Annotated in this window: 54 protein-coding genes and 1 pseudogene (1 of these 55 cut by a window edge); 23 read left to right on the forward strand and 32 right to left on the reverse strand. The window is 62.9% G+C overall.

Translation table 11 applies throughout. The features are described 5' to 3' along the window. Positions 1–357, forward strand: partial view of a hypothetical protein gene (locus AB3X95_RS11330; RefSeq protein ID WP_368621357.1) — the final stretch only. It extends 390 nt beyond the left edge of the window; only the last 357 of its 747 coding nucleotides appear in the window; the start codon falls outside the window, past its left edge; the stop codon is at positions 355–357. An 87-nt stretch (positions 358–444) separates the two neighbouring features. Here AB3X95_RS11330 and AB3X95_RS11335 read toward each other — a convergent pair whose 3' ends face one another. From AB3X95_RS11335 to AB3X95_RS11345, 3 genes are all read right to left on the reverse strand, one after another. Further along, complete coding sequence (locus AB3X95_RS11335) at positions 445–786, reverse strand: hypothetical protein (RefSeq protein ID WP_368621358.1); 342 nt, start codon at positions 784–786, stop codon at positions 445–447. Positions 787–1,731: 945 nt separating this feature from the next. Continuing rightward, positions 1,732–3,231: a trypsin-like peptidase domain-containing protein gene (locus tag AB3X95_RS11340; RefSeq protein WP_368621359.1), complete on the reverse strand. Its 1,500-nt coding sequence runs from the start codon at positions 3,229–3,231 to the stop codon at positions 1,732–1,734. Positions 3,232–3,513: 282 nt separating this feature from the next. Then, positions 3,514–4,425 (reverse strand): sterol desaturase family protein, encoded by a 912-nt coding sequence (locus tag AB3X95_RS11345; RefSeq protein WP_368621360.1) that lies wholly within the window; start codon positions 4,423–4,425, stop codon positions 3,514–3,516. A gap of 385 nt (positions 4,426–4,810) precedes the next feature. Between AB3X95_RS11345 and AB3X95_RS11350 the strand changes: the two genes are divergently transcribed. Both AB3X95_RS11350 and AB3X95_RS11355 read left to right on the forward strand, forming a co-directional pair. Next, positions 4,811–5,641: a 3-keto-5-aminohexanoate cleavage protein gene (locus AB3X95_RS11350; protein ID WP_176365537.1), complete on the forward strand. Its 831-nt coding sequence runs from the start codon at positions 4,811–4,813 to the stop codon at positions 5,639–5,641. Between the two features lie 204 nt (positions 5,642–5,845). Then, entirely contained in the window at positions 5,846–6,754 is a 909-nt protein-coding gene (locus tag AB3X95_RS11355) for a LysR family transcriptional regulator (protein ID WP_176365460.1), read from the forward strand. Between the two features lie 39 nt (positions 6,755–6,793). Here AB3X95_RS11355 and AB3X95_RS11360 read toward each other — a convergent pair whose 3' ends face one another. From AB3X95_RS11360 to AB3X95_RS11375, 4 genes are all read right to left on the reverse strand, one after another. Continuing rightward, positions 6,794–7,108, reverse strand: coding sequence for a four-helix bundle copper-binding protein (locus AB3X95_RS11360; RefSeq protein WP_176122768.1), 315 nt, complete (start codon positions 7,106–7,108; stop codon positions 6,794–6,796). Between the two features lie 146 nt (positions 7,109–7,254). Continuing rightward, positions 7,255–7,401: a hypothetical protein gene (locus tag AB3X95_RS11365; RefSeq protein WP_176122769.1), complete on the reverse strand. Its 147-nt coding sequence runs from the start codon at positions 7,399–7,401 to the stop codon at positions 7,255–7,257. A 102-nt stretch (positions 7,402–7,503) separates the two neighbouring features. Next, complete coding sequence (locus AB3X95_RS11370) at positions 7,504–7,764, reverse strand: hypothetical protein (protein ID WP_184228661.1); 261 nt, start codon at positions 7,762–7,764, stop codon at positions 7,504–7,506. 398 nt (positions 7,765–8,162) lie between these two features. Beyond that, positions 8,163–10,454 carry an FdhF/YdeP family oxidoreductase gene (locus AB3X95_RS11375; RefSeq protein ID WP_368621361.1) on the reverse strand — a complete coding sequence of 764 codons (2,292 nt, stop codon included), beginning with the start codon at positions 10,452–10,454 and terminating at the stop codon, positions 8,163–8,165. A 168-nt stretch (positions 10,455–10,622) separates the two neighbouring features. On the opposite strand from AB3X95_RS11375, the gene AB3X95_RS11380 reads away from it, so the two are divergent. Next, complete coding sequence (locus tag AB3X95_RS11380) at positions 10,623–11,048, forward strand: CBS domain-containing protein (protein WP_176122771.1); 426 nt, start codon at positions 10,623–10,625, stop codon at positions 11,046–11,048. Positions 11,049–11,110: 62 nt separating this feature from the next. Here AB3X95_RS11380 and AB3X95_RS11385 read toward each other — a convergent pair whose 3' ends face one another. From AB3X95_RS11385 to AB3X95_RS11435, 11 genes are all read right to left on the reverse strand, one after another. Further along, positions 11,111–11,353, reverse strand: a complete 243-nt coding sequence (locus tag AB3X95_RS11385) for a hypothetical protein (RefSeq protein ID WP_176365457.1) — start codon at positions 11,351–11,353, stop codon at positions 11,111–11,113. A gap of 55 nt (positions 11,354–11,408) precedes the next feature. After that, on the reverse strand, positions 11,409–11,900 hold the full coding sequence (locus AB3X95_RS11390) for an Hsp20/alpha crystallin family protein (RefSeq protein WP_176365456.1): 492 nt from the start codon (positions 11,898–11,900) through the stop codon (positions 11,409–11,411). A 216-nt stretch (positions 11,901–12,116) separates the two neighbouring features. After that, on the reverse strand, positions 12,117–12,449 hold the full coding sequence (locus AB3X95_RS11395) for a non-heme iron oxygenase ferredoxin subunit (RefSeq protein WP_176122774.1): 333 nt from the start codon (positions 12,447–12,449) through the stop codon (positions 12,117–12,119). Position 12,450: 1 nt separating this feature from the next. Further along, on the reverse strand, positions 12,451–12,807 hold the full coding sequence (locus tag AB3X95_RS11400) for an SUF system Fe-S cluster assembly protein (RefSeq protein WP_176122775.1): 357 nt from the start codon (positions 12,805–12,807) through the stop codon (positions 12,451–12,453). A 26-nt stretch (positions 12,808–12,833) separates the two neighbouring features. Next, complete coding sequence (sufU, locus tag AB3X95_RS11405; protein ID WP_176111685.1) at positions 12,834–13,283, reverse strand: Fe-S cluster assembly sulfur transfer protein SufU; 450 nt, start codon at positions 13,281–13,283, stop codon at positions 12,834–12,836. Then, positions 13,280–14,533: a SufS family cysteine desulfurase gene (locus AB3X95_RS11410; protein WP_368621362.1), complete on the reverse strand. Its 1,254-nt coding sequence runs from the start codon at positions 14,531–14,533 to the stop codon at positions 13,280–13,282. The genes sufU and AB3X95_RS11410 overlap by 4 nt, the downstream gene beginning before the upstream one ends. Then, the gene (gene sufD / locus AB3X95_RS11415) at positions 14,530–15,855 is read right to left on the reverse strand and encodes a Fe-S cluster assembly protein SufD (RefSeq protein ID WP_368621363.1); all 1,326 of its coding nucleotides are present in this window, start codon (positions 15,853–15,855) and stop codon (positions 14,530–14,532) included. Before sufD ends, AB3X95_RS11410 begins: the two co-directional genes overlap by 4 nt. Before the next feature lie 42 nt (positions 15,856–15,897). Next, on the reverse strand, positions 15,898–16,680 hold the full coding sequence (gene sufC / locus AB3X95_RS11420; RefSeq protein ID WP_184228656.1) for a Fe-S cluster assembly ATPase SufC: 783 nt from the start codon (positions 16,678–16,680) through the stop codon (positions 15,898–15,900). A 14-nt stretch (positions 16,681–16,694) separates the two neighbouring features. Continuing rightward, entirely contained in the window at positions 16,695–18,143 is a 1,449-nt protein-coding gene (sufB, locus tag AB3X95_RS11425) for a Fe-S cluster assembly protein SufB (RefSeq protein ID WP_176365451.1), read from the reverse strand. Positions 18,144–18,250: 107 nt separating this feature from the next. Then, positions 18,251–18,403 carry a hypothetical protein gene (locus AB3X95_RS11430; RefSeq protein WP_176380499.1) on the reverse strand — a complete coding sequence of 51 codons (153 nt, stop codon included), beginning with the start codon at positions 18,401–18,403 and terminating at the stop codon, positions 18,251–18,253. Positions 18,404–18,657: 254 nt separating this feature from the next. Beyond that, positions 18,658–18,975 (reverse strand): hypothetical protein, encoded by a 318-nt coding sequence (locus AB3X95_RS11435; protein ID WP_176122781.1) that lies wholly within the window; start codon positions 18,973–18,975, stop codon positions 18,658–18,660. A gap of 501 nt (positions 18,976–19,476) precedes the next feature. Here AB3X95_RS11435 and AB3X95_RS11440 point away from each other — a divergent pair. The 3 genes from AB3X95_RS11440 to AB3X95_RS11450 all read left to right on the forward strand — a co-directional run bounded on the left by AB3X95_RS11440 (position 19,477) and on the right by AB3X95_RS11450 (position 23,027). Continuing rightward, positions 19,477–20,619, forward strand: coding sequence for a porin (locus tag AB3X95_RS11440; RefSeq protein WP_184228655.1), 1,143 nt, complete (start codon positions 19,477–19,479; stop codon positions 20,617–20,619). Between the two features lie 12 nt (positions 20,620–20,631). Then, the gene (locus AB3X95_RS11445; RefSeq protein ID WP_368621364.1) at positions 20,632–22,359 is read left to right on the forward strand and encodes a tannase/feruloyl esterase family alpha/beta hydrolase; all 1,728 of its coding nucleotides are present in this window, start codon (positions 20,632–20,634) and stop codon (positions 22,357–22,359) included. A 152-nt stretch (positions 22,360–22,511) separates the two neighbouring features. Next, entirely contained in the window at positions 22,512–23,027 is a 516-nt protein-coding gene (locus tag AB3X95_RS11450; protein ID WP_176122784.1) for a hypothetical protein, read from the forward strand. 270 nt (positions 23,028–23,297) lie between these two features. Here the strand turns inward: AB3X95_RS11450 and hmpA are convergent, their stop codons facing one another. Continuing rightward, positions 23,298–24,512, reverse strand: a complete 1,215-nt coding sequence (gene hmpA, locus AB3X95_RS11455; protein ID WP_368621365.1) for an NO-inducible flavohemoprotein — start codon at positions 24,510–24,512, stop codon at positions 23,298–23,300. Between the two features lie 387 nt (positions 24,513–24,899). Here hmpA and AB3X95_RS11460 point away from each other — a divergent pair, with 387 nt between their 5' ends. Beyond that, positions 24,900–25,784 (forward strand): manganese catalase family protein, encoded by an 885-nt coding sequence (locus AB3X95_RS11460; protein ID WP_176122786.1) that lies wholly within the window; start codon positions 24,900–24,902, stop codon positions 25,782–25,784. 27 nt (positions 25,785–25,811) lie between these two features. Here the strand turns inward: AB3X95_RS11460 and AB3X95_RS11465 are convergent, their stop codons facing one another. Then, positions 25,812–26,075 (reverse strand): hypothetical protein, encoded by a 264-nt coding sequence (locus tag AB3X95_RS11465; protein WP_176122787.1) that lies wholly within the window; start codon positions 26,073–26,075, stop codon positions 25,812–25,814. 274 nt (positions 26,076–26,349) lie between these two features. Here AB3X95_RS11465 and AB3X95_RS11470 point away from each other — a divergent pair, with 274 nt between their 5' ends. The 4 genes from AB3X95_RS11470 (at position 26,350) to AB3X95_RS11485 (ending at position 27,948) form a co-directional block, all read left to right on the forward strand. Then, on the forward strand, positions 26,350–26,547 hold the full coding sequence (locus AB3X95_RS11470; protein WP_176122832.1) for a hypothetical protein: 198 nt from the start codon (positions 26,350–26,352) through the stop codon (positions 26,545–26,547). Between the two features lie 86 nt (positions 26,548–26,633). Then, complete coding sequence (locus tag AB3X95_RS11475) at positions 26,634–26,891, forward strand: hypothetical protein (protein ID WP_368621366.1); 258 nt, start codon at positions 26,634–26,636, stop codon at positions 26,889–26,891. Further along, entirely contained in the window at positions 26,875–27,261 is a 387-nt protein-coding gene (locus tag AB3X95_RS11480) for a hypothetical protein (RefSeq protein WP_368621367.1), read from the forward strand. Before AB3X95_RS11475 ends, AB3X95_RS11480 begins: the two co-directional genes overlap by 17 nt. 87 nt (positions 27,262–27,348) lie before the next feature. Next, complete coding sequence (locus AB3X95_RS11485; RefSeq protein ID WP_368621368.1) at positions 27,349–27,948, forward strand: hemerythrin domain-containing protein; 600 nt, start codon at positions 27,349–27,351, stop codon at positions 27,946–27,948. Positions 27,949–27,979: 31 nt separating this feature from the next. Here AB3X95_RS11485 and AB3X95_RS11490 read toward each other — a convergent pair whose 3' ends face one another. Both AB3X95_RS11490 and AB3X95_RS11495 read right to left on the reverse strand, forming a co-directional pair. Beyond that, the gene (locus AB3X95_RS11490) at positions 27,980–28,267 is read right to left on the reverse strand and encodes a hypothetical protein (RefSeq protein ID WP_176122790.1); all 288 of its coding nucleotides are present in this window, start codon (positions 28,265–28,267) and stop codon (positions 27,980–27,982) included. Between the two features lie 101 nt (positions 28,268–28,368). Next, entirely contained in the window at positions 28,369–30,186 is a 1,818-nt protein-coding gene (locus tag AB3X95_RS11495; protein ID WP_368621369.1) for an HAD hydrolase family protein, read from the reverse strand. 138 nt (positions 30,187–30,324) lie between these two features. Here AB3X95_RS11495 and AB3X95_RS11500 point away from each other — a divergent pair, with 138 nt between their 5' ends. The 3 genes from AB3X95_RS11500 to AB3X95_RS11510 are packed head-to-tail and all read left to right on the forward strand — an operon-like array spanning position 30,325 to position 32,867. Beyond that, positions 30,325–31,761 carry a cytochrome ubiquinol oxidase subunit I gene (locus AB3X95_RS11500; RefSeq protein ID WP_368621370.1) on the forward strand — a complete coding sequence of 479 codons (1,437 nt, stop codon included), beginning with the start codon at positions 30,325–30,327 and terminating at the stop codon, positions 31,759–31,761. Continuing rightward, complete coding sequence (cydB, locus tag AB3X95_RS11505; RefSeq protein WP_368621371.1) at positions 31,742–32,758, forward strand: cytochrome d ubiquinol oxidase subunit II; 1,017 nt, start codon at positions 31,742–31,744, stop codon at positions 32,756–32,758. The genes AB3X95_RS11500 and cydB overlap by 20 nt, the downstream gene beginning before the upstream one ends. 1 nt (position 32,759) lies before the next feature. Beyond that, positions 32,760–32,867, forward strand: coding sequence for a DUF2474 family protein (locus tag AB3X95_RS11510; protein ID WP_176365444.1), 108 nt, complete (start codon positions 32,760–32,762; stop codon positions 32,865–32,867). A 51-nt stretch (positions 32,868–32,918) separates the two neighbouring features. Here AB3X95_RS11510 and AB3X95_RS11515 read toward each other — a convergent pair whose 3' ends face one another. The 4 genes from AB3X95_RS11515 to AB3X95_RS11530 all read right to left on the reverse strand — a co-directional run bounded on the left by AB3X95_RS11515 (position 32,919) and on the right by AB3X95_RS11530 (position 37,134). After that, positions 32,919–35,489, reverse strand: coding sequence for a glucose/quinate/shikimate family membrane-bound PQQ-dependent dehydrogenase (locus AB3X95_RS11515; protein ID WP_368621372.1), 2,571 nt, complete (start codon positions 35,487–35,489; stop codon positions 32,919–32,921). Further along, a complete protein-coding gene (locus tag AB3X95_RS11520) occupies positions 35,482–35,703 on the reverse strand; it encodes a DUF2795 domain-containing protein (RefSeq protein WP_368621373.1) in 222 nt (73 codons plus the stop codon). The genes AB3X95_RS11515 and AB3X95_RS11520 overlap by 8 nt, the downstream gene beginning before the upstream one ends. A gap of 30 nt (positions 35,704–35,733) precedes the next feature. Next, entirely contained in the window at positions 35,734–35,877 is a 144-nt protein-coding gene (locus AB3X95_RS11525) for a hypothetical protein (protein ID WP_176122796.1), read from the reverse strand. A 225-nt stretch (positions 35,878–36,102) separates the two neighbouring features. Beyond that, a complete protein-coding gene (locus AB3X95_RS11530) occupies positions 36,103–37,134 on the reverse strand; it encodes a glycosyltransferase family 4 protein (protein WP_368621374.1) in 1,032 nt (343 codons plus the stop codon). 161 nt (positions 37,135–37,295) lie between these two features. Here AB3X95_RS11530 and AB3X95_RS11535 point away from each other — a divergent pair, with 161 nt between their 5' ends. Next, positions 37,296–37,838 (forward strand): DUF4142 domain-containing protein, encoded by a 543-nt coding sequence (locus AB3X95_RS11535; RefSeq protein ID WP_176122798.1) that lies wholly within the window; start codon positions 37,296–37,298, stop codon positions 37,836–37,838. A 51-nt stretch (positions 37,839–37,889) separates the two neighbouring features. Here AB3X95_RS11535 and AB3X95_RS11540 read toward each other — a convergent pair whose 3' ends face one another. Then, positions 37,890–38,876, reverse strand: a complete 987-nt coding sequence (locus tag AB3X95_RS11540; RefSeq protein WP_176122799.1) for a hypothetical protein — start codon at positions 38,874–38,876, stop codon at positions 37,890–37,892. A gap of 339 nt (positions 38,877–39,215) precedes the next feature. Between AB3X95_RS11540 and AB3X95_RS11545 the strand changes: the two genes are divergently transcribed. The 3 genes from AB3X95_RS11545 (at position 39,216) to AB3X95_RS11555 (ending at position 42,163) form a co-directional block, all read left to right on the forward strand. After that, positions 39,216–39,620 carry a DUF427 domain-containing protein gene (locus AB3X95_RS11545; RefSeq protein WP_176122800.1) on the forward strand — a complete coding sequence of 135 codons (405 nt, stop codon included), beginning with the start codon at positions 39,216–39,218 and terminating at the stop codon, positions 39,618–39,620. A gap of 283 nt (positions 39,621–39,903) precedes the next feature. Further along, on the forward strand, positions 39,904–41,586 hold the full coding sequence (locus tag AB3X95_RS11550; protein WP_368621375.1) for an alkaline phosphatase family protein: 1,683 nt from the start codon (positions 39,904–39,906) through the stop codon (positions 41,584–41,586). Between the two features lie 190 nt (positions 41,587–41,776). Then, complete coding sequence (locus AB3X95_RS11555; protein WP_368621376.1) at positions 41,777–42,163, forward strand: MAPEG family protein; 387 nt, start codon at positions 41,777–41,779, stop codon at positions 42,161–42,163. Between the two features lie 26 nt (positions 42,164–42,189). Here AB3X95_RS11555 and AB3X95_RS11560 read toward each other — a convergent pair whose 3' ends face one another. Next, positions 42,190–44,358: a glycogen debranching N-terminal domain-containing protein gene (locus AB3X95_RS11560; RefSeq protein ID WP_368621377.1), complete on the reverse strand. Its 2,169-nt coding sequence runs from the start codon at positions 44,356–44,358 to the stop codon at positions 42,190–42,192. Positions 44,359–44,906: 548 nt separating this feature from the next. On the opposite strand from AB3X95_RS11560, the gene AB3X95_RS11565 reads away from it, so the two are divergent. After that, entirely contained in the window at positions 44,907–45,467 is a 561-nt protein-coding gene (locus tag AB3X95_RS11565) for a hypothetical protein (RefSeq protein ID WP_368621378.1), read from the forward strand. Between the two features lie 469 nt (positions 45,468–45,936). Here the strand turns inward: AB3X95_RS11565 and AB3X95_RS11570 are convergent, their stop codons facing one another. Continuing rightward, positions 45,937–48,225, reverse strand: a complete 2,289-nt coding sequence (locus AB3X95_RS11570; RefSeq protein WP_368621379.1) for a filamentous hemagglutinin N-terminal domain-containing protein — start codon at positions 48,223–48,225, stop codon at positions 45,937–45,939. A 138-nt stretch (positions 48,226–48,363) separates the two neighbouring features. Here AB3X95_RS11570 and AB3X95_RS11575 point away from each other — a divergent pair. Next, positions 48,364–48,896: pseudogene (locus tag AB3X95_RS11575) on the forward strand (transposase); the annotation flags it as partial. A gap of 212 nt (positions 48,897–49,108) precedes the next feature. Here the strand turns inward: AB3X95_RS11575 and AB3X95_RS11580 are convergent. Beyond that, positions 49,109–51,424 (reverse strand): dockerin, encoded by a 2,316-nt coding sequence (locus AB3X95_RS11580; protein WP_368621380.1) that lies wholly within the window; start codon positions 51,422–51,424, stop codon positions 49,109–49,111. Positions 51,425–52,174: 750 nt separating this feature from the next. Here AB3X95_RS11580 and AB3X95_RS11585 point away from each other — a divergent pair. Then, positions 52,175–52,477: a VF_A0006 family four-cysteine protein gene (locus tag AB3X95_RS11585; RefSeq protein WP_303246658.1), complete on the forward strand. Its 303-nt coding sequence runs from the start codon at positions 52,175–52,177 to the stop codon at positions 52,475–52,477. Positions 52,478–53,186: 709 nt separating this feature from the next. Here the strand turns inward: AB3X95_RS11585 and AB3X95_RS11590 are convergent. After that, positions 53,187–54,020: an NAD-dependent epimerase/dehydratase family protein gene (locus tag AB3X95_RS11590; protein ID WP_368621381.1), complete on the reverse strand. Its 834-nt coding sequence runs from the start codon at positions 54,018–54,020 to the stop codon at positions 53,187–53,189. Positions 54,021–54,179: 159 nt separating this feature from the next. Between AB3X95_RS11590 and AB3X95_RS11595 the strand changes: the two genes are divergently transcribed. Next, entirely contained in the window at positions 54,180–55,193 is a 1,014-nt protein-coding gene (locus tag AB3X95_RS11595; RefSeq protein ID WP_368621382.1) for a LacI family DNA-binding transcriptional regulator, read from the forward strand. 14 nt (positions 55,194–55,207) lie between these two features. Here the strand turns inward: AB3X95_RS11595 and AB3X95_RS11600 are convergent, their stop codons facing one another. Next, on the reverse strand, positions 55,208–56,485 hold the full coding sequence (locus AB3X95_RS11600) for an MFS transporter (protein WP_368621383.1): 1,278 nt from the start codon (positions 56,483–56,485) through the stop codon (positions 55,208–55,210). Between the last annotated feature and the right edge of the window lie 152 nt (positions 56,486–56,637).

The following is a 56,637-nucleotide window of genomic DNA, read 5'->3' on the forward strand; positions in this document are numbered from 1 at the left end:
CGCCTGCACCGTGACCGCCTGCGCCCGAACTGCCGGCACCCGAACTTCCTGCGCTGGAGCCGCCTGAACCCGAACCGCCTGCGCCTGAACCGCCTGCGCCCGAACTGCCTGAACCCGAACTGCCGGCACCCGAACTGCCTGCACCCGAACTGCCTGCACCGTGACCGCCTGCGCCCGAACTGCCGGCACCCGAACTACCTGCGCCGGAGCCGCCTGAACCCGAACCGCCTGCGCCTGAACCGCCTGCGCCCGAGCTGCCTGCACCCGAATTGCCTGCACCGTGACCGCCTGCGCCCGAACTGCCTGCACCCGAGTTGCCTGCACCCGAGTTGCCTGCACCCGAACTGCCCGCACTAGAATTGCCCGCACCCGAACTGCCCGCACTAGAACTGCCCGCACCGTGGCCGCCTGCGCCTGAACTGCCGGCATTCGAGCTGCCGGCACCTAAACCACCGGCACCGGAACCGGCTGCGCCTGCGCCCGAGCTGCCTGCACCTGCACCCGAGCCACCGGCACCTGCACCAGAACCACGTCCGCCCGAACCGGCCGCGCCTGCACCCGAGTTGCCGGCATTCGAACCTCCCGCGCCCAAACCGCCTCCTGCGCGACCGCCTGCAGGCTGCCTTTGAACCAGTTGCAGTGAAGCAGAATTCCGAGAAGGTGCGCCGCGAGTATTCGGAGAAGGTGCACTGCGGTGATCGAGCGAAGCGGAAGACCCGCGTGTGGCGTGCTCAGCACTGCTAGTTGCAGATCCGAGCGCAGGAACTGGCGATGGTCCCGCGACATGATCGGACGAAGACGCTCGTGGCGCCGGCGATTTGGGTCCAGTGATCCCGCTCGCATGCCGCTCGATTGCTCTCACGTCCGGCGCCGAATGGCGGCGAGCTTGTGTAGCGGTATAGCTTGCCTCGTCGGGCCCTCGCGTAACCGACTGCGGCGCAGCACTATCCGGAGTAGCTTTAGCGCCATGATCGGACGGAACGGAAAACGCAGGCGGGGCGAGTTCAGCACTGCCAACCGCGGTTGGGTGAGTGGGAGGCGACGGCGGCAGCGCGACATGCCCGAACCACGTCGTGTGTGGCGCTGGCGAAGTGGTTTCGCTAATTCCGAGCGCCTGATCATCGTCGAACCGATCGATTTGCGCGACCACACCCATGACAGCGACAGCCAACGCGCTTGCCGACCCAGCCCAAAGCGCGAGATGTCGGCCACGCGAAGGCTGTGCGGTATCGATGTCTGCATCCGCGCTACCTGCACCCGAACCCGGAAGCCCGGTCCGCCTGAACATTCCAACACGCTTCGGATCGTTTCGCCTGGTCCTTCCATTCACTACGTTCATCTGCCGTCCCCTTACAGAGAGCTCATCGAAATGAGCCGCGGTTCGGCCTGTTCGCCCACGGTTCCGTCACGGCAATGGGGAGCCGCGAACCAGCTTTTCTATCCCAAGCCTCTGAGCTATGAAAACGCCCGCCATCTTCGTGGCTGATCTGGACTAGTGGCCGGAATCGCCGTCCGGCGCACCTCTGCGCGATCCCTCAAAGTCGGCGGCGACTCATGCAGATGTAGCATTCACTGTGCCTGATAGGTCGCATCCCAATGAAGCTATGAGACGTGGACATAGCATGGACATACACGGCTCAACAGGGTCCGTGCGGGGCGGGGTTGCGGTTTGTGTCGCCTTAATCCCGCTTGCGTTATGAGGCACTTTGCATGCGCATGACGCAGCGACGGTCACCTGAGCGTGACGGAGACAAACCGGCGAGCATTTTGACGCTGGATCAGCACCGATATCGCCTTCTTCGCCTTTTCTTCCACTGCGCTCGCTTGCTCCAGCGATTCGATCAGCTCGCCATTGAACGACAGGACGATATCGCCAGTGCGAATGCCAGCCATCGCCGCAGGTCCAGTCACCTGGTCCACCATCATCCCTTCCGGAAGATCATTCGCCCGCTTCTCGTCGTTGTTCAGCGGATGCATCGTCAAGCCAAGGCGATCCGGTGCGGCGCTTGCACTTTGGGCCGGAGCGGGATTCGACGCTGCGCCAGGGGTTTGCACGGCGCTTGGGGTTGCGCCGGGTGCGCCGATGATGATTTCAATCGTCATCGGCTTTTGGCCGCGGATCAGCGTGAGCGTCGTCTTCGTTCCGGGCTGCAGCCCGGCCGCATACTGCGACAGTTCGGCTGAGCGAGCGATCGTCCTGTCGCCAATCTGCGTGATCACGTCGCCAGGCCTAAGGCCACTCGCGGCGGCCGGCGTACCAGGCGTGACGATGTTGACGAGCGCCCCGGCCGGCCGTTTCAGGCCAATGGCCACCGCCAACCCAGGTCCGACGTCCTGAACCTCTACACCAGCAATGCCCGCCGGGCCATTGCTCTGGGGTTGCAACTGCGCTCGCACCTTATTCGCCGAATTGATCGGAATCGCAAAGGTCAGGCTCGGGTACCGCTCCGCGTCCGGATAAACCTGCACGTCGATGCCGATCACGTCGCCCGCCCGGTCAAACAGAGGACCGCCCGAATTGTCGGGAGTGGCGGCGACCTCGGTCTCGAAAAAGGGAAAACTGCTGCCGTCGGGCAACAGGCGCGACGTGGCGCTAACAATGCCAGTCGTAACGGTGTTCTGGTAACGGTCGGGCGATCCGATCGTCAGCACCTGTTCACCGACGCGCACGCGCGACGAGTCACCAAGCTTGACGGTCGGCAGCGTCGCAGCATCAATCTGAATCACCGCAACGTCGCTATCTGTGTCGACGACGAGCACCTTGCCTTTGAACTCCCGCCGGTCGGTCAGACTGACCGTGACTTCGTCCGCCTGATCCACCACATGCGCGGTGGTCAGAATGAGGCCATCGGGGCTGATGATGAAACCGGAGCCGGTGCCCGTTGTCACGCGAGCAATATTGCGTTGCGGCTCCGGGGATTGCGGCGCGACGCCGCTGAAAAACGCGGCAATCGGATCGTGGGGGCCGATGTCCTCAGGGGGCGGCGCCGATGTTTGCTTCTCTGGAGCCGTTGCGCGGATATGGACGACAGCGGGCCCGTATCGCTCGACCATGGTGGGGAAGTCAGATGGCGTCGTGGCATTGGCCGGTGCAACCAACTTCCCCTCGGCGGCCTTGGGTGAGGCGTTGCCGGCGGCGAGCGCAGTTGGCAAGAGGCACGGACAGCCGCCCAGAAGCCCAGCTACCACCGCAGCATGGAGCAAGGTGCGATTCAAGGTCCGGCGGAACACGGCGCCTCCGAGGCGGTCGTCATCGCAGCGTATCGAAGTCTGAAGCGACCAAGGCTAACAGCGATGGCGAACAGGACAGACGCTGATGAAATAATTCTATGCCTCTGGCGGCGCTCCGGTGTGACACGGCTCACCACGAAAGCAAAATCACCCAGCTCTGGCGCGCCAGAATATAGCGTATGACGTGGATGACCGAGACAGCTCGATACAATCCAGACCAGCTACGGATTTCGCGAGTCGCTTGACCACGGACCGGTGCAATTTCGTACTTCCTGACTAAGCTCAGCCGTTGACCGTTCCCGCCGCGCCGGGTTGTTTGCTCTTGCGGCGCAGCTCTTCGGTCGTTTCGCCTCCGCCGTGCGGCAGCCAGCCCGGCGGCTGGATCACGTGATTGATCGCGATCCACGGGCTCTTCGCGTTGACCATATCGCGAATCAGCGTGGCCCAGTGCTCGAACTCGACGACGAGCGGGTTGCGCGACGTGGTCGGCGTCACGAGACCGTAGCGACACGGTTCGTCAGCGCGTTCTTCCACGTAGGTGCCGAACAGCCGGTCAAAGATGATCAGCACGCCACCATAGTTCGCGTCCAGATAATCGACGTTCGATGCATGGTGCACTCGGTGGTGTGACGGCGTATTGAACAGATATTCGAACCAGCCCAGCTTGGGAATGTAGGTGGTATGCAACCAGCCCTGGTACATGAGATTGAGGAACAACGTGAGCAGCACGACCTCGGGCTTGATCCCCAGCCATACGAGCGGCGCGAAGAACAGCGTCGAGCCAGTCAGTTTGCCGGTCAGGCCGAGACGATAGGCCGTTGAAAGCGTCAACTGGTTCGGCGAATGGTGCACGGCATGCGTGGCCCAGAAGAAGCGCACGCGATGCGACGCACGGTGATACCAGTAGTAGCAGAACTCCATTCCGATGAAAAGCGCGAACACCATGAGCGCGCTATTGATGCCGACCGTAAAGATGCGATGGTCGTAGACGAAGCTGAAAACTGGCGTCGCGACCGAGATCGGCAGCAGCGACATCAGCCTGCGCGCGGCCAGGTCGAACAGTGAGATCCATACCTCATACCAGGCAAATGGTGAGGACGCACTCTTTCTGCGGCTCAGCACGACTGCTTCGATCAGCGAAACGACAACGATGACGCCGGTGACGACAAGAAGAAGTTTTGTGAAGGATTCCATGACGATGCCATATCGGGTGGTGGCGGGAGGTATCGTCTGCGGTGGTGAGGGGTCAGTGCATCGCATCGATACGCGCACTTTAGACAGGGTTCGCATGACTGGCTACGCAAAAGGTATTTCACCGTGTGTCATGGGATCACTATTCACGGGTCGCGGCGAACAAGGCGATGTGCCGCCGCTTCGCCCTCGTTGACTTCGAGAGCATCCGACCGAATTATTTCAACAAACTTACATCGTGACTGCGCGATTATCGGCAATACGGCACGCGTAGCCTTCCCGAATCTTTTATTCACAGACGCGAACCTGTCCCCTTCCCCGGCAATATAAGTTGCACCCTTTTGAACTAGACTTGGAAAATGGAAAATCGGGAACGGGAGTGTTAGCCATGAGTGAACCGTGCATCATCTCTGTTGCGATCACTGGCTCAGTTCCGCGCAAGAAGGACAACCCGGCTGTGCCGATCACGATCTCCGAGCAGATCGAAAGCACCCAGGAAGCGTACGAAGCCGGGGCATCCCTCGTTCATCTGCACGTGCGCGACGAACAGGAGAACTCGAGTTCCGACCGATCGAGTTTCGCCGCGCTTCAGGACGGCATCCGGAAGCACTGCCCTGACATCATCATTCAGTTTTCGACAGGCGGTCGCGGCCGTTCGTTCGAGCAACGCGGCGCGATGCTCGACCTGCGCCCGGATATGGCGTCGCTCGCAACGGGCTCCGTCAATTTCCCGACTACCGTCTATGAAAATCCGCCGGACTTCGTGCGCGCGCTTGCGCAAACGATGCTCGACTACGATGTCAAACCGGAAATCGAAGTCTTCGATCTGGCGATGTTGTACAGCACGGCAGATCTCGTCCAGCAGGGGCTGCTGAAGTCTCCTGTGCACGTTCAGTTCGTGATGGGTGTAAAGAACGCGCTGCCTGCGCGCCGTGAGATTCTCGAGTTCGAGGTCCAGCAACTCAAGACGCTATTGCCGGATGCAACATGGACTGCCGCTGGTATCGGACGGCATCAGTTGGAGGTCAATCATTGGACTCTTGAAATGGGCGGGCACTGCCGCACCGGTCTCGAAGACAATGTGCGCTGGGACAAGGACACGCTGGCAAAGAGCAACGCGCAACTCGTTGCACGGGTGGCCGCTTTGTGTGATGAATACGGCCGGCCGGTGGCAAGTGCGGCCAAAGCGCGCGAAATTCTCGATCTTCCCGCGAGATAGGCCGACTGGGCGGGCCACTCGCTCCCGTCCGGCGTCCGAGTAAGGGGACGCCTGAATGCGCTACTCAACCCGACCGGGGCTCCGAGCCGTAGGTATTCGCTCAATGCTCCCGGCGTCGGCTGTCGCTACCTTTCCAGGTTTGGCAGCCCGACCGCATAATCGCGCTACGATACGCGTCGCACCTTGTCGAATCTCATACCCCTCATGCTCGAACGCTTTCATCTCACCCTGATCCGCGAAGTGGACCGGCAGGGCTCGCTCACGGCAGCAGCCGGAGCGCTGCATCTGACGCAATCAGCGTTGAGCCATACCGTCAGGAAGCTCGAGCAGCAGCTCGGCACGCCGGTCTGGGACCGTGACGGCCGCAACCTGCGCCTCACCCAGGCGGGCCAGTATCTGCTGTCGCTCGCCGATCGGCTGCTGCCGCAGTTCGAGCACGCCGAAGCGCGCATGAAGCAATACGCGAACGGCGAGCGCGGCACACTGCGCATCGGCATGGAATGTCATCCGTGTTACCAGTGGCTGCTGAAGGTCGTGTCGCCGTACCTCGCGCGCTGGCCCGATGTCGATGTCGACGTCAAGCAGCGCTTCCAGTTCGGCGGCATCGGCGCGCTGTTCGGCTACGACATCGACGTGCTCGTCACGCCTGATCCGCTGAAGCGGCCCGGCCTCAGCTTCGAACCCGTGTTCGACTACGAGCAGGTGCTGGTGGTGGCCGACGGGCATCGGCTGGCCAACGCGCGTTACGTGGAGCCCGAACAGCTCGTCGATGAAACGCTGATCACCTATCCGGTCGACACCGACCGCCTCGACATCTACAACCTGTTCCTGCGCCCCGCCGACGTCGCCCCGCGCCGTCACAAGACGATCGAGACCACCGACATCATGCTGCAGATGGTCGCAAGCAAGCGCGGCGTGGCCGCGCTGCCGCGCTGGCTCGCCGAGGAATACGCCGACCGTATGCCGGTGGTCAGCGTGAAGCTCGGCAAGACCGGTATCGCCAAGCAGATTTTTCTCGGCACGCGCGATGCGGATGCGTCGCTCGACTATCTGGCTTCGTTCGTCGAGTTGGCACGCAAGTCGAACTGGAAGGGCTCGAAGCCGCGGCGCTAAAGCTTGCATGTCGCGGGTCACACGCGGACCCGCGTTCCGTCATAGCGCGCGGCACGCTTCCGCGCAACGGCGACACGCATCGCTGCAATCCTGGCAATGCTGCGCCGGATGACGCGCGCATTCGTCGGCGCAGACATCGCACAGGCGCGCGCAGAGGTCGCAGAAATCGCGCATGAACTGCGTGTCGCGCGCGAGGGCCTCCGAAGTCAAGCGGCACAGCGACGCGCAATCCATGTCGAGCCGGATGCATTTTTCCATTTCATCGAGATGCCGCTCAGCGATGCACGCGGAGTAACACCGGGTACAGGCGCTCGCGCAACGGTCGAGCGCGTCGATACAGTCCTGGGGGGTCATTGCGGTTCCTTGGCAGCCTCGTCGCGCAGTAGAACAGCAATCACCATGCCGTCTCGCGGTCACACCGTGCGACGCGTGAGCATCGTGCGTAGTTCGCCGATCGCGCGTGCCGGATTGATGGTGCGGCAAGTCCGCGGCTGCGCGCGTCAACCGTCCTCGCCCACTTCCTGCGGCTCGGGCAGATCGGGGAGGTCTTCGGTGGTTGGCGGCTCCGGTTCGCCCGGCATGTTCGGCAGGTCCGTGTCGTCGTCGTTGGCGGGCGTCTGTTGCACGGAATGCTGCGTTGCGCTCATGGTCTGCTCCTTCAGGTTTCGTTCGATATGCCTGTCAGTGAGCATGCGGCAGACCCGCGACGCACCACAATCGGCCAGGGACGCCGATGCGGCGCATGTGCGTCATGGGATCGGCATCGGGCGATTGGTTGCCGCTCTGTCCCGAGCGCCGTTTTCGAGTGTCAGCAGGCGGCCTATGAGCTCGCCCTTGAGCTGATGCAGCAGCGACAACTCCCGGCGAGTCGTGTCGAGCGCATCGCGCAGCAGGGGCTCGTCGCTCCGGGCGAGGCTTCCTTCCATTTTGGCCAGCGCGGATGTTCGCACCCTGATCTCGGTGCTTACGTTGATCATTTCCGCCAGCACATCTTCAATCCGTTCCGTCATCGTCTCCCCCAACCTTCGGGTTATTTACCTTCACATTCGACGCGTAAGCCTCCTTCGAGCGGTGCTCCGTGAAAAAAGGCGATCACCCGACATTGCGACGTGATCGCCATTAAGCGTTTCTGGAGAAACGCTGTCCCCGAATCCGTAGGGGACGTCGCAGTATACGAACACTATGTGGCGTCGTGCCATGTCCTTAAGTGTCGGGTAACGGACAATCTGCGTGCCCCGACACCCGTCCGCAACTCATGAGTTATCAACACCCGATGCGTATGTCCGCGCGCCGCTGGCGCGACTATCATGAAGGTGGGCACGCGCTTATCATGCCCTTCACGCGCTGCCCGGGTGTAATTCAGCGGCCGGCACAGGTAACGATGCCGGCCTTTTTGTGTCAGCGCCGTTCACCGCGTGGCCGCCAGCACGCGCACTGGAATCGATTTCGCCCCCGGCACCTTGCTCTCTTTCGCGTAGTGCCACAGCGGCAGCAGCGGATTGCATTCCGGGTAATAGCCGCCGATGCATCCCTGCGGCACATCGAACGGCACGACGCTCAGCCCGTCGACGCGGCGCTCGACGCCGTCGTCCGCGATCGTCTCGAGGCCGATGCGGTCACCGTGCGCGAGCCCGCGCTTCTCCATGTCGGCGGGATTCATCAGAATCACCATGCGCGAACCCTTGATGCCTCTGAAGCGGTCGTCGAGGCCATAAATGGTCGTGTTGAACTGGCTGTCGCTGCGCAGAGTCATCAAGCGCAGCGAATCGGGCTCACGCTCGGGCATGTCCGGATCTTCCCCGATCGAAGTCGGCACCATGAACTCGGCCTTGCCGCTTTTGGTCTTCCACTTGCGCTCGCGCGCGGGCAGCGGCCGTATCACGCCGCCGGGTGTCCACATGCGTGACTCGAAATCACCGAACATCTCGGGCCACGTCTTCGCCATTTCCAGCCGTACCCGCGAATAGTCGTCGCGCCACGCATCCCAGTCGACGCTCGAGCGCTCGCCGAGGGTCGCCTTCGCGATGCCCGCGACGATGAACGGCTCGGAGCGGATCGTCGGCGCGGCCGGTTCGGCCATGCCATGCGAACCATGAAAGTGCGCCGTGCTGTCTTCCATCGATACCGCTTGCGCGCCGCCCGCCTGCCGGTCGATCTCGATGCGGCTCAGGCACGGCAGCAGATACGAGCGCTGGCCGTGCACCAGGTGGCTGCGATTGAGCTTGGTCGCCACATTGACGGTCAGCCCGAGCGCGGCCCACGCCGGTTCGGTGCGCACCCGGTCGGGCACCGAGCGCACGAGATTGCCGCCGAGGTTGATCATCGCCTTGACCTTGCCATCGAGCATCGCCTCGAAGGCTTCGACGATGTTCATGCCTTTCTCGCGCGGCGGCTCGAACGAAAACTGCCTGGCCAATTGATCGAGCGGCGCGAGTTCCGGCTTTTCGGTGATGCCGACCGTGCGCTGACCCTGCACGTTCGAATGACCGCGCACCGGCGACGGCCCCGCGCCCGGCTTGCCGACATTGCCGCGCAGCAGCAGCAGATTGCATAGCATGCGCACGTTTTGCACGCCCATCCGATGCTGCGTGAGACCCATGCCATAGTGGATCATCACCGCGTTCGCCTTCATGTATTCGTCGGCGGCCGCTTCGAGCGCGGCGCGCGGCAAGCCGCTCACGCGTTCGATGTCGTCCCAGCTCGCCGCGCGCGCGTACTGCGCGAACTGCTCGTAGCCGTTCGTATGCTCGCGGATGAAATCGACATCGACGACGCGCGCGCCGCCCGTACTGACCGCGCGATCGTCCGCTTCGATCACGAGTTTGCAGATGCCGAGGATCGCGGCGGTATCGCCACCCGTCTTCACCTGATGGTATTGCGTGCTGATCTGCGTATCGGTGGGTGTGAGCATGTCGACCGGTGACTGCGGATTTGCGAAATGCAGCAGCCCCGGTTCGCGCAAAGGATTGAACGTGATGATCGGCACGCCGCGTTTGCGCGCGTCCTGCAACTGATGCAGCATGCGCGGGCTATTCGTACCGACGTTCTGGCCGAAGAAGAACATCAGGTCGGTCTTCTCGAAGTCGTCGAGCGAGACCGTGCCGACGCCAACGCCAATCGCTTCCTTGAGCCCGACGCTGGTGCTCTCGTGGCACATGTTCGAGCTGTCGGGCAGATTGTTGGTGCCGTACATGCGCGCGAAAAGCTGCAGCATGTACGAGGTTTCCAGCGATGCGCGGCCCGACGTGTAGAACACCACGCTGGCGGGGTCGAGCGTGCGCAGCTCGGCGCCGATCGCATCGAATGCCTGCTGCCACGACACCGGCACGTAGCGGTCGGTAGCCGGGTCGTAGCGCAGCGGCTCGGTGAGCCGCCCCGCTTCCTCGAGATCGTGATCGTGCCACTTCGCAAGCTCGCTGACAGTGTGGACCTCGAAGAAATCCGGCGTTACGCGTTTGGCCGTCAGATCCCACGCAGTAGCTTTCGCGCCGCTTTCGCAGAACTCGAACGTATGCGGATCGGCCGGCTTCGCCCACGAGCAGCTGACACACATGAAACCGTCGGGCTTGTTCTGATGCATCAGAACCTGGCTATCCTTCAGCGGTGCTTTTTCCCGAAGCAGGATCGTCGCGACCGCCTTGACGGAACCCCATCCACCCGATGCGTAGGGATATGCAGCGCTTTTGGCTTCATTGCTCATGAGTGCACCCGTCTGGTCAAAAATGTCACGTCATGATGGGTTAGCACGTCACGTTCCTGGCTGCGGCGTCGGGGGGTACGGTGATTGCTGCGCCGCTGATTGCGGTGATGAAAGACCGGTTCGACAGGCTGTCGCCAGACAGCATCGGCCCACTGGAAGGAGAAGATCATGACAACGGTTGCAGAAGTGATGACACGCAATCCAGCGTCCATCGGACCCCGCCTGACCATACGAGAAGCTGCACAATTGATGACTGAACTGAACGTCGGCGTGCTACCCGTTTGCGAGGACGGGGAGGTGGTGGGCATGCTGACTGACCGGGATATCGTGACGCGCGCGGTAGCGCTAGGAGCGTCGCCCGAGGAAACGATAGAAGGGATCGTCAGCGGTGAACCGAGCTGCTGCTACGAAGACGACGACGTCCAGGCCGTCATGGACAGGATGGCGGACGCGCAAGTCCGCCGGATTCCGGTCGTCGATCAAAGCGATCACCTGATCGGAATCCTTTCCCTCGGGGACCTTGCCACCCGCTCCGACGACGAAATTTCTTCCACGCTGGGAGCGATTTCCACGCCTTGCGAACCGGAGCGCTAAAGCAGCTATACGCGCCGTGAATTCAACAGCCAGGCATTCGACGGGTGCCGGCGTCGCCTGATCTATCCGCGGCGTACGTAGTGATCGGATACAACGTGGCGCCCGTCGATCCATGCAATCGCGAGTTCCGTCGCCTGGACGTGGGCGTCGTTCGGCTCCGCGAAATCGCCGTCGACGCCCAACGTCCGCGTTTCGCCTGTCGGGTCGGTCACGATGGCTGCTGCCCTATAGCGATCGCTGTCCGCGGGAGTAACGACTGATCGGATCAGCAAACCGCGGTACTTGGTAACTTGATCGGTTTTCATAGAGCCTCCGCCGAATACTGTCGCGCGGGCCGCGGATGCGGCCCGTATGCTGCGATCAGCCATTAACCGGAATACGCCGCACATGGCTCTGCGCGTCGGGTCGTTTTGCAACAGTTACTGTGAGCACGCCATTGCGAAAGTCGGCCGTGACCTTGTCAGGGTCTGCATCCGGACTGAGCTGTACGGAGCGCTGGAAAGTGCCCTGCCAACGCTCGCTATACACCGCGCCGGCCGACGATCCCTTCTTTTCACCGCGGATGGTGAGAACGTCCTTGTTCAGTGACACATCGACGTCCTTCTGTTCCAGCCCAGGCAGTTCAGCTACGACCTTGATCTCCTTGTCGGTTTCGCTGAGTTCGATGTTCGGCCAGCCAAAAGACGGCCCAAACGATGAGCCGAGACGCGCCGGCAGCTCAAATCCCCGGAAAAAGTCGTCGAACAGACGGTTCATTTCGCGATGCAGCGCGAACATGGGGTGATCGTCGCGTTGATGAGCGCTCGGAAGATTGCTGTCGCGATTCCACGGAATAAGGTTTCTGAAGTCCATCTTTCACCTCCGTCACTAGCAGGCGAGCGAGCCACGGCATGCCGCCTGTCCGTGCTCCTTGCCTATACGCACGAATAATCGAAAACGGACCCGCGGCATTGGCCCGGCCCACACGGTTGACGTAGCAAACTGCATATGCCGACAATCTGACGCGGCCTCGCCCGGCCTCGAGTTCAGCAACGCTCATACCCGGGCAAGCGCTATTGCTGAATGCTTTCACGAAGCGCTGTCCTCCTCGCGCGCGTCGCGCACCTGCAGGACTCCAGCCTCGATGCGCACCGGAAACACCGCCACGTCTTCGTAGGCCGGCGGAGCCAGCACCTTGCCGGTCCTGATACAAAAACGGGCGCCATGGCGAGGACACACCACCTCGTCATCCTCGACGGCACCGCCCGTCAGGATGCCGCCGTCGTGCGGACAGGTATCTTCGATCGCGTAGCAGACGCCGTCGAGATTGAACACCGCTACCTGTGTGCCGTCCACGTCGACGCTGCGCACCGAACCAGGCGGGAAATCCGTCATCGCCGCGACATCGACCCAGTTTGTCATGTCAAAGCATTCCCAATTGCAGACGGGCGGCTTCCGACATCCGCTCTTTCGTCCACGGCGGTTCCCACACCAGCTCGACTCGTACCGTATTGACGCCTGCCACCGAATAGACGACATCTTCGATCGTCGCCGGAAAGCTTTGCGAGACCGGACAGCCCGGCGCCGTTAGCGTCATGCGTATGGACACGTTGCCCGTATCGCCGTCGACGTCGAGGCCGTACACCAACCCCAGATCGTAGATGTTCACGGGAATCTCCGGGTCGAACACCGTACGCAGCGCGTCGATCACACGCGAGCGCAGGTCGCCGTCGCCGGGCTCCGGCCCATCTGCCCGTTTCAGCCAGTCGAATGCGCTCATCCTGTTCACCTCACTTCCTCCACTAATCATTCCGTCGAGATGGTGCCGCACTCGTCATGCAATGCTGCATGGAGCGTGTGCCATGCGAGCGTCGCGCACTTCACGCGCGCCGGGAATTCGCGTACACCCGAGAACACCGCGAGCTTGCCGAGGTGCGAAGACGCGTCCGCCGGCGGCGCCGTCATCATCATGTCGTGAAACGCCCCGAAGAGCGCCTCCATTTCCGATTCCGTGCGCCCCTTGAGCGCTTCGGTCATCAGCGATGCCGATGCAATGGCGATTGCACAACCTACACCCTCGAACCCAACGTCCGCCACGACGCCATCCTCGATGCGCAGATACAGGGTGATGCGATCTCCGCACAACGGGTTATAGCCCTCCGCCTTGCGATTGGCATCCGGCAGCCGGTGACGGTTTCTCGGTCTCCGGTAGTGGTCGAAAATCACTTCCTGGTACAGGTCGCGCAGACTGCTCATTGGCCAAATACCTCCTGCACGTGCGCCATTGCCTTGACGAGTGCCTCCACGTCGGCCCGCGTGTTGTACAGCGCGAATGACGCGCGCACGGTTGCCGGCACACCGAAGCGCTGCATGACGGGCATCGCGCAATGATGGCCGGCGCGCACCGCGACGCCGTACTGATCGAGAATCGTACCGACGTCGTGTGCATGCACGTGGTCGAGCACGAACGACAGAATGGCCGCCTTTTCGGTTGCGGTACCGATCAGCCGCAGATGTGGTATCGCACGCATTGCATCGGTCGCATACGCGAGCAGCCCGGCCTCATGTGCGCCGATCGTTTCGCTGCCGATTGCATTCACATAGTCGAGCGCCACCGCGAGCGCAATCGCCCCGCTAATGTCCGGTGTGCCCGCCTCGAACTTCCAGGGAATGGCGTTATAAATGGTCTTGTCGAACGTCACCGAGCGGATCATGTCGCCACCGCCCTGCCACGGCGGCATCGCTTCCAGTCTGTCCGCCTTGGCGTACAGCACGCCGATTCCCGTCGGTCCATAAGCCTTGTGCCCGGAGAACGCATAGAAATCGCAATCGAGCGCGCGCACGTCGACAGGCAGATGTGCAACCGCCTGCGCGCCGTCGATCAGGACAGGCACGTCGCGCGCGTGCGCGGCCTCGATCATCCGCGCGACCGGGTTGATGGTACCGAGCGCGTTCGATACATGCGTGATCGCCACGATGCGCGTGCGCTCGGCGATCATCTGCCGGTAGGCATCGACATCGAGCGCGCCGCTGTCATCGATCGGCACGACCTTCAACACCGCGCCCGTCTGCTCGCATACGAGTTGCCACGGCACGATGTTCGAGTGATGTTCCATCGCGCTGATCAGGATTTCGTCGCCGGGCTTCGCAAGAGGACGCACATAGCTCTGCGCAACCAGGTTGATCGCTTCCGTCGTGCCGCGCACGTAGACGATTTCCTCCGCGCGCGCCGCATTGACGAAGCGCGCAATCCGTTCGCGCGCACCTTCGTACGCGTCCGTGGCGCGCTGCGACAACTCGTGCACGCCGCGATGTACGTTCGCATTTGCATGCTCGTAGTAGTCGCGCTGCGCGTCGATTACGGCCGAGGGCTTCTGGGTAGTCGCGCCGTTGTCGAGATACACCAGTGGATTGCCGTGTATGAGCTCGCGAAAGATCGGGAAGTCGCCTCGCCAACGCGCCACCGTCTCGTCGTCCGGGATCATCACAGGTTCGATCGGTTTCATACCAGTCCCCGAATGCGCTCACCTTCCGGCGTGCGCGCGAGCAGCATTTGCGTCAGTCGGTCGCGCACCGCCTCGATACGCACGTGCTCCAGACTGCTGCGCGCAAACGCCCAGATGAGCAAAGCCCGCGCCACGCGTTCGTCGATGCCGCGTGAGCGCAGATAGAACAGCTGGTTCTCGTCAAGCTGGCCAACGGTTGCGCCATGCGTGCACTTGACGTCGTCGGCGTGGATCTCCAGTTGCGGCTTCGTGTCGATCTGCGCATCGCGCGACAACAGAAGATTGAAGTTTGACTGATGCGTGTCGGTCTGCTGCGCGTGACGATGCACGACCACGTTGCCGTTGAATACGCCATGTGACGCACCGTCGAGCACCCCGCGGTAGTGCTCGCGGCTCGTTCCGTGCGGCTTCTCGTGATCGATGCGCGTGTGATGATCGACATGCTGCCTCGCGCTCGCGATATACAGCCCGTTCAGTTCGGCGCGGGCATCGGCGGCCTGCAGCCGCGTGTCGATCTGCGTACGCGAGAGTGCCCCACCGAATGCGAACGAGTGCGACGTGAAGCGGCTCGCCCGCTGTTGCGAGACGTCGACATGCGCAATATGGAACGCGCTGCGTGCTTCATGGTGGACGCGGCAATGCTGCACGTCGGCCTCGTCGCCCGCCACGATCTTCGTGACGGAATTGACCAGATACGCGTCGTCGGAGAAACCGGCAAACTGCTCGACGATCGAGCACCGCGAGCGCCCGTCCGCCAGTATCGTGTTGAACGGATGTATCGCGAGGCCGGCTTCGTCGGTCAGGAACAGCATGACGAGCGGCGCATCGATCGCACAGTCCGGCGGCAGCAGGACCACGTAACCGTCGCTCAGGAACGCCGTGTTCAGGGCCGCGAAGCCATCGGGCGGTGCCTGATGCGCAATGACGGCTTTCAGCCGCTCCGGTATCTCACGAATGGCACGGGTGAGACTGCCGACAAATGCGCCGTCTGGCAAAGGCGGCATGCGCGACAGCTTCGGCATATGGCGGCCGTTGACGAACACGAGCCGACCCGCTGTTCCGTAGGGCACGAGATCGTCGACGATGCGCTTCACATCCAGGTCGTCGCTGCGCCGCGACGTGAAATGCCATGCCCGCTTCGCGATGGTCGCCACATTCGTGTACTTCCAGTCTTCGAGCCGAGTTGTGGGAAAGCCAAGCCCTTCGAATTTTTCGAACGCCTGGCGCCTCGCGCTGCGCAACCACGGAAGTTCCGCGCCGGGCAGCGTACTCGACAGGGTCTGGAAAGCCTGATGGAGGTACTCGAGCGTCGGTTCACTCATTTGACGTCTACTCCTCGCGATATCACGTATGACCGCCTCGTGTCAGTACGGGTTAGGTGGCCCAGAATCCGGCCCGTTCGGCGCATCGGCATCGAGCCATCCATAACCCTTGCGCTCCAGTTCAAGTGCCAGCTCGCGCGTTCCGGATTTCGCAATACGCCCCTTTGAAAGCACGTGCACGCAATCAGGCACGACGTATTCGAGCAAGCGCTGGTAGTGCGTCACCAGGACGATTGCGCGGTCCGCATGGCGCATCTGATTGACGCCTCGCGCAACCACTTGCAACGCATCGATATCGAGCCCCGAATCGGTTTCGTCGAGAATCGCGAGGCGCGGCTCCAGCACCGCCATCTGCAGCACCTCGTTGCGCTTTTTCTCACCCCCTGAAAACCCTTCGTTGACCGGGCGATGCAGCAGGCTTTCGTCCATCTGCATGAGCGCCATTTTCTCCTTCACCAGTTGCAGGAATTCCATTGCGTCCAGTTCGGGATCGCCGCGGTGCGTGCGCTGCGCATTCAACGCGGCCTTCAGCAGATACACGTTGCTGACACCCGGTATTTCGACGGGGTATTGAAACGCGAGAAAAAGCCCTTCGCGTGCACGCTCTTCCGGCGCGAGCGAGAGCAGGTCACGGCCCGCATACTGCACGCTGCCACCTGTTACGCGGTAATGCTGGTGGCCCGCCAGCACGTTGGCAAGCGTGCTCTTGCCCGAACCGTTCGGGCCCATGATGGCGTGCACCTCGCCCGCGTTCACACACAGATCGACCCCGCGCAGAATCGGCTTGCCTTCTACTTCAACGCTCAGTTGTCTGATTTCTAGCATGACCGTTGTCCCTGTCAGCCCGTGCTGCCTTCAAGACTTACGCCGAGCAGCTTTTGTGCTTCGACGGCGAACTCCATGGGCAGCTCCTTGAGGACCTCCCTGCAAAATCCGTTGACGATCATCGACACCGCTTCTTCCTCCGAAAGGCCTCGCTGTCGGCAATAGAAGAGCTGGTCCTCGCCGATGCGCGACGTCGATGCCTCGTGCTCGACCTTCGCGGTCGGGTTTTTCACCTCGATATAGGGAACCGTGAGTGCACTGCAGCGATCGCCGAGCAGTAGCGAATCGCACTGTGTGTAGTTGCGCGCGTCCTCCGCCGAGCGGGCAATTTTCACGAGCCCACGATAGGCGTTCCTGCCGTGGCCGGCGGAAATCCCCTTCGACAGGATAGTGCTGCGCGTATTGCGACCCAAATGCGTCATCTTCGTGCCGGTGTCGGCCTGCTGATAGTTGTTGGTGAGCGCCACCGAATAGAATTCGCCGACTGCGTTGTCGCCTTGCAGGATCACGCTCGGGTATTTCCACGTGATGGCGGAGCCTGTTTCGACCTGAGTCCACGAAATCTTCGAGTCCGCTTCACGGCAATCGCCACGCTTGGTCACGAAGTTATAGATGCCGCCGCGCCCGTGCGCATCGCCCGGATACCAGTTCTGCACCGTCGAGTAGCGGATTTGCGCACCCTCCAGCGCGACCAGTTCCACCACTGCAGCATGCAACTGGTTCTCGTCACGCATCGGCGCGGTACAACCCTCCAGATAACTGACGTAGGCTCCCTTGTCCGCGATGATCAGCGTTCGCTCGAACTGTCCCGTGTTCTGCGCGTTGATACGGAAATACGTGGAAAGTTCGATCGGGCAACGCACGCCCGGTGGGATATAGCAGAACGACCCGTCGCTAAAAACCGCGGAGTTCAGCGCAGCGAAAAAGTTGTCGGTATGCGGCACCACTGAGCCGAGGTATTGCCGCACCAGTTCAGGATGAGTCTGCACCGCTTCCGAAAACGGACAGAACACGATGCCGAGCGCGCCAAGCTTTTCACGAAACGTCGTCGCGACCGACACGCTGTCGAATACCGCATCCACCGCGACGCCCGCGAGGATCTCGCGCTCCTCCAGCGGAACGCCGAGTTTCTCGTACGTGCGCAGCAGTTCCGGATCGACATCCTGCAGACTCTTCGGGCGATCCTTCGGAGCAATCGGCGCCGAATAATACGCAATGTCCTGATAGTCGATAGGCGGGTGCTCAACCGATGCCCAATGAGGTTCGTTCATCGTGAGCCAGTGCCGGTAGGCCGAGAGGCGCCAGGCGAGCATGAAGTCGGGTTCATTCTTCTTTGCTGAAATCAGCCGGATGACATCTTCAGACACACCGCGCGGCAACGTGTCCGACTTTACATCGGTCACGAATCCGTGCCGGTATTCGCTCCGGATCAGCTCGTCGATTCTCGATACACTTGAACTCATGCAGACCTCCGCTTTCAGCGTTGCGGCGGCCCGATCGCGCGCTTGGGGCGATCACGGAATCACGTGTGCGTAGCCGCTGGCGGGCTGTCCTGACGGCTCCAATTGCGTCAAACAGCGTGATCCGCCTGGCGACTGCCGTAGCCAATAGCGGATAGCCGTGCATCGGCGAGGCTGCCAATACTCTCCACGGTGTCCGGATCGCGTGCCATTGTGATCGTGATCACCGTGACATAGTCGGCAAGCGTGCTCATGCGCAACATGATTAAGCCTCCGCGAACCGTACCTGTCTGGTCTGGTTTCACATTCAACCCTAGCACCGCGCCGCCGCTGATCAAAGAAAGACATCACTGCGCGTGTACGTTCTCGCTGCTGTCGTCAATTCGGCCTGTCGCGCCCTGCGTCGAGGTATGACGATTGCGGAGCTTGAACTCCCGCGACACCAGAGAAGCGTAGTGTGCCGGACCATAGCGTAGTCGAATGCCGGTGCTCGGACCGGATCCCGCGTCGAGGCGAACTACCGGGAACAACGTTCCAAAGCAGCTACTGCTCTGTGGGTCGCTTCGACGATTTCCACGCACTCTGCGTGACGACGGGTGTGCTCGATCGCTGCACACTCACCGGCGCGGCTCACTTGTGCCAGATCGGCGCGAGCTTTTTCCAGCGCCGCCGACGGTGACCCATTGTCTGCAATCAGCTTCGCCAGATCGAAGACCGTGCCGGAAGACAGTTCCACGTATGCCGGGCAAGCAGCGCTGGCGGCGCCGCCGTATACCCAGAACCCCGCAATGGCAAATACGACGCGTCGTGCGACGCTAGTAGTCAAATTACTCATGGCAACATCCTGTTTGCTCCTTACTGGGCCCAAGCCGGTTCGTGTGTTGTTTGCATAACTCCAGCGTCCACGAAACGGACTGCAAAAATACGCGCGTCAGTGCCGAAATTCCCCGCAAGCTTGCGCCCTCACTTCCAACCTGGCGCTCCGTGGCCGCTGCATCCTGCATTCCCGCTCCAACTCTACGAGATGGAAGATTCGCGCTACCAACGGACTAAAAGCTTACTCGGACGCAGGGTTGTGCGGGCGGACTAGGGGAATCTACCGAATACTTCGCGCTTGCGTTGTCAGGGTACCTGATATCAAATACAGAACATCACGACGGACGGACGGGCGCGTTTTCAGGACGCGCTTAATTTTTAACCATAATATCAGCCTACCTGATATTTAATTGCCGCACTCAGGCCGCTGCGCCGGCTCCGAGCGAAAGACCAGGTCGTACCCAAGATCCACAACCGCAGCTCAACAAAAAAAGCACACAACAGGTCCGGAGATATCACCATGCAATTGAAGTCGACTCACGTCCTCATGTTCGGTGCGCTCTGCGCGCTGAGCGCAGGAGCCTCGGCGCAATCGAGCGTCACGTTGTACGGCATCGTTGACACCGGGATCGAGTATGTCTCGCACGCGAACGCGAAGGGCGACAGCGTCGTTCGCATGCCATCCGTTACCGGAGAGTTCCCATCGCGCTGGGGGCTGCGTGGCAACGAAGATCTAGGCGGCGGCTACAGCGCCGTGTTCACTCTCGAAAGCGGCTTCAACCTGCGCGATGGCAGTTCCGGACAGGGCGGCAGGCTGTTTGGACGCCAGGCGTTCATCGGCGTGAAGAGCCCGTATGGGACGCTCGCGTTCGGCCGTCAGTACACGATGACCTATCTCGCGGTCCAGGGCGCCGACATCATCGGTCCGGACATTTACGGCATGGGCTCGCTGGATGCCTATGTGCCCAACGCGCGCACCGACAACTCGATCAGCTATCTCGGCTCGTACAAAGGCTTTACGTTGGGCGTGGGTTATTCATTCGGACGGGACGCTGCGGGTACCGGCAACTCGCCGGGACAAGGAACCTGTACCGGCTCCGTTCCAGGCCACGCCACGGAATGCCGCGACTGGTCCGCAATGCTCAAGTACGACTCGCAATATTTCGGCGCTGCCGCGTCGTACGAGGAGCAACGAGGCGGCGCGACAGCAGCCGCCAACTTCTTCGACGGTGTTGCGCCGACACCGCTGATCAACGCCGCGGACAAGGACGCCCGTACGCAACTGAGCGCCTACGCACAATATGCAGGCGCGAAGATCGGCGCCGGTTGGATTGGACGCCGCGTAGTGACCCAGTCGCCGAGCGTGCCCAATATCCGTTCGGACCTGTTCTTCCTCGGCGCTTCGTACATGGTCACGCCTGCATTCCTCCTCGATGGCGAAGTGTTTCGCATCATCAATAGCGACCACGATACCCGCGCCACGATGGGAACGCTACGCACCACCTATCTGCTGAGCAAGCGTTCGTCGGTCTACGCGCAGGCAGCGTATCTGGCGAACAGTGCGAAGGCGCGCTACTCGGTCAGCGGCGGCGGTAGCGGGACCACGCCAGGCGCGGGCATGGGTCAAACGGGCGTGATGGTCGGCATCAAACACATGTTCTGATACGGGTCGAAAATGAAACGAACTTCAATTGCTGTGTGCGTATCGGCCGTGTCCGCGATGCTGGCGGCTTGCGGCGGCGGTTCCGACTCCCTCTCCACCAGTGCGACGCAATTGCCTCGGCTCTCCGCCGCACAACCCGCGACGCTGTCGGGAGACTGCGCCGCGCTCGCCGCCAGGTTGACGTTTGCCAACACGACCTTCACCTCCGTCACCGACGTGCCGGCCGGAACGCTCACGGTGGCGGGAAAGTCCGTCCCCGAACATTGCGTGATCGAAGGAAAAATGAATCAACGCACGAGCGCCGTTGACGGGCGGACTTATGCGATCGGTTTTGAAATGCGGCTGCCAATTGCGTGGAATGGCCGCTTTTTCTATCAGGCCAACGGTGGTCTCGACGGCAATGTGACGCCGGCGACGGGGGTGCTCAGTGGCGGGGGCCCGCTGAACAATGCGCTGAACATGGGCTTCGCCGTGATCAGTTCGGATGCAGGTCATTCCGGGTCGCAAAACCCGTTGTTCGGTCTCGATCCCCAGGCGCGTCTCGACTATGGCTATAACGCCGTCGCTACGCTCACGCCGATGGCCAAGCAGGTGATCAGGTTGGCCTATGGCAAGGGCCCCGACCGCAGCTACTTCGAAGGCTGCTCGAACGGCGGCCGTCATGCGATGGTGGCGGCAGCCAGATCTTTCGCGGATTACGACGGCATCATTGCCGGTGACCCCGGCTTTCATTTGCCCAAGGCGGCGATCGGGGAGTTGTGGAGCGCCCAACAGCTCGCTACCGTCGCGACCGCGACGACCTCGTCCGGCATTGCCGATATCACCACCGGCTTGACGACTACTGAAAGGCAGCTGATCGCATCGAAGATCATCGCGAAGTGTGATTCGCTCGATGGTGTGGCGGACGGAATGGTCCAGGACATCAAAGCGTGCCAGGCGAACTTCAATCTGGCCACCGACGTACCGACGTGTTCGAGCAATGGGCGCGACGGCAGCTGTCTTACGACGGCTCAAAAGCAGGCGGTTGGAAATATTTTCTCCGGGGCGAAAAACAGCGCCGGCACGGCGCTCTATGCGAGCTTTCCGTATGACGTCGGTATCAACGGATCAGGCTGGGCCGCGTGGAAGCAAGGCAATTCCATCAGCCTTGATCCGGCCGCGGCAGCCTTCGTGTTTACGTCGCCGCCGCAAAGCGCTTCGATCCTCGGTTCGATGGGTGCCTACGGTCTGAACTTCAGCATGGACAATGATGCGCCGAAGATCTTCGCCACGAGCGGGATCTATTCCGAGTCTTCGTGGTCATTCATGACCCCGCCGAACGAGACCGATCTGAGCGGGCTGCGGAGCCGGGGCGCGAAGTTGATCGTCTATCACGGAACGAGCGATCCGGTGTTCTCGTCGAACGATACGACCGACTGGTATCAGCGCCTATCGACGGCTAGTGGCGGAGACGCAAGCAATTTCGCGCGGCTCTTCACGGTAGCGGGGATGAACCACTGCAGCGGCGGTCCGACGGCCGATCAGTTCGACATGCTGACGCCCATGGTGGCATGGGTCGAGCAAGGGCAAGCACCGAACCGGGTCATCGCAACGGCTCGCGACACCAGCAACGCGATTCCGAATAGCGAAGTGCCGACTAGCTGGGGTGCCGGGCGCACGCGTCCGCTGTGCGCCTATCCGAAGGTGGCCCGCTACACGAGTGGAGACGTGAACTCGGCGAGTAGTTTCACATGCAGCTAAGGCACTGACTCTGACTTGGCGAGGGAATCGGCGCAGTCGGCCCCGGCCGATGCGCTGTCCCGTCCGTGCGGAACGCGCCATGCTGCTCCTTGCGCATACCTCTGTCCGCGATCATCGGGCGTGCGTTTGCGCGCCCGCACTGGAGCGCTGCCATGAAAATGCGCGAGTACAAAATCGGTACGCCGTGGTATCAGGCCATCCGTGCGACGCTACGCCGGGCCGTCCCATCGGGGCTGTTGTCCGGGTGCCTGTCGGCGGCGACGGCCTCGGCGGCATCCGCGGACGCATCGGGCAGCCCGCTCGCGCCGATCAATGCGGTCACCCACTCCATGTGGCCGCAACGCGCGTTGCGCGAGCGCGGCTTCAGCATCCGCCATACGGTGACCGGCTTCGCGATCCATCAGGCGGCCGCCATCTTCTGGGCATTCCTGTTCGAGCAACTCGTTGACCGGATGGCCGGCCCTGTCCCGTCACGACGGCCCGGCGCCGCCGCGCTAGCCGCCGCCGCGACGGTGGCAAGCGCGTATGTGGTCGACTACAAGGTGGTGCCCAACCGGCTCACGCCGGGATTCGAGGCGCACCTGTCGCGTCGCTCGCTCGGCAACGTCTACCTGGTGCTCGGCGCCGGCCTGCTCGCGGCCGCGCTGCTGCGGCGGCCGGATCGATGAAGACTGCTCGCGCAAAAAAAAAGCGACCAGCCTTTGACCGGCATGGTCGCCACAAGCGCATTTGAGAACGCTGTCCCCACGAGTCCAAGCGGAGGACAAATCGAGTATAGGAAACAGGTCCGCACCGCAGTCTGTCCGTAAGTCCTGCGTCGCGGACAGTTGTCTGCGCGAGACGCGGTCGCGCACCCTCATGCCGCACTCCCCGTCTTGGTAACTGCATTCCTGCTTGTCGCTTCCGCGGCAGCCGTGGCGCGGCACTCGCCGTATCCGTCATTCAGCGAACAGATCTGGTCCGAACACCTCGTAGTGAATCTTCGACTCGTGAATGTCCAGGTTTTTCAATGCGTCGTGCTGTAGCCGCATGAATGGAACCGGACCGCAGATGTAGTAGTCGGCGTCGGGCAACAGGATCTCGTCGCGCAGCTTGCCGAGGTCGATGAAACCGGCGTTGTCGTAGTCGCGGCCCTGCACGTCGGTATCGAGCGGCGCGTCATAGAACACGATCGCGCGGAAGTTCGGCTGGGTGGCGGCGGTCTGCTGCAGACGGTCGCGCATCGCGTGCACCGCGCCGTTGCGTGCACCATGAATGAACACCACGCGCCGCTGCGGGTCCTGAATCGCGCGCTTCAACATGCTGACCATCGGCGTCAGACCGACGCCGCCGCTGATCAGTACGATCGGCGTCTTCGCATGGACATCGATGCAGAACGTGCCGTATGGCGCTGCCAGCTTCACCTCGTCGCCGACGTTCACGTGATCGTGCAGCAGCGAGGACACATAGCCCGCCGGCCGCCCGGCCTCGCCGCTCTCGCGCTTGACCGAGATCCGATAGCTATGACCATTCGGCACGTCGGACAAACTATATTGCCGGATCTGCTGCAGGCCGAGCGCGGGCACATCGACGGCAATGCCGATGTACTGTCCCGGCTCGAAGTTGGCGACCGGCTGTCCGTCCTTCGGTTCGAGAATGAACGACGTGATCACGCTGCTCTCGGGCCGCTTCTCCTTGACGACGAACGTGCGCCATCCGGTCCAGCCGCCTAGCTGCGCCGCGCGTGTTTCGCGCAATTCGGACTCCATGCCCATCAGCACGTCCGCGAGATTGCCGTATGCCTGCGCCCACGCGGAGATGATGTCGTCGGTCGCGGCGTCGCCGAGCACGTCCTTGATCGCGCCGAGCAGATGTTCGCCGACGATCGGATAGTGCTCCGCTTTCACGTCGAGGCTCGCGTGCTTGTTGGCGATATTGCGCAGCACAGCGGCGAGACTGCCGGGGTCCTCGATGTTCTCGGCGTATGCGTACACGGCGCGCGCGAGCGCTTCCTGCTGCTGCCCCTGCTCCTGATGCGCCATGTTGAAAACGTTTTTCAGTTCGGGATGCGCTTCGAAGAGCCGTCTGTAGAAACGTTGAATGATCGTATAGCCGTGCGCGGCCAGAACCGGGGCCGTCGCTTTTACGATGTCCTTGGTTTTCTGCGTCAGCATTTCTTTCCTCCTGCAGTAGGACGACTGGTTACCTCGCTCGTGCGCGTAGCAGCGCGGGTATCTGAGTCGAGTGCCTCGCTCACATGCAAGTTCCTGGGGCATTCGCCCGCTGCTTCAAGCCTATCCGGGCGACCAAGCTGCTCCAACCGATGCCGGCTGTCCATATGCCAAAGGCCACGGACATGCCGATGACGATCAGCGCGCGGCATGGGGTAGACGCCATCGGCCACTGCGCACGCCATCGCGGGCCGGCCAACGACGCGATGCGAGAGCCGGCCAGGAACACGGCATGCGAGGCGATCCACGCGCCGCTCGCGACGAACGGCGCTCCGCACGCGTGGCACGGCGGATGGAAGACCCACAGCACCAACTCCAATGGAGGTCACGATGTTCATGCACAACAAAAGGCTGCAATACACGGTTCGCGTCGGCACGACCAATCCCGGGCTCGCGAATCTGATGCTGGAGCAGTTCGGCGGTCCGCAAGGCGAACTGGCCGCCGCGATGCGCTACTTCACGCAGGCCGTTGCGGAAGAAGACGCCGGGCGCAAGGACATGCTGTTCGACATCGCCACCGAAGAGCTGAGCCATCTCGAGATCATCGGCTCGATCGTCGCGATGTTGAATCGCGGCGCGAAAGGGGAACTCGCCGAAGCGGTCGAGCAGCAAGCCGAGCTGTATCGCAAGCTCAACGGCGCGGGCAACGACAGCCACCTTACGCAGGTGCTTTACGGCGGCGGACCGCCGCTGACGAACTCCGGCGGCGTACCGTGGAGTGCCGCGTACATCGACACGATCGGCGAGCCGACCGCGGACCTGCGCTCGAACATCGCCGCCGAAGCCCGCGCGAAGATCATCTATGAACGGCTGATCAACGTGACCGACGATGCCGGCGTGCGCGAGGCGCTCGGCTTTCTGATGACCCGCGAAGTCGCGCATCAAAAGTCGTTCGAGAAGGCGCTGTATGCGATCACACCGAGTTTCCCGCCGGGCAAGCTGCCGCCGAGACAGGAATTCGCGAGCGTCTACTACAAGATGTCGCACGACGGAGCGGTGATCAACACACCGTGGAACAGCGGCACCGGTCTCACGATACGGACGGGTGAACCGGCGGTGGATGGCGGCGACGGCAATGCGTCGGTGAGCCTCGAAGCGCACCAGGAAACCGCCGTGACTGCGATGGCCACGCGTCTGCGCTCCGACCCGTCGAGCGATCCGACGACCGGCGCCGAAATAGGCAGCGAAGTCCCGCGCAGCAACGAGCTCGGGTGATCGCTCAAGGCGCTGCCGCGGGTATCGTCAAGGTCCGAAAAACGTGTTGCAGAACTTGCCGGCCACGTTGCAGGTCGGTTGACCCGAAGGCTGCGCGGTGCCGGGTTCGGGCGGCGTCGCGCACGCGGCCGTCGCGGCGATCGCGAATGTCATGACGAGCGCTGTGCGCAGCGCCGCCGCGCGACGGTTTTTCGCAGCGCGCGCCGCGTCGCGGGTCGGATCGCACCTCGCGGAATTTTCGCGCTCCCGCGCGTCGATGGCGCGAGGGCAGCCTCCTCGGACGTCAGGCATTGCGCCCTCCTTCAACCGCCATTCACATTGACTACACTACGCCAAATCGGTCGCGAACGGGTTTCTTCGAATTCGCGCGAAGGCGGGGCCGCGCGTCCCAGCATGGCTGTCCGCATTGTAAGAGTTTCGGACATACGCCTCTATGCACCTTCTTGCGGTTGCCAGCGTATGCTGATTCCGGCGTTTTCCGACACGTAGACAGACCGGTACGACTTACTGTCGACAACGCGGAAAACGTACGTTCCGTGAAAAATTGACCGCTCCAGGAAAGACCATGCTGAGCCCTCATGAATTTGAGGTTTTGATGCTGGTGAAGGCATCGCCGGAGTACACCGATATAGAGCGCGAAGAATTCAACGCGCTTCTCGAGCGCCAACTGGTCGCGCTCGAAAGCACACCGTCGGGCGCGCATCGTCCGCGCGTGACGAACCACGGCGAATCGTTGCTTCAAACCCTGATGCGAAAACGTTGAAGAGGTACAGGCGCGCCGAGCGAGCGACGCGGTATGGTCGAAACGCTGACTCACGACAACAACTAACAACAAATCGGAGAGAACCTGTGAATGCCGCGCGTAACTATAACGACGCCGCCAACGAACTGAAGCACATCAGCACGATGGTCCAGCGCCTCGAACAACTCGTTAAACGCGACGACCTCGACTGGCAAGGCACGATAGTTGCTATGCCCGCTTACTGGCGCGCGCGCATCGAGGCCAATGCCGAACTGCCGCCGGCGCTGCAACCGCAAGCGCGCCTGCTGCTCGCGCGGCTCGCCACGCTCGAAGCACGCAGCGAGCGCCGTGGCCGTCGCGCATGATCGGCGCGCACCGGCGCGATCACACACTTACGCGACGAAGGACATGATGATGATGCGGACCTACGAATACCACGGGTTCACGATCGAGGTGACCGTCGAGGCGGATTTCACGTTGCGCCCCGCCGGGCGCGCGGCGGTACGCACGCGCTATGCGGCGGTGGTTCACATCTATCAGGCGGGTGCTGCGGTTGCCACGTTCTCGCCGCTGCGCTTCGACATTGCCGGCGGACGGCCATTCGACACCGAGGCCGATGCGTTGATGGGCGGATATAGCGCGGCGCGCCGAATCGTCGACGATCTGTTCGCCCGTGCAGCGGATGCTACGGACTCTGCCTTGAGCGCACTGTCGAGCAGCAAAGAGCTCCGCTAGCGGGCGCTGGCGCACGATTGACCCATTGTGGGGCATCAGGAATGGCGCATGCGGTATCCGCGAGCACCCTTTCCGTGGAGAAACGCCATGTCCAATGAAGCCTCATCGTTGTCGCCGTCGATTACGTCGATGATCCGCCTCGACCATATGCACGTGCTCGCCGCTTCGCACCGATACCACGCGTCCACGCCGTGGTGGCGAAAACGCGCGATCGTCAACGGCGTGTGCGATGCGCTGGAAATCCACGCGCAACTGGAGGAAGAAATTTTCTACCCGGCGCTAGACCGCGCGCTGGGCAACGACGAGACACTGACGAAAAGTCGTTCCGAGCACAACGAGATGCGCGCGACGATCGCAAAGCTGCGCGCAATGGGCCCCGAAAACGCCGCGTACGATGGGCTGTTTCTTCAACTGATCCGCGAAGTCGCCCACCACGTCGCCGACGAGGAAACCATCCTGCTGCCCGACGCCGAGCGCGTGCTGAAAAACGAACTGCAGTCGCTCGGCGCCGCGATGACGCGCCGCCGGATGCAGTTGCTCGGAGAGCGTCCGATGAACATTGCGGTGAATGCGGCGGGCACGTTTCCGATCGCCACGCTGCTACTGGGATCGACCTTATTGCTCGCGTTGCGGCGCAGCCTGCCGAGGTCGCGTCGCGCGGCACGGACGCAGCGTCAATATGAGTAGCGGATGCGTGAACGACTGGCGCAAGCGGGCATCAACGATTCGCGCCGGGCGCCGCCGGCGTCCGCGCGCGCCGCTGTTGCGTCTTGTCGAGCGTGCCCGGGTCGACGAGCGTGGCCGCGACGCGGCGGGCATTCTCGGCCGCGATGTCCTGCGCGTCGCCCCACGACACGTGGCCACACGTCCCGCGTCGCTCGAAGACCGTGCCATGTCCGCCGCCCCGCTCGGTCACGAGCACGATCCATTGGAAAGCACCTTCCGAATCTCTGATGACGGTCCAGCTTACGAGGAAGTCGGCCATCTCTATCGCCTGCACACGCATGTTCGGCTCCTTCGGTCCGTTGCATCGGACCGTTTTGAGCGGAGATGCGCATTGCGCGTGCCTGGCGCGGACCGCGCGCGCGTCGCGTTGCAATCCCCGCCTCACGGCCGCTGATCCGTGTCGGACCGACGCGGGTCGGGCTCGTCGCGACTTTGCGGCGAGCCTGTCAACACCGCGGGCAGCGAAGGATTCTCCGGTTGGGTGTAACGCGCGTGGATCGCCGCGCGGATGCGCGCGAGGCTTTGCGCGGCATCGAGCGCGCTGTCCTGCTCGATGCCGCGTGCTTCGTCGGCCAGGTCCGTGTCGCCGATCTGCTGTTCGAACCAGCGCGAATAGTCGCCACGCTGGCGATGAAACTGCCATGTCGCCGCATCGACACCCTCGGCAATCTCGACGAACAGCACGAGGTTGTGCGCGCGCAGGTTCAGCGCGTTGTGCTCGCCGCGAAAGTAAAAGCTGCGCTCGGGAATCAGCAGCCCCTCAGCGTACTTGCGACGATGCCGGCGCTTTTCCTTGCGGCCGGGCTCGAGCCGCACGAGCTGCGGCGGCGCGACGGCGCTGACGCGCCACAACAGCGCGTCGCCTTTGGCGAGTTGCGCCCCGTCGCCGCTCGACGCTGGCGGCTCACGTCCACTTGCCGCAGCAAAGCGCTGCAAGGCCGCATGCGCGCCGTCGCCCATCGCGAGCACCGTGCCGACCTGCTGCAGCAACACCGGCGATAACTGCTCCGGCGACACGGTGACCGCGAGCGCCGTTTCCAGCGCATCCGGAATCGCCTGGTTCGCGCCGGCCCATTGCGCGGGAAACACGTGATGCGCCTCTTCGAACACGAGCCAGTGCGGCCGCCCGGTGCGCGTGCGCAGACGCTGCACCTGCAACAGCAGATTCGCGCAGAACAGCGGCCGATCCGACGGCGGCACCCGCAGCAGATTGAGCGCGATGGCGGGCCGCGCCGGACGGCGCAGCAACTGCATCGCCTCGTCGATCGACGGTGCATTGCCCGCATCGCCGAGCGCGACGGTCGCATCGTCATTGTCATAGTCGCCTTCAGGATCGACGATGCACATCTGGCAGCCCGCGCCCGCGAGCCGTTCGAGCAGGCCCGCCGTCGCGGTGGACTTGCCGCAGCCCGATTCACCGACGAGCAGCACGACGCTGCCGTACGCGGGCAACGACAGCGGCTCGCTGTCCGGCGCATCACAACGAGGGCCGAGCACGATGCGATTGCGCGGCGACGCATCGGCGATGCTGCGCAAATCGTCGGCGACGAGTGCGTCGATCAGTTCGGCGACGCCCGCGCCCGCGACGCCGCCCGTCACGATATCGGCGTGCTTCTTCAACTCCGGCAACGCGTTCGCGACAGCCGCCGCGAGGCCGCACGCGTCGAGCAGCGCATGGTCGTTTTCCGCATCGCCGATACCGGCCACGTTCAGCGGCGACAATTCGAGATCGGCGAGCGCCGCGCTCAGACCGCTCGCCTTCGACACGCCCGGCGCCACGATCATCACCGCGTCGCCGTTGAAGATGATCCGCAACTCGAGCCCAAGGTCGCGAATCACATCGAGCGCGACATGCTCACGGGGCTTCATCGTCGCGACCAACGTCTGGCTGACACTGAAAGCGTTGGGTGCGCGCCGCCGTAACTCCGCGACGAAATTCTCCGGCGGTGCGGGTGCGAGCAGACGGCGCGCGCCATCGGCCGGGCAATACAGCACGCCGCCGTTTTCCGCGACCACGCGCGAAAACAGCTCGATGCGCGGACAGATCGCGAGCAGATCGTCGAGCTCGCGTCCGCTGACGAGGATCGCATGACGGCCCGACGCGCGCAGGCGTTCGAGCGCGGCCCACGTCGAATCGGCGACCTGGCCGTCGGTGGCGAGCGTGTTGTCGTAGTCGGTTGCGAGCGCAAAAAATCGCATGGTGCACGACTCCTTTGATCGATTCATGGGTCCGCTCAGCAAGCGCTATACCCCGCGACCCGCGCCCAACGGTATGGGGCTTGCTGCGGGTCGTGTCGAAGCAGCGGAGCCGCCGCCAGCCTGCCCCGAGGAACCCTGATGTCCATTCCCATCGATGCCGTGACCCTCGCGCGAATGCAATTCGGCTTCACGATTGCTTTCCACATCATCTTTCCGGCGCTGTCGATCGGTCTCGCGAGCTACCTCGCCGTGCTCGAAGGCGCATGGCTCGTCACCCACAAGCCCGTATATCTCGCCGTCTACCGCTACTGGCTGACGATCTTTGCGGTCGTGTTCGGCATCGGCGTCGTGTCGGGGCTCGTGATGGCGTATCAGTTCGGCACCAACTGGGCGGGCTTCGCGTTTCGCGCGGGTCCGATCGTCGGGCCGCTGATGGGCTACGAAGTGCTGACCGCTTTCTTTCTCGAGTCGGGATTTCTCGGCGTGATGCTGTTCGGCATGAAACGCGTCGGCCCGCGTCTGCACTTTCTCGCGACCGTGCTCGTCGCGATCGGCACGCTAATGAGCGCGTTCTGGATTCTCGCCGTCAATTCATGGATGCAGACGCCGCAGGGCTATGCGATCGTCGACGGACGCTTCTTTCCGGCCGACTGGATGCGCATCATCTTCAATCCGTCATTTCCGTTCCGGCTCGTGCACATGGTGCTGGCCGCGTATCTGAGCGTCGCGTTCCTCGTCGGCGCGGTCGGCGCCTGGCATCTGCTCGGCGATTCGCGCAATGTCTGCGCGCGCCTGATGGTGTCGATGGCGCTATGGATGGCCTGCATCGTCGCGCCGATCCAGATGGTGGTCGGTGACCAGCACGGTATCAACACGCTCGAGCACCAGCCGGCCAAAATCGCCGCGCTCGAAGGCGACTGGCTCGCGCGTCCCGGTCAGCCGTTGATTCTTTTCGGGTTCCCGAACATGCGCACGGAGACGACCGACTATGCGCTCGAAGTACCGCATCTCGGCGCGCTGATTCTGACGCACACCTGGGACGGCTCGATCGCCGGCCTCAAATCGTTCCCGCCGTCCGAGCGCCCGTTCTCGCCGGTCGTGTTCTGGGCGTTTCGCGTGATGGTCGGACTCGGCATCCTGATGGCGCTGCTCGGCCTGGGCAGTCTCGCGTTGCGCTATCGAAGGACCCTGTACGAAGCGCGCTGGATGCAGCGGATCATGGTCGCGATGGGGCCGGCTGGTCTGATCGCGTTGCTGTGCGGCTGGACCGTCACCGAAGTCGGCCGGCAGCCGTACACGGTGTACGGTCTGCTGCGGACGGCCGACAGCGTGTCACCGATCGCCGCGCCCGGCGTCGCGGTATCGCTCGCGAGCTTCGGCGTGGTGTACGCGATCGTGTTCGGCGCAGCCGTGGTCTTTCTGTTCCGGCTGATGGCGGCGACGCCCACGCTCGACACGCCCGGCCCCGCAAAGGACAAGCCGCATCGCAGCGCCGGCATCACCCCGGGCCCAGCACAGGCACCGTCCGTCCCATCAACTCCGGGGAGTCAGGCCGATGACGACAGGAACGTTTGATCTCGCTTTGGTATGGGCCGCGATCCTCGCGTTCGCGGTGCTCGCATATGTGCTGCTCGACGGCTTCGATCTCGGCGTCGGCATCCTGTTCGCGGTCGAGCACCACCGCGACGACCGCGACGTGATGGTGAATTCGATCGCACCGGTATGGGACGGCAACGAGACGTGGCTCGTGCTCGGCGGCGGCGGCTTGTTCGCGGTGTTTCCGCTTGCCTACGGCGTGATTCTGCCGGCGCTCTATCCGCCGATCATCGCGATGCTGCTCGCGCTGGTGTTCCGCGGCGTCGCTTTCGAATTCCGCTTTCGCGCAATAGGCCGCGGCCGCGCATGGTGGGACGCCGCGTTCTTCGGCGGCTCGGCGCTCGCGGCGCTGTGCCAGGGGCTCGTGCTCGGCGGCCTGCTGCAAGGTATCGAGGTCAAGGGGTTCTCGTATGTGGGCGGCTGGTGGGACTGGCTGACCGGCTTCACGATCCTGTGCGGTCTCGCGGTGATGGCCGGTTACACGCTGCTCGGCTCGTGCTGGCTGATCTGGCGCACCGAAGGTCCGTTGCACGAGCGTTGCCGGCGACACGCGCGCACGATGGCCGTCGCCGTGCTCGCGCTGATCGTGGTGGTCACGCTATGGACGCCGATGCTGCCCATCTCGCTGACGACGCGCTGGTTCCGCTGGCCGGACCTGCTGTTCACCGCGTGGGTACCGGTGCTGGTCGTTCTGCTGGCGTTCGGATTTTTCCGCAGCCTGTCTGCGCGCCGCCATCTGTTGCCGCTGCTGTTTGCGTACGGCGTCTTCGTGCTGTGCTACGCGGGGCTCCTGATCAGTCTTTATCCGAACCTCGTGCCACCGTCGATTTCGTTCCGCGCGGCGGCAGCGCCGCATGCGAGCCTGCTGTTTCTGCTGGTCGGCGCCGCGATCACGGTGCCGATGATTCTCGGCTATACCGTGTATGCGTACTCGGTGTTCAAGGGAAAGATGCGCGCGGGCGAGGGGTACCACTGACATGTGGCGCCGCCTTGCGTGGTTCGCCGGCCTGTGGCTCGCCGGCGTCGTCGCGCTCGCGACGGTGGCGGGTGTATTGAAGCTTCTGCTGCGCGCGGCCACGCATTGAGCGTGGCGCGCGCTTGCAGTGTGCGCTTGCAGCGTGATTACCGCGGCGCGACTACGGCAACGTATAGGCGACCACGGAGTCGCCCTGCTTCGTGCCCAGTGAGCCATGTCCGCCCGCTACCACCAGCACATACTGCTTGCCGTTGCTGTCGGCATAGGTCATCGGCGTGGCCTGGCCGCCGGCCGGCAGACGCGCTTGCCACAGCCGCGCGCCGGTGCGCACGTCATAGGCGCGCAGGTAGTAGTCGAGCGTGCCGGACAGGAACGCGACGCCGCCGCCGGTGGTGATCATGCCGCCGAGGCTCGGCACGCCGAGCGGCATCGGAATCGGCAGCGGCGCGCTATCGCGGATCGTGCCATTCTTGTGCTCCCAGACGATATGCCCCTCGCGCAGATCCACGGCGGCCACGTAGCCCCAGGGCGGCGATTGACACGGAATGCCGAGCGGCGAAAGGAACGCGTTCAGTTCGAAGCCGAATGGCGTGCCGAGCGCGAGCTTGATGCCGCTCGTTTCGCTGCCCTTCTGTTCGCCGCTGTTCGAACCGATCTGTGCGCGCGGAACCAGTTTCGACGTGAACGCCATATAGCTCGGATTCAGGATCAGCACCTGCCGCACCGGATCGACCGCGACGCCGCCCCAGTCGAATACGCCGAAGTTGCCGGGGAACACGAGCGAGCCCTGCTCCGATGGCGGCGTGAACATGCCGTCGTAGCGCAACGACTTGAACTTGATGCGGCACCATAGCTGATCGAACGGATTGGTGCCCCACATGTCGTGCTCGTGCAGCCTTGGCGGCGCGAAGTTCAGCGCCGAGTACGGCTGCGTCGGCGACGTGTGGTCACCCGGCGCCGCACCGCCCGGCACCGGACGTTCGGTGATCGGGATGATCGGCTTGCCGGTCTGGCGGTTCAGCAGGTAGATGCTGCCCTGCTTGGTCGATGCGACGATCGCCGGTTGCACGCCGCTCGCGGTTTGCAGATCGACGAGCGACGGCTGGCCGCCGACGTCCATGTCCCACAGGTCGTGGTGCGTGAACTGGTAGTTCCACACCATCCGGCCGGTCGCGAGATCGAGCGCGACGATGCCCGCCGCGACCTTCTCGGAGGCCGGTGTGCGCAGCCCGCCCCACTGGTCCGGCGTCTGATTGCCGAGAGGCAGGTAGACCATGCCGAGCTTCTCATCGACCGAGAACACCGACCACATGTTCGGCGAGTTGCGCACGTAGATCTGCCCAGGCGCGATTGGCTGCGTCTTGTCCGGATTGCCCGCGTCCCAGTTCCATACGAGATGACCATCGTGCACGTCGAACGCGCGCGTGACGCCGGACGGCTCGTTGGTCGATTCGTTGTCGGTCACGTGGCCGCTGATGATCACGAGGTCGCGCGTGACGGCCGGCGGCGACGTCGAGTAGTAGCCACCGGGCGTGAACGGCCCGATGTGCGTGCGCAGGTCGACTACGCCGTTGTTGCCGAAGTGCGGGCACAGCGCGCCCGTGTCGGCGTTCAGCGCGATCAGGCGCGCATCGGCGGTCGGCACGAAGATGCGGCGCGGGCACTCGCTTGCAGTTGCGGCCCGATCTTGCGGCGTGTTCGGCACCGGCGTCGGCACCGTGCCCTGGCCCGCCGCCGCCGCGCTCGCCGGGCTCGCGGTGGCTACCGCCGCGCTGTTGCGCGCGACTTCGGCCGCGGCGGGCAGCGGTGGATAGAGCGCGTCGTCGTGATAGGACACGCCGCGACAGGTCATATGCTCCCAGTGCTTGAAACTGCCGACCGGACTCTGGATGTGCGGGTCGTAACGCCACAGTTCGTGGCCGGTCGCGGGGTCGAGCGCGATCACGATGCTGTGCGGCGTGCACACGTACACCTTGTTGTCCACCTTGATCGGCGTGTCTTCGTAGGTGGTTTCGGTCGGGTCGCCCGGACCGGCTTTGTCGCCGGTCTCGATGCGCCATGCCTCCTTCAGCTTGTCCGCGTTCTCCGGTGTGATCTGCGCGAGCGGCGAGTAGCGCTGGCCGAGCGGCGAGCCGCCGTAGTCGCTCCAGTCCGCCGGCTTGCGATTCGAGTCGCCGGCAAGCGGCGCGTCGGCAGGCGCTGCCGACGTTACTTCGAGCTGGCCGGGGTGATCGTACGGGTGGTTGAACGCGGTGACGATGCCGAGCAGCACCGCGAGCACGACCGCCCCCGCGAGCGGCAGCACGCCTTCGCGCGGCGCGGCGGGCGGCCCGAGCGCGAGCCGCTTGCTCACCGGTGGCAGCAGCAGCCAGATCGCGAGCACGACCCATACCCAAAGACGTGGCAGCAATTGCCAGAAATCGAAGCGCGCCTCGACCACCGCCCAGATCGTCGATGCGAACAGCACGATCGCGAACACGAACAGCGCGGCACGCCGGCGCAGCCACAGCAGCACTCCGGTCGCCGCGATCGCGATGCCGGCGAGCAGGTAGTACCACGAGCCGCCGAGCATCGCGAGCCGGATACCGCCGATCGCGAGCAGCACGCCAATGACGACGAAGACGACGCCCGGCACCGCGAGCGCGACCGGGAGCCGCGCTCCACGCGGGGACCGGGTCGCGGGTGAGCCCTGACCTGGCGGGGGCGGCGACGGAGTTTGCGGGTTATTCATTGCCGACGCCCTTGGAGACTTCGGCGGGGCTCTGATACTGCTGGTCGGGTAGATCCTGGAGCCGTTGCAGCACGTCGTCGTCGGCGCCATTGGCTTTCGCGGTTTCGATGAGGCTGTCCTTGTCGGTGGGATAGGAAGCGCCCTTCAGCGCTTTCTGCACGTCGATGAACGGGTTCAGCGGGCGCTCGCCCGTGGTCGAACGGGAGTCGGTCATTTCGTTCCCCTGATGGGTTGGGTGGAAGGGTCAAGTGCTGGCCGGCGTGGCGCGTCGCGGCGGCGCCGAAACCGGTGCTTGCACGTCCGGCGTGTCGCGTACCGGCTGCTGCTCCGGCAGTACGTCCGTGCCGGGCATCGCTTCGGGCACGCGCGGATGCTCGTGCCTTCGCATCCGGCGTGCCTGTAGGCGCCGGATGCGCCGTGCAGTGCGCGATGACGGTCTGCCCGACACGTGCTTGCCGATCGCGATACGGTCGGGCCGCTGCGCGCGTGCACCCGGCGGCCGCGTGACGCGTGAACCTGTCCCGTGCTCCGTGGCCGTCAGAGCCGATGGCGTTGGTCAAGATTGGCGTGCCGCGTTAGAAAAAATCCACGCTCGCGCAGGCGTCGTTTCGCTTCAACGCTTCGACGCCAATAGCTTCCGGTACACCTCGATGTACTCGTCGGCCATGCGTGCCGCGGTGAAGCGCCGCTCGAAGGCTTCGCGACAGCGCGCGCGGTCCAGCTCGCCGATCCGGTTCACCGCATCGACGGCCGCGTCGACGCTATCGACGATGAAGCCGGTCACGCCGTCGTCGATGATCTCGCGGACCGAGCCGCGGTCGAATGCGATCACCGGTGTGCCCGCCGCCAGCGCCTCGACCAGCACGAGTCCGAACGGTTCGGGCCAGTCGATCGGAAACAGCAGCGCTCGCGCGGCGCCGATGAAGCGATCCTTGTCACGGCCACCCAGCTCGCCGCGATAGCGCACATGCGGTTGCCGCATCAGCGATGCGACCTCGTGCTCGTAGTAGACGCGATCGCCGTCGTCGATCTTGGCCGCGATTTCGAGCCGCGCGTTCGCACGGCGCGCGATCTCGATCGCGAGATCGGGTCGCTTGGTCGGCGCGATGCGGCCGACGAATGCCAGGTAGTCGGACGGCGTGCGGCTGAAGGTGTGAAGGTCGCGCGGCAGGCCGTGATGGACCGTGCGCTGCCACGCGAGTCGCGGCAGCGGCGCGCGCTGCGCGTCGGAGATCGATACCAGCGGTACGTCGCAAAACTCGCGGTACAGCGCCTCCAGACCGGGGATGTCGAGCCGCCAATGCAGCGTCGTCACGTGCGCGCAGCCGAGCCGCCTGCCGAACGGGAAGCTCGTGTAGTCGGTGTGGAAGTGCACGATGTCGAAGTCGGCCGAACGTTGCACGACCCGTTCGAGCATCGCGACATGAAACGCCTGCGGGTCGGCAGTGTTCTCGAGCTCGCGCAGCGGCCGTGGATACACGGACACGAGATGCGCGCGCGTCAGCGAGTCGCCGCTCGCGAACAGCGTGACCTCATGGCCGAGTTCGACCAGCGCCTCGGTCAGCCACGACACGACGCGCTCGGTGCCGCCATAGGCGACGGGCGGCACGCGCTCGTAAAGCGTCGACACTTGCGCGATGCGCATGCGAGCCTCCGTCGTTCTTCCACCGTGCAGACCTCCGTCGTCGAGCATCCATCATTCCAGACGCGCGGTGGACGATGGTATGGCGCTTGCGGGCTGTCGATCGAAGCGTGTCATCCGTCCCGCTTCGATTCATCCCGTTCCACTTCGTAGAGGAGAAAAACATGAAGCGCGTTACCGCCATTGCCGCACTGTGCTGTGGGCTTGCCGCTATCCCTCATATCGCCGGCGCGCAAACCGAGGCCGCCTCGACCACGAGCGCCAATCCGCTGCCTCAGGCCGACAAGGATTTCGTGCAGGCGGCGAGCATGTCGTCGTCGACCGAAATCGACGCGGCCAAGCTCGCGACGAAAAACTCCAGCGACAAGGATGTGAAATCGTTCGCGCATCACATGATGCTCGATCACGCGAAGCTCACGATGCAACTGAAGATGGCTGCACCACACGGCGTCGCGGTGCCGAAGGACAATTCCGACACCACGGTGCTGGACTCGCTTAAGAGCCTGCATGGCAACGCATTCGATCAGGCGTATATCCAGAAGGTCGGCTTGCAGGGACACGAGGACGCGCTGAGCGCATTCAAGAAAGAGATCTCGGATGGCCAGAACGCTGATCTGAAGAAGGCCGCGCAAAAAGCGCTGCCTACCATCGAGGAACACTACAAGATGGCGCAGGATCTCGCGACGAAGAAGGGGGTGACGAAGTAGCGCGGAAGGCAGGTATCCCCGCCATTCGTGTAGTTCGGCAAGCAGGCCGCGCTAGAAACTCATCGCGAATCCGAACGACACGCCGTGCACGTTGCGACCGAACACGTAGCGCACCATCGCGCGCGTGCGGGTAACGATGACGGGATACCTGCTGCTGTCGAGCTCGAGGCCGACTCCCAGCGACGTGAGGTCGTTGAAACCCAGCACCCCGGCACTGTCGCCGAAATAGTGCGAGTAAGCGGCTTCGAGCACATAGCGGACTGGCCGGTCCAGCGCGTGCCAGCCGGTGGGCGCGCGCCAGCGTGTCCATAGGCTCACTTGCTGGGCCGTGGCCGAGCCCTGAACGGCCTGCGATGAACCGCCGAAACTGCGCAGGTAAATATCTGTCGCCCGCAATTCGGCGTCGATTTCGTAGTTTTCGCGGTAGTGCTCGTAGTCGAGCATCAGGGAGCCGCCATAGCCGTAGGCATCGAGCGAGCCGTTCTCGAGGAACTGCAGGTTGCTGTCGGTGACGTGATTGAACAGCGTCTGCCCCACCTTCAGGTCGCTCGACACGCGCCCGATCGTACCGTTCAGGATCGGACGGAATGCCAGTTCGTCGGTGATGCGGAAATCCCAGCCCAGGCCGACCGTGCCGCTGAAGGTGTTCCACTTCGTCGGCACCGCGCGCTGCTGGGCGCCATCCGTGGCGATGAAAACCGGATCGTAGCGGCTGTAAGCGAGCGTGCCCTCCATGTACAACGGAAACGACCTGCTGAGCGTGAAGCCGCCGCCGAATTGGGTCTGCCCGAAGCCGGGATTACCGGTCAGGCCGTTATTGACCGACAGATTGCTGGTCGTGACGTCCGGGACCGTCGTGTAGCTCATGATCGCGAGCACAGCATCCGCGTGCTGCTTTACATTGCCGCCAATCACGGTATTGCTCGACAATTGCCCCGGCACGACCTGCGCGTGCGAAGGGCAGGACAGCAGGCTCAAAGGCAGAGCGGCACCCGCGCCCCATGCGCGAAGTGACCAACGCTTCCGAAGTGCCGGCATAGTCAAACAACCTCGCCATTTGTCGACGACGAGATTGCAGACTGACTTGCACGCTCACTTGCACGCTCACCCACGGCGTATCCAACCAGCATCATGCACTCCTGTCAGTCGGCCAATTGTGTTCGTCTTCCGCGAAGTCGCGATTCCGCTGCACTGAAACAGGTGCACGCAGTCGATGCGACTCCGGCGGGCGTTGCGCCGCTCACAGCACCTGGAAGGTCTGCGCTAGTATGTATAGAAATACCCGAAGTGAAGTTGTACGGCAATACGGGCATATCTTCAGTCGCTTGCCTTGGCGCTCGGGCAAGGGACACCCCCATTTCCCCACGGAGCATCGTTATGTCCACCCATTCGGTCCCGAACGACAAACCCGTCAAGATCCCCGGCCCGGACCATCCGATCACGATCGAGCAGCACCGCGCGCGCGTGATCGTGATGGCTGGCGGCCAGGTGATCGCCGATACACACGACGCGTTGACGCTGCGCGAGGCCCGCTATCCGGCCGTGCTGTACATCCCCCGCAAGGACGTGGACATGACCCGGCTCGAACGCACGGCGCACGCGACTTATTGTCCATACAAAGGCGATTGTGCCTACTTCTCGATTCCATCGGCCGGCGAGCGCGGCACCAACGCGGTGTGGACCTACGAGCACCCTTACGACGCCGTCGCGTCGATCCGCGAACACCTCGCGTTCTACCCCGACCGCGTGGATTCCATCACGCAGGAGCCGGCCGCTCATTAGGCGGACTCGCGCGGGTTATTTGCCCGGCAATCCGGCGCGGCGTGGCGGTCCCTATTCCGCCACGCCCTCGCGGCATTTGACCACCGAGCGACGAAACGGCACGGACTGCGATAACCCGTGCCGTTTTTTATGTTTGACGACTCGCGCAGATCACACCGACCTTAACAAGACCTTAAGACTTCAGTATCGCCAAATAAAAAAACCAAGGTCACGTAAATGACTTTTTTTACGGTTCAAATTCGTCCCGCTTTACCCAAATTCGTTGTTAAGCAAAGGACGAGACATGAAACCGATTACGAAATGGAAGCGTAAGCAAAGCGCAATGTGCGCCGCCGTCGCACTGCTCGCCGGGCTGTACGCGGCAGTCGCGACCGCCGGCGACGATCACGATCACGGCCGCGATCACGAGCGCGATCGCGCGTCGGTCAAGCATGTGCTGCTGATCAGCTTCGACGGTCTGCATGAGCAGGACGTCGCGCGTTGCATCGGCGCGAACACCTGCCCCAACCTGGCGCTGCTTGCGAAGTCAGGCACCACGTACACGAACGCGCATACGCCGGGACTGTCGGATTCGTTTCCGGGCCTCGCCGCACTCGTGACCGGCGGCTCGCCGAAGTCCGCGGGCCTGTTCTACGACGTCTCCTACGACCGCACGCTCTATGCGCCGTCCGATACCAGTTGCACGGGCCCGACCGGCTGGAATGTCGTGTTCGATGAAACGACCGGCATCGACGGCGAGAACGGCGGCGCGCTGATCCATCTCGACGGCGGCGGCGCGTTCAATCCGCAGGCGATTCCGCATGCGCTCGTCAATGGCGTCTGCACGCCCGTCTATCCGCACAACTATCTGAAGACCAACACGGTCTTCGAAGTGATCAAGGGCAACGTGAACGGCGCGCGCACCGCGTGGGCCGATAAACACGCGTGGGGCTACGACTGGCTCAACGGACCGTCCGGCACGGGTGTCGACGATCTTGCGCGCACCGAAATAAATTCGATCGATCCGGATACCAATACCAACTATCTCGACACGTACACGCACACGGAGAAGTTCGACAACTACCATGTGCAATCGCTGATCCATCAAATCGATGGCAAGGATTCGACTGGTCAAAAGAACGTCGCGGTGCCGACCGTGTTCGGCGCCAACTTCCAGACGCTGAGCGTCGCGCAGAAGGCCACGGTCGCGTCGGGCGGCGGCTATCTGGATGCGAGCTTCACGCCGGGTCCACAGGTGGCCGGTGCGATCGCGTATATCGACGACGCGTTGGGACGCATCGTGTCCGAACTGAAGCAACGCAATCTCTATTCGTCGACGGCGATCATCGTGACCGCGAAGCATGGCCAGTCGCCGACCGATCATTCGAAGCTGGTGAAGAACGGCGATACGCTGACCAAGCTGCTAGAAGCCAACAACTATCTGGATTCGGGCGGCGCTTTTGGGCAGAACGCTACGACGAGCGGCAACCTGAACGATGGCACCGGGCTCGTCGGCACCGGCATGGTGCAGACCGACGACGTCGGTCTGATCTGGCTGCGCGATCAAAGCCAGACGGCCGCGGTCGTGAAGACGCTGAAAGACAATCTGAGCTGCAACGCGCCGGGGATTTGCGCGGACGGTCCGCAGGCGTACATCCTGTCCGGCCCGCAACTGGCGAGCCGGTTCGGCGATCCGTCGCGCGGCCGTACGCCCGACATCATCGTTCAGCCAAACCCGGGCGTCATCTATACGTCGAGCAAGTCGAAGGACGAGGAGCATGGCGGCAACGCGCCCGACGACAGCCATCTCGGTCTCGTGATGTACGTGCCTCATGCGCATCATGCCGGGAAGGTCAACGACGAGCGAGTGCTGACCACGCAGGTCGCGCCGACGATCTTGCGTCTGCTCGATCTGAAGCCTGAGCTGCTGCATTCGGTCGCGATTGAAGGAACGCGTCCGCTGCCGGAGTTCGATCGCGAAGACTGAGTGCTTACTGTAGTCGACGTATTCGAGTAGCGAGCTGCGCCGCGATCGGTGTTGGAACGATCGCGGCGCGGTCGTTTTTTGCCGGGGTCCAGCCGCGCGGACCTCGCGTGCCGGCGCGTGCGAGAATGGGAGCCGCCTGATTTTCGCCAAACAGGCGTGCGTCGATCGCCTGACAAGGAGCCGCGCTGCCATGAACAACATTGCTCTCGGATGCGTAGCGGTGCTGGGGCTGCTGTTATTTTGCCTCGGCTTGTCGGTATCGATGATGCGTTTTCGCGAACGCACCACTGCGGGCTGTGCCGACGATCCGGCCGACCTGTTGCACAAGCTGGTTCGGGCGCATGGCAACACAGCGGAATACGCGCCGTTTCTGGCGGTGCTATTTCTCTTTCTGGGCGCGAGATCGCCGTCCACGGTGACGGTGTCGCTGATGGTCATCGCGACCTTGTGCCGGTGCTTGCTCGTCTTAGGGCTTGTCGCGTTCCCGACGATGGCGAAGCCCAACCCTTTGCGCTTCGTCGGTGCGATTGGGACTTATGGCGCAGGGATTGCATTGTGTTTGGCGTTGATGCGCTGAGGCACGGTCCGGACCGACGCCCGCAATCAAAGGGCCGCAGCCAGTTCGTCGCGCCAACTCGCAATCGGGCGCCGGCTCACGCTTTTGCTAGTCCCTTTCAACACTTCGAATTCTGTGCTTCCGTCGGTTCGCGTGAACCGGATATCGAATATCTGCGCGCCTACCTTGAGGTTTCGCAAGGTCAGCGTGTCGATCCAGGGGGGCAGCACCGGGTCGACGTACAGTTGCCTGCGCGGCGCGTCGGGCTGAAGACCCAGGATCGCATACACGAGCGAAAAAATCGATCCCGCGGCCCATGCCTGCGGCACATTTGCGCCCATGTACTGCACCGGAAAGCTCGCCTCCGTGCGCTGGAGGCCCGCAAATAGCTCGGGTAACTGGTTCAGCGCGAAATAGCCGCCTGCATCGCAGATGTCTTTCGCGATCCGTCCTGCCTCGTCGGCAAAACCATAACGTTTGAACCCTTCGGCGATGAGTCCGTTGTCATGCGGCCACACGGCGCCCTTCTGATAAGAATGCGGATTGAAGGCCGGATGTTTCGACGACAGTGTGCGCACGCCCCACCCGCTATACATGTCCGGCTTCATGAGTCTTTGCACTACTCGGCTCGCGCGCTCGGGCGGAACGATTCCCGACCACAGACAGTGGCCCGGATTGGAGGCGATGCTCATCACCCGTTGCTTGTCGCCATCGAGGCATAGTGCGTAGAAACCGGTGCGTTCCTCCCAGAACGCGTCATTGAATCGCTCGTACAAGTCGGCGGCTTTCGCGCGCAGCCTGGATGCACGGCGCTTCTCATCGAGCAGGTCGTAGATCGCGGCCATACGAAGCCATGCGTCATACACGTAGCCTTGCAGCTCGCAGAGCGCCTTCGGTCCTTTGACGAGCATGCCGTCGGGGTACACCACGGCATCACCGGCATCTTTCCAGCTCTGGTTTTTCAGGCCGTTCGTCGAACGCGTCTCGTACTCCTGGAACCCGTCGCCGTCACGATCGCCATAGTTGTCGATCCATTTCAGGCACCGTTCGGCATTGGGCAGATGACGGATCAGCAATTCACGGTCGCCGGTGCAACACCATGCGGTATGGAGCACGATCAGATACAAAGCCGTCGCGTCCGCGGTTCCGTAGTACGGCGTATGAGGAACGAGTCCAAGCTTCGCCAGCTCGCCCCGACGCAGCTCGTGCATGATTTTGCCCGGCTCGCCGTCACGAAAGTCGTCACGCTTCGTGGCTTGTCGTGCGCCGAGCGCTGCAAGCGTGCCGCGCGCGAACCCCGAGTAAATTAGCGCCGTCTGCAGCGAGGTGATCAGACTGTCACGTCCGAACAGCGCGACGAACCACGGCAAGCCCGCTGCGGGAATCATTAGACGCCTGCCATTGACGTGCTCCGGCACGCGCAACGCCGCGACATCATCGGTCGCCTGACGAAATAGACGGTTGAAGGTTTCGTTGCTGCACTCGAGTGATGGAATCGCGCGTTTCCATTGTGCGAGCCGCTTTCCTTCGGGCGACAGATTGCTGGCAGCGCCGCAGCGCTGCGGCGCGCGTACGGCCCGGCCGTCATCGTCGATGTCGTACTTTAAGCAGCAGTGCCAACGCGCGCCGGGGCGCAAGCTCACACCAAATGTGATGCGGCCGTTTGCATAAGCGCCTCGCGTGTGGCTATCGTGCACGCTCAGACTGACGCCGCGGCCAAAATGCCCATTCTGGTAACTGGTCTTCAGGTGTTGCGTGTGCTCATTCCAGGTGGTCACGACACGACCGCGACGAACCACATGCCCAGCCTTGACTTCGAAGATGTCCGCGAAATCGCTACGCACCGCGATCTCTAGATTGAACGATACCGTATGCAGGCCGTGATTGGTCATGTCGATGTCCTCGTGGACTCCACCACCGACATGACGGGTCAGTATCAGGCTGACCGTATGTTCCTCGATGAGCCCGTCCTCGCTGTCGAGCGAACGATTCGCGAGACATGCCCGCATCAAAAAGGACTGCAGCGCTCCCGAGCTGAGCAGATCCCAGGGCTCGCCATTGGCGAAGATCGTCCAGTTGCTGATAAGACGCGTGTCCTGGAAATACAGACCCTTGCGCGACCCGCTGATGATTTGCCCGTCCGGCTGCGTGAGCAGGACCGTATGCCCCTGATGGATGGCAATCTGCGGCGGGCCAATCCTTACCTCGAGCGACATGTCAGTGTCCCTCTAAACGACCAGGCGAAATTGCGCATTGCGCTCAGGCTTCCACATGGATGTTTCGGAACCTTCATGTGATTAGAGACAGCAACACTCGCGCCGCCTTCACTCAGGAAAGGTACGGGGTGCACCCGCGCGTGTTCGGGACCGCGTTATGCTGCCGCACGGCGGCCTTCGGCAGCGATTTGACGGCGAGCGGCGCACACGCGCCGACCCGGGGCGCAAAACGCGTAGATTTAGGCGCGTCTCGACAACGCCTGCTTCTATTCTTCATACACCGGCGCACGCAGTTCGCTCGTTTCGCACGCGCGTGTCCTGCCGTTTTGCGTTTATACGGGGGGAGATATGGCCTCTGCTGCTAAATTGGCACGCCTACGGCGCGCACCCGGAAGCTGTCGGTCGTCGCGAAACCTCTCGCTGTTCTCGAGCCGGCGAGCTTCGGCCCCCCACGCGACCAGCGCAGCGTCGGCCCGTTAAGCGACATGACCCAGACTCCGGTCACGCTGAAATCCCACGCTTAGTGCCAGTTTCTATGGAGGTTCAAAGTGCGCAAAGTACTGATGGCTGCTATTTTCGCCTTGGGCTTGACGACCTTGTCTTATGGCTTCGATGGAAGCGGCTCAGACGGCAGGGAAAGAGGCGAACGGGGTGGGCAACCCACCCTGAAGGTCTTTGACAGCCAAGGCAAGGTGGTGGGGCCGCTGGTTAGCTATGAACCTCTTGGCACTGTTCTTAATGTGAACGGTGTGGTGATTTTTGCTCCGATTCAACGGGTGAGCGTCAATAACGGTAGTCAGCATTCTGCGTCCCAGTTTCAATGGGCGGGCGGCATCTCGGGATATCCGACATCGGACTGCAGTGGAAGCCCGCTTATTACACCGAGCCCTGCGGCGACCTCGCAAGTACGGCCGTCTCAGATCGCCAGGCAAGGAAGCGATGCGACCGTATACATTGCGGGCGACACCAACTCAGTGCCGACGACGTTAATGTCATTCCTTATAAGCGGCCGATGCTCGCCGGGTCCCGAGACGTTGGAAGCCTGGTCTCCCGAAAGCTCCTATTCGCTCACGCAACACTATCCGGAGCCGCTGACAATTCATTACTGAGCGCCCCGCGCTTGCCTGCTCCGAGCGCTGAGGCGCCAGTCATTTGCTGTGCCACTTCGCCGGCAACCTTCTCAGCTAGCTGCATACGTACCGTGTTGCGCTTGAACGTTGACCCCGTCCCATCAGCGGGATTCGCGCCCGGCGTTGCCCGATAATCGCCAGTTGGAATGACAGCTTCCTGCGTTCCACGAGCGGCAGTTGTTGGAACCCATAGCGGCCCTTGGCCGCAGATCACCTCAATGACAGCAATGGCCGACAGGACAAGCGCGCGTCCCGCATCGGGCGGGTTTCGGAGTGGACCGGCCGTTCGAGTGACCTCTGCATGGCCCAGGCGAGCGGCGGAAAGTGGCCGCACTGAGTCTCACGCCCGGCCAACGTCGGCGCCTCGGGCACGGATTTCATGCTAATGCACAAGTTGACCCGCTCCAGTCGTCAGTGCAATGGACAGTTCCACCAGCATCGCGCCAGCTTAGTGTTCCACTTGCCACCGCAGAACTGGATGCGTAGCGCCCGGCGGCACGACCCACGCGCCGTTCGGCCCGAAATCCCAGCCGACGAAGCTCGCTGGGTCGCTCATCTGTGCTGTGGTGAGCCCGTTGGATGCAGGTAGATTGCCGCCGCTCGACGGTTGCCCCGTGGTCTGGACGTCCCAGTAAACGTCGAGGCCAAGACCACCGCAGCCTGCGCAGATTCCGCCAACCGACAGTCCGTTGCCGCTGATAACGCGCCCTGTCGCAAAAGATTGCGTCACGACGCCGTAGCTGGAGCTGGCGTAGTTGTAGTTCTCCGCGATCAGTCCGCCACCACCCCCGTGCGTCAAAAAGCCTGTGACGGAGCCGGTCGCGTACGACTCGTCGATCGTCCCATAGTTCGTGCTGACGAGTCCAGCCGCTGCGCCGCCGGTTCGAACGGTAACACTGCTTCCCGAGCGCGCGATCAGCCCGTAGTTCGTCCCAACGATCCCTGACAGGAGGGCGTAGAAGCAATTACAGCTGTTCGCGCCAGAGGTGAATGTATTGATTACAGTGCCGTGGTTATTAATAGCCAGGAGGCCGATTCCATCGTAAAACCCTGTGTCGTTGGCGAGCGGGTGCCCATTAACTTTCAGGTCGCGCACGACGCCGCCTTGCCCGACATCGCCAAAAATAGCGTCGAAACTCGGCGAGAAATCCGAAACGGTATGCCACATGCCGTCGAATTGACCGGTGAACGACGTACTGATCGCGATCGGCGTCGTGCCCAGCGTGGTGAACGCAGCGTTGTTCGCTTCGATATCTTTGCCGAGTGCGTAGTTGCCGGCCAAGTCGTTGTCGACGGCCTGAAAGTCCGCTACCGAATTGACAAGTTTGTAAGCCGTTATCTGCGTGACCAGGCCGCTGTAAGCCGGGGCCGTCCAGGATGCATTGCCGACCAATGTGCCAGAGGTGTAGGTGCCGTTCATGTCGTAAAGCGCACTGACGTTGCCGGTACTTTTCGACCAGTCGATAATGCCGCTGTTACCCACGCTGCCGCCGTTGTCGATGCCCGATGCGTCGGCGCGCAACGTCAGATTGCCTGCACCGTTGTTCGCGATGGTCGTACCCGTCGCCACCGAGACGTCGTGGTATGCGGCGAGCGTGAGCGAAGCCGGACCGCTCCAGTTCAGACTCGAAGCAACGCCCAGGTCGCCCGTTACGCCTTTCGCGCCTGTCGTGGTGACGTTGACCGAGGTGCCGTCGTTCAGGCTCCGGCGCAACGCGTGCGCGGCGGCATCATCGATCGTGAAAGCGGGTGTCAGGAGATTCCATTGCCCTGCATCGACCACTGTGTGCCTGCCGAACGTCAGTTGTGCCGCTTGTGTATCGACCGTTCCGCCGCTGCCGTCCGCGTTGCCTGCGGCGATCTTGCCGAGCTGCTCGACGCGGCCGCTGTCGGCGACCAGCCATACATGGCCGTCGCGGCTTGCCGTGCCCGTCGCACGGATGCGCGTGCCGCCACCTGCAAGCGCATATACGTTGCCATCGGCGGCCTGCAGGTTGACCTGCGCGGCGTTGATGAGCCCCTTGTTGACCACGGTGCCCTGACTGCCCGTCTGCACGAACACCTGCCTGCTGCTGGCCGAGTCCTGCAGCAACACGGTCTCGCCGACAGCCAGTTCCGCCGTGCCGTTGGGCGCTGCCACGGTGCCGGCGTTGATGACTGCGTGTCGCGCAATCAGCAACACATCGCCGCCGCTCGAACTGATGCTGCCCAGGTTGACCACGCTTGCATCGGAGCCGCCCGAGAGCGTAAGCGCGCTGCTGCCGCTCATGAATGCACTGTTGCAGACATCGAGGGTGGACGCGACGAAGCGGCCACCGGTGCTGACCACACCCGACGGACCCACGACGATGCCCTGCGGATTGATCACATAGAGGCTGCCCGTTGCGCTGAGCCTGCCAAAAATGGCCGAGGGCGAGCCACCCGTTACCCGGTTCAGGGTCGCGCCGGTGCCGTTGTCGAACGTCACGCTGTTGTGCCTGCCGATCGAGAAACTGCTCCAGTCGATCACGCCGCGCGTCGAACCCGGTTGCGTGATCAAAAGAGCGTTGCCCTGGTTAGCTATCGTGCCCGTACCGGCAGTATATGTGCCGCCTTGCGGAAGGCGGCCCGCCGCGAACGCAACGGGTGTCAGGGACAGTCCAGTCAGCGAAATGCCGACGGCAAGCCAGATGCGGCCGCGCCAGTGCTGTCGACGCAGTGCGCGTCGCGAGGGCCAGGGTAGTTTCGAATGCGACATACAGCCCCCCTTCCGCTGCGTGCGGAATGGCTGCCGACGACCCGCAGAGTCGACCGGAAATGCATCAGTCGCTGTGTCTGAAGAATAGCAGTCGGCATCGCGGATGCATGTCAATATCCCAGCGTTTTGCGCCTTCCCGAGGATGTCATGTATGCGCGCGACGGCGTCGAGATCGAACCCGGCACCATGGCCTACTGGATGGGCAGCATCGCGAGTCTGCTTGCACCGCTGGTCGACGCCGTGCGCCAGTACGCGCTGGCCGGGGGCAAGGTTCACGGGGACGATACGCCGCTGCCGGTGCTGGCGCCAGGCAACGGTCGCACGAAGACAAGGCGATAAGGTACGCGCTGAATCGCTGGCCGGCGCTCGTCTACTACCGCAGCGATGGGCGTGCGGAGATCGACAACCTGATCGCCGAGCGGGCGCTGCGCGGCGTCGCGTTGGGCAGGCGCAACTACTTGTTCGCCGGCGCAGACTGTGGCGGTGAACGTGCCGCCGCGATGTACAGCCTGATCGGCACGGCACGCCTGAACGGCCTCGATCCCGAGGCGTATCTCGCCTACGTGCTCGAACACATCGCTGACCATCCGGTCAACCGCGTCGACGAGTTGCTTCCATGGAACGTGGCGCCGTCGCTGTCGCCAACTGCTCGCGTCGAGCCCATCCGATAGCGTCGCGAATCTCCGTCGTCAACAACCTGCACTACGGTGCTGCTCGGGCGCCTACCGAGTAGTTGAGGGAATCTCGACAGGAAGGTCAGACTCACGGATGAAAAAACCCGAAAGTTGACGACCAACTTTCGGGTTACGGCAGCAACCAGATCGCCTATGCTCTCCCCCTTCCGATTGCAAGCCGCAACCGGACGGAGATAGGTCGATCAACCTCAGTTGCTAAAGATTAGACCGCGAGCGACACCATTGACGTAAATGCGGCCATAAGTATTCCAGTCGCCCACCACCACGGCGTTGCCGCCGAACTGGTGCGCGTCGTCGTTGAAGCGCGACCACGTTGCGCCGCCATCGTCGGAGCGGAAGATGCCCCACTGGCCGTTGATCGTGCCTTCCACATAGACCGCGGCCGAGTATGGCGAGCCGGTTTGCGCCTTGCCCAGCGTGATATTGGTGGCCCCGAGCGTGCCGTTGGCGGTTGCAAAGGCGGTGAGCTTGGTCCAGGTCGCGCCTGAGTCCAGCGAGTGGTACACGGCATTGCCGTCGGCCACCCAGATGTCGCCCTCGGCGTTCGGGTTCACCGCCATCGACGTATCGCCCCAGGCATTCCAGGCCATGTTCGCGTTCACCGAGCCCTGGCTCAGCGTGAACGTGTGGCCGGCGTCGGTCGAGACGTAGACCTTGCCAGGCTGCCAGTTCCAGTTTGCGCCGCCCGAATCGAAGGCATAGACCTTGTTCGGGTTGTTGCGGTCCACGGCCAGGCGATAAGCGCGGAAGAAGCCATTCCAGGTGGCGGTAAACGCCGGCAGGTTGGTTTGCGTCCAGCTCGCGCCATTGTTCGTGGTGTACGAGGGCACCGAGTCTTGCGGCGCCCAGACCAGGTTGTTGCGGGACGTGACTGCCAGGCTTTGCACCTGGCTCGAGCTGGCCGAGCCGCCGGTAGGCATCGACGGGAACTGCGACCAGCTATTGCCGGAGTCGCCGGACCAGAAGCCCTTGACGGCGGAACCGTTGGCATTGTCGACGCCGGTGACGGCAATGTAGGACGGATCGGCCCACGCCATGTCGGCCGCGTTGCCGCTGCTCCATCCGGGCATCGGAGCCCGCGTCGGCCGCGTCGCGAGGTCCGTGATCACCCACGCGCCGATGTCGCCCGCGGCGTTAATCAGCTTGTACTGCGCGCCGGCCGGAGGCGCGACGGCGAACAGTGTGGCGGTCTCTTCCAGGTTGTTGACCTTGGGGCTCCAGCCCGGCGTGGTCGAGGAGGCGTTCGTGGTTTCGCAGATGCCGCCGCCGTGGACGTGCATGATGTGGTCGCGGTTGGCCGGGTCGATCGTGACGTTCTCGATCCAGCCGCGGCAGGTGTCGGACGTATGCGGCATGTTGGCCTCGACTTCGCGCCAGCTGGTGCCGCCATCATCGGACATTTGAATTTGCATGCTGGTGTCGCTCCAGCCTGTCATGCCCACCGCAATGCGGGCGATCGAACCGGCGCCGTAGACGGACAGGCCGGCCATCCCCATGCTGGTGGAGCTCAAGAGCTGGGTCCAGGTGCTGTTGTTGCTGGCGCCGAACTTGTAGAGATAACTGGGGCCACTGCCGCCCTGAACCTGAGGAGCTGTCGGGCGGAACGTCATGTAGAAGGTGCCGTCAAACGTCTTCACGACGTGCGGGATGTCGTAATTGGTCACGTTGGACGGGACCGCGACCGGCGCCCACGTGGCGCCGCCATTGGTGGACCGGTACAGCGTCGACGTCAAGCCTGCCGCCTGGGCATAGTCGGAGGCGACGGTGGCCCAGATGATCCACGTCGGCTGCCCAGTCCCCTTGAATGGGGTATCGAAGATGATTTGTTCGACGCCGATCGGGGTCCCTCCGCCGGTCACCGTGGTGCTCGAGAAGCCCGTAACCTGGCTCCACGTATGGCCCGAGTCCGTGCTCTTCCAGATACCGGCCTTGCGCGAGCCGAACATCAACGTCGACGGATTCTGTGGGTCGACCGCCAGACGTTCGCCGTAGCCCCGGGCGTTATCGTTGCCACCCACCGCGAACGGCAGGTCGTAGTGCGTCCAGGTGTTGCCGCGGTCGCTGGAAATGTAAATGCGGCCGTGGGCATCCTGACCCACGGTATCGCCGGTCATCATGTAGACCAGTTGGTCGTTGTTCGGGTCGAGGGCGATGCTCTCCACGCCGTGGTACCGGCCTTCGCCGGCGCCAAAACCCAGGCCGTCGGTGAGCGGGATCCACGACGAGGTCGTCGTGTCCCAGCGGTAGGCGCCGCCGACGTCGGTGCGTGCGTACAGCAGGCTTGCGTTGGTCGGATGGTAGATCAGGCCGGTGACATAGCCGCCGCCGCCCCACTTGACGCTGGTCCAGCTCGTGGCCGGAACCGCCGCGGCAGCAACGGTCTGCGTGGACGCATGCGGCGCGCTGCCAGCCGTGCCGGACGATCCTCCGCCGCTGCACGAAACCAGGGGCAACACCGCAACGGTGGCCCAGAACACTCGGTGAATTCCTCGTTTCATCTTCATTTTGTTTTCCGTTCGGTCATGATGCCTTCGGCAGCCTCTTCCGACGCAATGCATCCCTTCTTGCGTCGACAGCGATCTTAATTGCCGTATCGCCAAAAAGCACCGAGCGCGGCGTGGAAAATGCGTAAGGAAATCCGTATTTTTTGTTGGCTATTTCCTGTTTTCTTCGTAAGCGGGTGAGCGACCATCACTCCACGCTTACGGATTGCCGGTCACATAGGCGATTTCTCGCACCAAGGCCATTGGCACATTCGGAATCGCGTCGAGTCCCGGTGCGAGGACGGCCCGATCGGTTGAATAACCGGCTGCAGCTACACATATCGCTTCGAACTTTCCGCTGCCCGGCCACGTCTCCCGCAATAACAGCGATACGCTGCGCCGTCCGCGACGACCTCGTACAAAGGGAACTCATTGCCGAGCCAAATGGAAGTACTACCGAGCTTGGGCCGTTCCGGCTGATAGAGCCGCAATGCTTTCGCAAGGGAAACCAGGCCGGCCCTGCGGTCCGTTACCGACCGGAATCGCTCCTCGAACACCGGGATATGCAGGGTTTAATAGGAAGACATGGGTCGGGAATTGAGACCTTACATGGGCGGAGCCGGCCACTACAATCGGCAACAGTGTTCGAGCATTCGGACGCCTGATCATGGACCGCCGCGTTCGGCCAGTCTGAGACGTTCGACATTGGGGCCTGAATCGTCGACAATCGGTGGCTGCACCCTGTGATACCTCCGGACCTCGGCTACAAGCATGCTCAAACTCGCTTATCTCTTTCTCTCGATCACGCTCGCTACCCCGCTCTCGGCCTTGGCATACGGTGGTGATAATTCAGACTACGATCAATGCATTCTGCATTCGTTGGCAAATAGTCAGAGCAGCTTTGCGGCTCGCGAGATTAGCAACTCGTGCGACGCGCTTTACCGAAATGGCGCAATGCTTCTGCCGCGCGAAAGGGCGTATCACTTGTGTGTTCTGCAAAATGTGCAAACCGTGAGAGGAGCGTTCGCGGTCAACGAGATACTGCATGCATGCCGACGTCAAAATCAGATGTAGCACCGACGTCGTTGACGATTGCAGCGCTGAGATTCGCAAGATTCAGTTTCGATTGTTTCGTTGACCTCGCCCCGTCGTGACGTAGCGTGACCGTGGCATGGACGGCTGCTTTCGGAAGGTCCCAAAGTCCGCAACAGGTCGTCCTGAACCGGTCGCCGTCGGGCTCTGTGCGGCCAAACTGAGCCATTCCGGTATGACCGGCGAGCGTCGGCTTCCCGTCAGACTTCAGACCGAAGAGCGACATTTGAACAGCAGGGTCACTCGCACCTTCTTGACCGGACTGCCCCGCCGTCAGCGCGAGGGCCTGAATGAATCAGCCACCGATAGGACTCTTCCGTTGTTCTCGCGTCAATTCCCGAGCTTCATCTGCGCCTTGCGGTCGACGCGTCCTTGTAATCATGTCGTCGCCGCGGCCGCAATCGAAGTGCCGACTGTGGGCCCACGGCTTGTGCAAACTCGACGACGGTTTGAAGTTGTATGCTGTTTATCGCGAGTTGGGGAGGCACGATCTTGCCTGCCTGCGACTCCACTACCGTCACAAGCTACTGCAAGTCACGTGCATATTGCCTGCCTTGGCCGTCAAATGGGTCGTCATCTCAAGAGGAGGGCAGGGCGAGTTGCGGCCGAACTGATGAATCCATGCTGGCGTCCTTTACGCGCGGTAACCCGCTTCCTGTATCAAGCCTGTCAAGTAGGTGCGAGCGCTGCTTCACCGCTTCGCCTCCATCGGCTCGCCGAGCACGAATGGGCCGCCCTGGAAGCGTTGCGCGGGGTCGTCGTGCGAGTCGCCCGGTGCAGTCGCGGGGAAACGTTCTGCAAACTGCGCAGAGCTGTCGCGCGGGTTGAAGCCGAGGAAGCTGGCTTTCGTATTGTCCCACCACTTGACCGGATTGTTCGACGCGCCGTACACGACCACGTGCCCGACGCGGTTCGTGAACAGCGAACACCGCACCAGTTCGATGAAGTCGCGATAGCTCAGATACGTGACGAGCATGCGTGGATTCTTCGGCTCTTCGAATGACGAGCCGATTCGCAGGCACACCGTCTCGATGCCGAAACGATCGTAGTAATACCGCGAAAGCGCCTCGCCGAAGCACTTCGTCACGCCGTAGAGGCTGTCCGGGCGCTGCGGCGCGTCGGTGTCGAGCACTTCGGTGACCGGATGAAAGCCGATCACATGATTGGAGCTCGCGAACACGACGCGCTTGACGCCGTGCTTGCGCGCGGCCTCATACACGTTGTATGTGCCGGCAATGTTCGCTTCGAGCAGATCCTCGAACGGGGCGTCGATGGAGATGCCGCCGAGATGCACGATCGCATCGACGCCCTCGACGAGCTGCATCACCGCCCGCCGGTCCGCCAGATCGACGATGGTCGTTTCCTCATGTGGCGCGGGTTCGCTGAGCTTCGCGATGTCGCTCACGCGCACGACATCGGCCCAGTTGGCGAGCGCGCCGCGCAACTGGCGGCCCAGGTTGCCGGCGGCGCCGGTCAGAAGCAGACGCCGGAAGGGCTTGAGCGACGCTGTGGTTGTTTGGTTCATCAAGAAAAATTCCTGAAAAAAATGATAGTTTGGAAAACGTTTTCCAAAACGACGGGCGATATGCAGCGCCAATTGTCGAGCGCATCGCCAGCAGCTGGGCGGTTTAATCCGGTGGCATTTGCCCGCTGCCGGCGTTTCCTGCGACAATCTGTTAACAAAATGGAAAACGTTACCTTCCGCATGAAAAAACTCTTTCCAACGATTCGTGACGTCGCCGCTGCGGCTGGCGTGTCGGTCGCCACGGTGTCCAAGTACATGAACGGTGCGCAGCGCTTCTCCGCGCCGGTTGAGGCGCGCCTGAAGGCGGCGATCGAGGAACTCGGCTACCGCTCGAATCCGCTCGCGCGATCGATGATCACCGGCCGCTCACGCACCATCGGGCTGACCATTCTTGACATCAGCAATCCGCACTTCACGAATGTCGTGAAGGGCGCCAACCGCGTCGCGCTGCGCCACGACTACACGCTTCTGCTCGTCGACACCGACGAAAACCAGGCGCGCGAGCGTCCGCTGATCGAAGCGCTCGCGCAGCGCGTCGACGGCCTGATCGTCAGCTCGCGGATACCCGACGACGAGGCGCAGTGGCTGCTCGATCTCGACAAGCCGCTTGTGCTGTTGAGACGTAGCGATGCGCTGCCGCTCCCGAGCGTCGGCATCGACAACCGGCTCGCAACCTACATGCTCGCGCGGCATCTGCTGAACCTCGGGCATCGTCATATCGCCTACCTCGGTTTCGGGCAGGCGCGCATCAACGACGAGCGCATTCGCGGTGCGCGCGAGTGTCTCGAGGAAGCCGGCCTCACGCTCGACGTGTACGACGCTCACGCGCCGACCGCGCATGCAGGCGAGGACGCGTGCTCGCGCGTGATGCTCGGTCCGCGCAGGCCGCAGGCGGTGATCTGCTACAACGACCTGATCGCGCTCGGCTTCATGAAAGAGGCGGCGTCGCTTGGCATCAGGGTGCCGCACGAGCTGTCGGTGACCGGCGTCGACAACGTCCCGTACGGCGAGTACGCAGCGCCCGCGCTGACCACCGTCGACATCCAGAGCGAGAAGATGGGCGAGCTCGCGATGCAAAAGCTTATCGACGCGCTCGCGGGCCACGCGGCGGCCGGGCATTCGACGTTCGAGCCGAGGCTCATCGTCCGTGAATCGACCGCGGCCTGCGGCTGACACGCCTCGCACCTTCACGCGTCGAGCTTCGCGGGCGTCATGCGCGGCGTCAGCATCTGGATCACGGCCAGGGCGACGAGGTAGGCAAGTGCGCCGATCGCGAACAACACCCAGTAATGGCCGGTGCGTTGCAGGACCTGCCCGATTACTTCCGAAAACAGCACCGCGCCGATCGAACCCGCCATCCCGCCGATGCCGACCACCGCGCCCAGCGCGCGCTTCGGGAAGAGATCGGACGCCGTGGTGAAGAGGTTCGCGGACCAGCCCTGATGCGCTGCCGCCGCCAGTCCGACGATCGCGACTGCGCCCCAGAGGTTGTCGACTTGTGAGACGAACGCGATCGGCAGCACGCAGCACGCGCAGATCAGCATCGCCGTCTTGCGCGCGGCGTTCACGCTCCATCCTGAGCGCAGGAGCGCCGAAGAGAGCCAGCCGCCGCCGATGCTGCCGAGGGTCGTCATCGCATAGATGCAGACGAGCGGCAAGCCGATGTGCTGCATGTCCATACCGCGCGACTCGTTGAGCCACTTCGGCAGCCAGAACAGATAGAACCACCACACCGGATCGGTCAGGAACTTACCGATCAGGAATGCCCACGTCTGGCGCTTTCTGATCAGTACACCCCAGCCCGGCGCGCGGGCATTCACGTTGGCGGCATCGAGCACCTCGACTTCGTCCTGCCCCTCCTCGAGGGAGCGCGGGTCGGCGGATCGGTAGAACGCGAACCATACGGCCAGCCAGACGATGCCCATCGCCCCGATGATCACGAACGCCGCGCGCCAGCCGAACGCCAGCGCGAGCGGCGGAATGATGGCGGGCGCGAACACCGCGCCGATATTGGCGCCTGAGTTGAAGATGCCGGTCGCAAGCGCGCGCTCGCGGCGCGGGAACCATTCGGCAGTCGTCTTGATGGCGGCCGGGAAGTTGCCGCCCTCGCCGATGCCGAGCAGCGCACGCACCATGGCGAAGCCGGTCACCGAGCCGACCGCCGCGTGCAGGACTGCAGCCACGCTCCATATCAGCATGGCGAGCGCGTACGAAATGCGCGTGCCCAGCCAGTCGACGATGCGGCCGAAGCACAAGAGGCCGACTGCGTAGAACGCTGAGAAGGCGATCACGATGCGGCCGTACTGCACCTGGGACCAGCCGATGTCGTGCTGCAGCACTGGCGCGAGCAGACCGAGAATCTGACGGTCCATGTAGTTGATCACGGTCGCGAAGAAGAGCAGCGCGCACACCGCCCAGCGGTAGCGGCTGGCGGTGCGGGCGAGCCCGATGACGGCAGTTTGCATGTAAGTCTCCGTTGCGCGGCGTCGCTCGTCGCGCCGCGCTATGTGTGATGGATGTCGGCGAGCGCCGAGCCCGCGACGCATGGCACTGCGGGCGGAGTTAGTCACGAGCAGGTCCAGTTAGGAAAACGTTTTTCTAAGATAGAAGGTTTGTG

The sequence above is a fragment of the Paraburkholderia sp. BR13444 genome (assembly GCF_040948755.1).
In the GTDB taxonomy this organism is placed as follows: domain Bacteria; phylum Pseudomonadota; class Gammaproteobacteria; order Burkholderiales; family Burkholderiaceae; genus Paraburkholderia; species Paraburkholderia youngii.

Coding starts and splice junctions, on each gene's coding strand:
- AB3X95_RS11515 (WP_368621372.1), bottom strand. CDS start 35,489: ATGAATAACCCGCAAACTCCGTCGCCGCCCCCGCCAGGTCAGGGCTCA.
- AB3X95_RS11530 (WP_368621374.1), bottom strand. CDS start 37,134: ATGCGCATCGCGCAAGTGTCGACGCTTTACGAGCGCGTGCCGCCCGTC.
- AB3X95_RS11345 (WP_368621360.1), bottom strand. CDS start 4,425: ATGGAATCCTTCACAAAACTTCTTCTTGTCGTCACCGGCGTCATCGTT.
- AB3X95_RS11600 (WP_368621383.1), bottom strand. CDS start 56,485: ATGCAAACTGCCGTCATCGGGCTCGCCCGCACCGCCAGCCGCTACCGC.
- AB3X95_RS11465 (WP_176122787.1), bottom strand. CDS start 26,075: ATGCCTGACGTCCGAGGAGGCTGCCCTCGCGCCATCGACGCGCGGGAG.
- AB3X95_RS11350 (WP_176365537.1), top strand. CDS start 4,811: ATGAGTGAACCGTGCATCATCTCTGTTGCGATCACTGGCTCAGTTCCG.
- AB3X95_RS11510 (WP_176365444.1), top strand. CDS start 32,760: ATGTGGCGCCGCCTTGCGTGGTTCGCCGGCCTGTGGCTCGCCGGCGTC.
- AB3X95_RS11520 (WP_368621373.1), bottom strand. CDS start 35,703: ATGACCGACTCCCGTTCGACCACGGGCGAGCGCCCGCTGAACCCGTTC.
- AB3X95_RS11355 (WP_176365460.1), top strand. CDS start 5,846: ATGCTCGAACGCTTTCATCTCACCCTGATCCGCGAAGTGGACCGGCAG.
- AB3X95_RS11390 (WP_176365456.1), bottom strand. CDS start 11,900: ATGGACTTCAGAAACCTTATTCCGTGGAATCGCGACAGCAATCTTCCG.
- AB3X95_RS11485 (WP_368621368.1), top strand. CDS start 27,349: ATGTCCAATGAAGCCTCATCGTTGTCGCCGTCGATTACGTCGATGATC.
- AB3X95_RS11585 (WP_303246658.1), top strand. CDS start 52,175: ATGCTCAAACTCGCTTATCTCTTTCTCTCGATCACGCTCGCTACCCCG.
- AB3X95_RS11410 (WP_368621362.1), bottom strand. CDS start 14,533: ATGAAACCGATCGAACCTGTGATGATCCCGGACGACGAGACGGTGGCG.
- AB3X95_RS11375 (WP_368621361.1), bottom strand. CDS start 10,454: ATGAGCAATGAAGCCAAAAGCGCTGCATATCCCTACGCATCGGGTGGA.
- AB3X95_RS11570 (WP_368621379.1), bottom strand. CDS start 48,225: ATGTCGCATTCGAAACTACCCTGGCCCTCGCGACGCGCACTGCGTCGA.
- AB3X95_RS11525 (WP_176122796.1), bottom strand. CDS start 35,877: ATGCGAAGGCACGAGCATCCGCGCGTGCCCGAAGCGATGCCCGGCACG.
- AB3X95_RS11460 (WP_176122786.1), top strand. CDS start 24,900: ATGTTCATGCACAACAAAAGGCTGCAATACACGGTTCGCGTCGGCACG.
- sufC (WP_184228656.1), bottom strand. CDS start 16,680: ATGCTAGAAATCAGACAACTGAGCGTTGAAGTAGAAGGCAAGCCGATT.
- hmpA (WP_368621365.1), bottom strand. CDS start 24,512: ATGCTGACGCAGAAAACCAAGGACATCGTAAAAGCGACGGCCCCGGTT.
- AB3X95_RS11545 (WP_176122800.1), top strand. CDS start 39,216: ATGTCCACCCATTCGGTCCCGAACGACAAACCCGTCAAGATCCCCGGC.
- AB3X95_RS11440 (WP_184228655.1), top strand. CDS start 19,477: ATGCAATTGAAGTCGACTCACGTCCTCATGTTCGGTGCGCTCTGCGCG.
- AB3X95_RS11490 (WP_176122790.1), bottom strand. CDS start 28,267: ATGCGTGTGCAGGCGATAGAGATGGCCGACTTCCTCGTAAGCTGGACC.
- AB3X95_RS11395 (WP_176122774.1), bottom strand. CDS start 12,449: ATGACAAACTGGGTCGATGTCGCGGCGATGACGGATTTCCCGCCTGGT.
- sufD (WP_368621363.1), bottom strand. CDS start 15,855: ATGAGTGAACCGACGCTCGAGTACCTCCATCAGGCTTTCCAGACCCTG.
- sufU (WP_176111685.1), bottom strand. CDS start 13,283: ATGAGCAGTCTGCGCGACCTGTACCAGGAAGTGATTTTCGACCACTAC.
- AB3X95_RS11550 (WP_368621375.1), top strand. CDS start 39,904: ATGAAACCGATTACGAAATGGAAGCGTAAGCAAAGCGCAATGTGCGCC.
- AB3X95_RS11595 (WP_368621382.1), top strand. CDS start 54,180: ATGGAAAACGTTACCTTCCGCATGAAAAAACTCTTTCCAACGATTCGT.
- sufB (WP_176365451.1), bottom strand. CDS start 18,143: ATGAGTTCAAGTGTATCGAGAATCGACGAGCTGATCCGGAGCGAATAC.
- cydB (WP_368621371.1), top strand. CDS start 31,742: ATGACGACAGGAACGTTTGATCTCGCTTTGGTATGGGCCGCGATCCTC.
- AB3X95_RS11360 (WP_176122768.1), bottom strand. CDS start 7,108: ATGACCCCCCAGGACTGTATCGACGCGCTCGACCGTTGCGCGAGCGCC.
- AB3X95_RS11535 (WP_176122798.1), top strand. CDS start 37,296: ATGAAGCGCGTTACCGCCATTGCCGCACTGTGCTGTGGGCTTGCCGCT.
- AB3X95_RS11560 (WP_368621377.1), bottom strand. CDS start 44,358: ATGTCGCTCGAGGTAAGGATTGGCCCGCCGCAGATTGCCATCCATCAG.
- AB3X95_RS11435 (WP_176122781.1), bottom strand. CDS start 18,975: ATGAGTAATTTGACTACTAGCGTCGCACGACGCGTCGTATTTGCCATT.
- AB3X95_RS11590 (WP_368621381.1), bottom strand. CDS start 54,020: ATGAACCAAACAACCACAGCGTCGCTCAAGCCCTTCCGGCGTCTGCTT.
- AB3X95_RS11450 (WP_176122784.1), top strand. CDS start 22,512: ATGAAAATGCGCGAGTACAAAATCGGTACGCCGTGGTATCAGGCCATC.
- AB3X95_RS11495 (WP_368621369.1), bottom strand. CDS start 30,186: ATGCGATTTTTTGCGCTCGCAACCGACTACGACAACACGCTCGCCACC.
- AB3X95_RS11400 (WP_176122775.1), bottom strand. CDS start 12,807: ATGAGCGCATTCGACTGGCTGAAACGGGCAGATGGGCCGGAGCCCGGC.
- AB3X95_RS11380 (WP_176122771.1), top strand. CDS start 10,623: ATGACAACGGTTGCAGAAGTGATGACACGCAATCCAGCGTCCATCGGA.
- AB3X95_RS11385 (WP_176365457.1), bottom strand. CDS start 11,353: ATGAAAACCGATCAAGTTACCAAGTACCGCGGTTTGCTGATCCGATCA.
- AB3X95_RS11445 (WP_368621364.1), top strand. CDS start 20,632: ATGAAACGAACTTCAATTGCTGTGTGCGTATCGGCCGTGTCCGCGATG.
- AB3X95_RS11470 (WP_176122832.1), top strand. CDS start 26,350: ATGCTGAGCCCTCATGAATTTGAGGTTTTGATGCTGGTGAAGGCATCG.
- AB3X95_RS11430 (WP_176380499.1), bottom strand. CDS start 18,403: ATGTTGCGCATGAGCACGCTTGCCGACTATGTCACGGTGATCACGATC.
- AB3X95_RS11500 (WP_368621370.1), top strand. CDS start 30,325: ATGTCCATTCCCATCGATGCCGTGACCCTCGCGCGAATGCAATTCGGC.
- AB3X95_RS11335 (WP_368621358.1), bottom strand. CDS start 786: ATGTCGCGGGACCATCGCCAGTTCCTGCGCTCGGATCTGCAACTAGCA.
- AB3X95_RS11370 (WP_184228661.1), bottom strand. CDS start 7,764: ATGACGGAACGGATTGAAGATGTGCTGGCGGAAATGATCAACGTAAGC.
- AB3X95_RS11540 (WP_176122799.1), bottom strand. CDS start 38,876: ATGCCGGCACTTCGGAAGCGTTGGTCACTTCGCGCATGGGGCGCGGGT.
- AB3X95_RS11555 (WP_368621376.1), top strand. CDS start 41,777: ATGAACAACATTGCTCTCGGATGCGTAGCGGTGCTGGGGCTGCTGTTA.
- AB3X95_RS11580 (WP_368621380.1), bottom strand. CDS start 51,424: ATGAAGATGAAACGAGGAATTCACCGAGTGTTCTGGGCCACCGTTGCG.
- AB3X95_RS11365 (WP_176122769.1), bottom strand. CDS start 7,401: ATGAGCGCAACGCAGCATTCCGTGCAACAGACGCCCGCCAACGACGAC.